Origin of the sequence: Exiguobacterium sp. SL-9 (genome assembly GCF_004336985.1) — a bacterium.
In the GTDB taxonomy this organism is placed as follows: domain Bacteria; phylum Bacillota; class Bacilli; order Exiguobacteriales; family Exiguobacteriaceae; genus Exiguobacterium.
Genome location: NZ_SJUO01000001.1, coordinates 457,270 through 514,404, shown reverse-complemented (window position 1 = coordinate 514,404; position 57,135 = coordinate 457,270). Strand labels below are relative to the sequence as shown.

At 51.6% G+C, this 57,135-nt stretch carries 60 protein-coding genes (2 of these 60 cut by a window edge); 47 read left to right on the top strand and 13 right to left on the bottom strand.

The window, feature by feature from the left end:
• Positions 1-284: the 3' end of a potassium channel family protein gene (locus tag EVJ34_RS02665; protein WP_131433716.1), read on the top strand. The gene continues 379 nt to the left of window position 1, outside the view; 284 of the gene's 663 nt are visible here — the last part of the coding sequence; its start codon lies beyond the left edge, outside the window; it ends in the stop codon at positions 282-284.
• A 30-nt stretch (positions 285-314) separates the two neighbouring features.
• Here EVJ34_RS02665 and EVJ34_RS02660 read toward each other — a convergent pair whose 3' ends face one another.
• Positions 315-1,091, bottom strand: a complete 777-nt coding sequence (locus tag EVJ34_RS02660; protein WP_131433718.1) for a Cof-type HAD-IIB family hydrolase — start codon at positions 1,089-1,091, stop codon at positions 315-317.
• A gap of 222 nt (positions 1,092-1,313) precedes the next feature.
• Here EVJ34_RS02660 and rnjA point away from each other — a divergent pair, with 222 nt between their 5' ends.
• Together rnjA and EVJ34_RS02650 are read left to right on the top strand one after the other, a co-directional pair.
• Entirely contained in the window at positions 1,314-2,981 is a 1,668-nt protein-coding gene (rnjA, locus tag EVJ34_RS02655) for a ribonuclease J1 (protein ID WP_131433720.1), read from the top strand.
• Positions 2,982-3,048: 67 nt separating this feature from the next.
• A complete protein-coding gene (locus EVJ34_RS02650) occupies positions 3,049-4,506 on the top strand; it encodes a phospholipase D family protein (RefSeq protein ID WP_131484625.1) in 1,458 nt (485 codons plus the stop codon).
• Between the two features lie 91 nt (positions 4,507-4,597).
• On the opposite strand, the gene EVJ34_RS02645 is transcribed toward EVJ34_RS02650, so the two are convergent.
• Both EVJ34_RS02645 and def read right to left on the bottom strand, forming a co-directional pair.
• Positions 4,598-6,223 carry an alpha/beta hydrolase gene (locus EVJ34_RS02645; protein ID WP_131484624.1) on the bottom strand — a complete coding sequence of 542 codons (1,626 nt, stop codon included), beginning with the start codon at positions 6,221-6,223 and terminating at the stop codon, positions 4,598-4,600.
• Between the two features lies 1 nt (position 6,224).
• Entirely contained in the window at positions 6,225-6,764 is a 540-nt protein-coding gene (gene def / locus EVJ34_RS02640) for a peptide deformylase (protein WP_131484623.1), read from the bottom strand.
• A 330-nt stretch (positions 6,765-7,094) separates the two neighbouring features.
• Between def and pdhA the strand changes: the two genes are divergently transcribed.
• From pdhA to lpdA, 4 genes are all read left to right on the top strand, one after another.
• Positions 7,095-8,180 (top strand): pyruvate dehydrogenase (acetyl-transferring) E1 component subunit alpha, encoded by a 1,086-nt coding sequence (gene pdhA, locus EVJ34_RS02635; protein WP_131433727.1) that lies wholly within the window; start codon positions 7,095-7,097, stop codon positions 8,178-8,180.
• 3 nt (positions 8,181-8,183) lie between these two features.
• Entirely contained in the window at positions 8,184-9,161 is a 978-nt protein-coding gene (locus tag EVJ34_RS02630; protein ID WP_131433729.1) for an alpha-ketoacid dehydrogenase subunit beta, read from the top strand.
• Between the two features lie 76 nt (positions 9,162-9,237).
• The gene (locus EVJ34_RS02625) at positions 9,238-10,530 is read left to right on the top strand and encodes a dihydrolipoamide acetyltransferase family protein (RefSeq protein ID WP_131433731.1); all 1,293 of its coding nucleotides are present in this window, start codon (positions 9,238-9,240) and stop codon (positions 10,528-10,530) included.
• Positions 10,531-10,534: 4 nt separating this feature from the next.
• Entirely contained in the window at positions 10,535-11,947 is a 1,413-nt protein-coding gene (gene lpdA, locus EVJ34_RS02620; RefSeq protein ID WP_034777014.1) for a dihydrolipoyl dehydrogenase, read from the top strand.
• A 17-nt stretch (positions 11,948-11,964) separates the two neighbouring features.
• Here the strand turns inward: lpdA and aac(6') are convergent, their stop codons facing one another.
• The gene (aac(6'), locus tag EVJ34_RS02615) at positions 11,965-12,408 is read right to left on the bottom strand and encodes an aminoglycoside 6'-N-acetyltransferase (RefSeq protein ID WP_131484622.1); all 444 of its coding nucleotides are present in this window, start codon (positions 12,406-12,408) and stop codon (positions 11,965-11,967) included.
• A gap of 75 nt (positions 12,409-12,483) precedes the next feature.
• Between aac(6') and EVJ34_RS02610 the strand changes: the two genes are divergently transcribed.
• Positions 12,484-12,807: a DUF3055 domain-containing protein gene (locus EVJ34_RS02610; protein WP_131484621.1), complete on the top strand. Its 324-nt coding sequence runs from the start codon at positions 12,484-12,486 to the stop codon at positions 12,805-12,807.
• 107 nt (positions 12,808-12,914) lie between these two features.
• Here EVJ34_RS02610 and EVJ34_RS02605 read toward each other — a convergent pair whose 3' ends face one another.
• Positions 12,915-14,396: an aminotransferase class I/II-fold pyridoxal phosphate-dependent enzyme gene (locus EVJ34_RS02605; protein WP_131484620.1), complete on the bottom strand. Its 1,482-nt coding sequence runs from the start codon at positions 14,394-14,396 to the stop codon at positions 12,915-12,917.
• A 171-nt stretch (positions 14,397-14,567) separates the two neighbouring features.
• Between EVJ34_RS02605 and EVJ34_RS02600 the strand changes: the two genes are divergently transcribed.
• The 3 genes from EVJ34_RS02600 (at position 14,568) to EVJ34_RS02590 (ending at position 16,602) form a co-directional block, all read left to right on the top strand.
• Positions 14,568-14,834, top strand: a complete 267-nt coding sequence (locus EVJ34_RS02600) for a UPF0223 family protein (RefSeq protein ID WP_201739648.1) — start codon at positions 14,568-14,570, stop codon at positions 14,832-14,834.
• A gap of 246 nt (positions 14,835-15,080) precedes the next feature.
• A complete protein-coding gene (locus EVJ34_RS02595) occupies positions 15,081-15,269 on the top strand; it encodes a hypothetical protein (protein ID WP_015881266.1) in 189 nt (62 codons plus the stop codon).
• Between the two features lie 79 nt (positions 15,270-15,348).
• Positions 15,349-16,602 carry an inositol monophosphatase family protein gene (locus tag EVJ34_RS02590; protein ID WP_131484619.1) on the top strand — a complete coding sequence of 418 codons (1,254 nt, stop codon included), beginning with the start codon at positions 15,349-15,351 and terminating at the stop codon, positions 16,600-16,602.
• A 61-nt stretch (positions 16,603-16,663) separates the two neighbouring features.
• Here EVJ34_RS02590 and EVJ34_RS15785 read toward each other — a convergent pair whose 3' ends face one another.
• Positions 16,664-16,840 (bottom strand): hypothetical protein, encoded by a 177-nt coding sequence (locus EVJ34_RS15785; protein ID WP_021067003.1) that lies wholly within the window; start codon positions 16,838-16,840, stop codon positions 16,664-16,666.
• Between the two features lie 163 nt (positions 16,841-17,003).
• Here EVJ34_RS15785 and typA point away from each other — a divergent pair, with 163 nt between their 5' ends.
• On the top strand, positions 17,004-18,848 hold the full coding sequence (gene typA / locus EVJ34_RS02585; protein WP_131433743.1) for a translational GTPase TypA: 1,845 nt from the start codon (positions 17,004-17,006) through the stop codon (positions 18,846-18,848).
• Between the two features lie 86 nt (positions 18,849-18,934).
• Positions 18,935-19,279: a YlaH-like family protein gene (locus EVJ34_RS02580; protein WP_235045181.1), complete on the top strand. Its 345-nt coding sequence runs from the start codon at positions 18,935-18,937 to the stop codon at positions 19,277-19,279.
• 41 nt (positions 19,280-19,320) lie between these two features.
• Here EVJ34_RS02580 and EVJ34_RS02575 read toward each other — a convergent pair whose 3' ends face one another.
• Complete coding sequence (locus EVJ34_RS02575) at positions 19,321-19,521, bottom strand: YlaI family protein (RefSeq protein ID WP_131433745.1); 201 nt, start codon at positions 19,519-19,521, stop codon at positions 19,321-19,323.
• A 112-nt stretch (positions 19,522-19,633) separates the two neighbouring features.
• On the opposite strand from EVJ34_RS02575, the gene EVJ34_RS02570 reads away from it, so the two are divergent.
• Together EVJ34_RS02570 and EVJ34_RS02565 are read left to right on the top strand one after the other, a co-directional pair.
• A complete protein-coding gene (locus tag EVJ34_RS02570) occupies positions 19,634-20,083 on the top strand; it encodes a PNPOx family protein (RefSeq protein WP_131484618.1) in 450 nt (149 codons plus the stop codon).
• Positions 20,084-20,116: 33 nt separating this feature from the next.
• Positions 20,117-21,433, top strand: coding sequence for a PhoH family protein (locus tag EVJ34_RS02565; protein ID WP_131484617.1), 1,317 nt, complete (start codon positions 20,117-20,119; stop codon positions 21,431-21,433).
• Positions 21,434-21,461: 28 nt separating this feature from the next.
• On the opposite strand, the gene EVJ34_RS02560 is transcribed toward EVJ34_RS02565, so the two are convergent.
• Entirely contained in the window at positions 21,462-22,673 is a 1,212-nt protein-coding gene (locus tag EVJ34_RS02560) for a multidrug efflux MFS transporter (protein WP_236636618.1), read from the bottom strand.
• A gap of 94 nt (positions 22,674-22,767) precedes the next feature.
• Positions 22,768-23,235 carry a hypothetical protein gene (locus tag EVJ34_RS02555; RefSeq protein ID WP_131484616.1) on the bottom strand — a complete coding sequence of 156 codons (468 nt, stop codon included), beginning with the start codon at positions 23,233-23,235 and terminating at the stop codon, positions 22,768-22,770.
• 172 nt (positions 23,236-23,407) lie between these two features.
• Here EVJ34_RS02555 and EVJ34_RS02550 point away from each other — a divergent pair, with 172 nt between their 5' ends.
• From EVJ34_RS02550 to EVJ34_RS02535, 4 genes are all read left to right on the top strand, one after another.
• Positions 23,408-23,686, top strand: a complete 279-nt coding sequence (locus tag EVJ34_RS02550) for an Fpa/YlaN family protein (protein ID WP_021067011.1) — start codon at positions 23,408-23,410, stop codon at positions 23,684-23,686.
• A gap of 86 nt (positions 23,687-23,772) precedes the next feature.
• The gene (locus EVJ34_RS02545) at positions 23,773-25,008 is read left to right on the top strand and encodes an FtsW/RodA/SpoVE family cell cycle protein (protein WP_131433753.1); all 1,236 of its coding nucleotides are present in this window, start codon (positions 23,773-23,775) and stop codon (positions 25,006-25,008) included.
• Positions 25,009-25,039: 31 nt separating this feature from the next.
• Complete coding sequence (locus EVJ34_RS02540) at positions 25,040-28,477, top strand: pyruvate carboxylase (protein WP_131433755.1); 3,438 nt, start codon at positions 25,040-25,042, stop codon at positions 28,475-28,477.
• A 52-nt stretch (positions 28,478-28,529) separates the two neighbouring features.
• A complete protein-coding gene (locus EVJ34_RS02535) occupies positions 28,530-29,885 on the top strand; it encodes a cryptochrome/photolyase family protein (protein ID WP_131484615.1) in 1,356 nt (451 codons plus the stop codon).
• A gap of 52 nt (positions 29,886-29,937) precedes the next feature.
• Here EVJ34_RS02535 and EVJ34_RS02530 read toward each other — a convergent pair whose 3' ends face one another.
• Positions 29,938-30,840: a COX15/CtaA family protein gene (locus tag EVJ34_RS02530; protein ID WP_131433759.1), complete on the bottom strand. Its 903-nt coding sequence runs from the start codon at positions 30,838-30,840 to the stop codon at positions 29,938-29,940.
• A 330-nt stretch (positions 30,841-31,170) separates the two neighbouring features.
• Here EVJ34_RS02530 and cyoE point away from each other — a divergent pair, with 330 nt between their 5' ends.
• The 9 genes from cyoE (at position 31,171) to EVJ34_RS02485 (ending at position 38,489) form a co-directional block, all read left to right on the top strand.
• Positions 31,171-32,091, top strand: a complete 921-nt coding sequence (gene cyoE, locus EVJ34_RS02525; RefSeq protein ID WP_131484614.1) for a heme o synthase — start codon at positions 31,171-31,173, stop codon at positions 32,089-32,091.
• Between the two features lie 60 nt (positions 32,092-32,151).
• Complete coding sequence (coxB, locus tag EVJ34_RS02520) at positions 32,152-33,168, top strand: cytochrome c oxidase subunit II (RefSeq protein WP_236636617.1); 1,017 nt, start codon at positions 32,152-32,154, stop codon at positions 33,166-33,168.
• Between the two features lie 38 nt (positions 33,169-33,206).
• Positions 33,207-35,075 (top strand): cytochrome c oxidase subunit I, encoded by a 1,869-nt coding sequence (gene ctaD, locus EVJ34_RS02515; RefSeq protein ID WP_131484800.1) that lies wholly within the window; start codon positions 33,207-33,209, stop codon positions 35,073-35,075.
• Entirely contained in the window at positions 35,076-35,702 is a 627-nt protein-coding gene (locus EVJ34_RS02510; protein WP_071399539.1) for a cytochrome (ubi)quinol oxidase subunit III, read from the top strand.
• Between the two features lies 1 nt (position 35,703).
• Positions 35,704-36,033, top strand: a complete 330-nt coding sequence (locus EVJ34_RS02505) for a cytochrome C oxidase subunit IV family protein (protein WP_131433763.1) — start codon at positions 35,704-35,706, stop codon at positions 36,031-36,033.
• Between the two features lie 134 nt (positions 36,034-36,167).
• The gene (locus tag EVJ34_RS02500) at positions 36,168-37,091 is read left to right on the top strand and encodes a cytochrome c oxidase assembly protein (RefSeq protein ID WP_131433765.1); all 924 of its coding nucleotides are present in this window, start codon (positions 36,168-36,170) and stop codon (positions 37,089-37,091) included.
• A gap of 23 nt (positions 37,092-37,114) precedes the next feature.
• Positions 37,115-37,576 carry a DUF420 domain-containing protein gene (locus EVJ34_RS02495; protein ID WP_034777049.1) on the top strand — a complete coding sequence of 154 codons (462 nt, stop codon included), beginning with the start codon at positions 37,115-37,117 and terminating at the stop codon, positions 37,574-37,576.
• Positions 37,577-37,596: 20 nt separating this feature from the next.
• On the top strand, positions 37,597-38,211 hold the full coding sequence (locus tag EVJ34_RS02490; RefSeq protein ID WP_131484613.1) for an SCO family protein: 615 nt from the start codon (positions 37,597-37,599) through the stop codon (positions 38,209-38,211).
• A 5-nt stretch (positions 38,212-38,216) separates the two neighbouring features.
• Positions 38,217-38,489 carry a hypothetical protein gene (locus EVJ34_RS02485; protein WP_131433769.1) on the top strand — a complete coding sequence of 91 codons (273 nt, stop codon included), beginning with the start codon at positions 38,217-38,219 and terminating at the stop codon, positions 38,487-38,489.
• Between the two features lie 64 nt (positions 38,490-38,553).
• Here EVJ34_RS02485 and EVJ34_RS02480 read toward each other — a convergent pair whose 3' ends face one another.
• Together EVJ34_RS02480 and EVJ34_RS02475 are read right to left on the bottom strand one after the other, a co-directional pair.
• Positions 38,554-38,916 (bottom strand): YugN family protein, encoded by a 363-nt coding sequence (locus tag EVJ34_RS02480; protein ID WP_131484612.1) that lies wholly within the window; start codon positions 38,914-38,916, stop codon positions 38,554-38,556.
• Positions 38,917-39,019: 103 nt separating this feature from the next.
• The gene (locus tag EVJ34_RS02475; RefSeq protein WP_131484611.1) at positions 39,020-39,775 is read right to left on the bottom strand and encodes an ATP-grasp domain-containing protein; all 756 of its coding nucleotides are present in this window, start codon (positions 39,773-39,775) and stop codon (positions 39,020-39,022) included.
• Positions 39,776-39,905: 130 nt separating this feature from the next.
• Here EVJ34_RS02475 and EVJ34_RS02470 point away from each other — a divergent pair, with 130 nt between their 5' ends.
• The 5 genes from EVJ34_RS02470 to EVJ34_RS02450 are packed head-to-tail and all read left to right on the top strand — an operon-like array spanning position 39,906 to position 42,717.
• On the top strand, positions 39,906-40,358 hold the full coding sequence (locus tag EVJ34_RS02470; RefSeq protein ID WP_131433773.1) for a YlbF/YmcA family competence regulator: 453 nt from the start codon (positions 39,906-39,908) through the stop codon (positions 40,356-40,358).
• Complete coding sequence (locus tag EVJ34_RS02465) at positions 40,342-40,605, top strand: DUF2129 domain-containing protein (RefSeq protein WP_131433775.1); 264 nt, start codon at positions 40,342-40,344, stop codon at positions 40,603-40,605. Before EVJ34_RS02470 ends, EVJ34_RS02465 begins: the two co-directional genes overlap by 17 nt.
• A gap of 54 nt (positions 40,606-40,659) precedes the next feature.
• Positions 40,660-41,226, top strand: a complete 567-nt coding sequence (gene rsmD, locus EVJ34_RS02460; RefSeq protein ID WP_131484610.1) for a 16S rRNA (guanine(966)-N(2))-methyltransferase RsmD — start codon at positions 40,660-40,662, stop codon at positions 41,224-41,226.
• Positions 41,227-41,230: 4 nt separating this feature from the next.
• Positions 41,231-41,728, top strand: coding sequence for a pantetheine-phosphate adenylyltransferase (gene coaD, locus EVJ34_RS02455; protein ID WP_131433779.1), 498 nt, complete (start codon positions 41,231-41,233; stop codon positions 41,726-41,728).
• Complete coding sequence (locus EVJ34_RS02450) at positions 41,725-42,717, top strand: SepM family pheromone-processing serine protease (RefSeq protein WP_131484609.1); 993 nt, start codon at positions 41,725-41,727, stop codon at positions 42,715-42,717. Before coaD ends, EVJ34_RS02450 begins: the two co-directional genes overlap by 4 nt.
• Here EVJ34_RS02450 and EVJ34_RS02445 read toward each other — a convergent pair.
• The gene (locus EVJ34_RS02445) at positions 42,696-43,826 is read right to left on the bottom strand and encodes a tRNA(Met) cytidine acetate ligase (RefSeq protein WP_201739911.1); all 1,131 of its coding nucleotides are present in this window, start codon (positions 43,824-43,826) and stop codon (positions 42,696-42,698) included. The two genes, EVJ34_RS02450 and EVJ34_RS02445, sit on opposite strands and share 22 nt — an antisense overlap.
• 157 nt (positions 43,827-43,983) lie before the next feature.
• On the opposite strand from EVJ34_RS02445, the gene EVJ34_RS02440 reads away from it, so the two are divergent.
• The 14 genes from EVJ34_RS02440 to ftsA all read left to right on the top strand — a co-directional run.
• A complete protein-coding gene (locus EVJ34_RS02440) occupies positions 43,984-44,511 on the top strand; it encodes a YceD family protein (RefSeq protein ID WP_131433785.1) in 528 nt (175 codons plus the stop codon).
• A gap of 22 nt (positions 44,512-44,533) precedes the next feature.
• Positions 44,534-44,707 (top strand): 50S ribosomal protein L32, encoded by a 174-nt coding sequence (rpmF, locus tag EVJ34_RS02435; protein ID WP_081338944.1) that lies wholly within the window; start codon positions 44,534-44,536, stop codon positions 44,705-44,707.
• 107 nt (positions 44,708-44,814) lie between these two features.
• Positions 44,815-45,654, top strand: a complete 840-nt coding sequence (locus EVJ34_RS02430; RefSeq protein ID WP_131484607.1) for a ketopantoate reductase C-terminal domain-containing protein — start codon at positions 44,815-44,817, stop codon at positions 45,652-45,654.
• A complete protein-coding gene (locus EVJ34_RS02425) occupies positions 45,648-46,007 on the top strand; it encodes a DUF3397 domain-containing protein (RefSeq protein ID WP_131484606.1) in 360 nt (119 codons plus the stop codon). The genes EVJ34_RS02430 and EVJ34_RS02425 overlap by 7 nt, the downstream gene beginning before the upstream one ends.
• A 24-nt stretch (positions 46,008-46,031) precedes the next feature.
• Positions 46,032-47,588: a bacillithiol biosynthesis cysteine-adding enzyme BshC gene (gene bshC, locus EVJ34_RS02420; RefSeq protein ID WP_236636616.1), complete on the top strand. Its 1,557-nt coding sequence runs from the start codon at positions 46,032-46,034 to the stop codon at positions 47,586-47,588.
• Between the two features lie 168 nt (positions 47,589-47,756).
• Positions 47,757-48,689, top strand: a complete 933-nt coding sequence (gene rsmH, locus EVJ34_RS02415) for a 16S rRNA (cytosine(1402)-N(4))-methyltransferase RsmH (protein WP_131433791.1) — start codon at positions 47,757-47,759, stop codon at positions 48,687-48,689.
• A gap of 23 nt (positions 48,690-48,712) precedes the next feature.
• Entirely contained in the window at positions 48,713-49,075 is a 363-nt protein-coding gene (gene ftsL, locus EVJ34_RS02410) for a cell division protein FtsL (RefSeq protein WP_236634500.1), read from the top strand.
• Entirely contained in the window at positions 49,075-51,222 is a 2,148-nt protein-coding gene (locus EVJ34_RS02405; protein WP_131433793.1) for a penicillin-binding transpeptidase domain-containing protein, read from the top strand. The genes ftsL and EVJ34_RS02405 overlap by 1 nt, the downstream gene beginning before the upstream one ends.
• A 58-nt stretch (positions 51,223-51,280) precedes the next feature.
• The gene (locus EVJ34_RS02400) at positions 51,281-52,588 is read left to right on the top strand and encodes a UDP-N-acetylmuramoyl-tripeptide--D-alanyl-D-alanine ligase (RefSeq protein ID WP_236636615.1); all 1,308 of its coding nucleotides are present in this window, start codon (positions 51,281-51,283) and stop codon (positions 52,586-52,588) included.
• 21 nt (positions 52,589-52,609) lie between these two features.
• Positions 52,610-53,569, top strand: coding sequence for a phospho-N-acetylmuramoyl-pentapeptide-transferase (gene mraY / locus EVJ34_RS02395; protein ID WP_131484605.1), 960 nt, complete (start codon positions 52,610-52,612; stop codon positions 53,567-53,569).
• 15 nt (positions 53,570-53,584) lie between these two features.
• The gene (murD, locus tag EVJ34_RS02390) at positions 53,585-54,922 is read left to right on the top strand and encodes a UDP-N-acetylmuramoyl-L-alanine--D-glutamate ligase (RefSeq protein ID WP_236636614.1); all 1,338 of its coding nucleotides are present in this window, start codon (positions 53,585-53,587) and stop codon (positions 54,920-54,922) included.
• Positions 54,919-55,995 (top strand): undecaprenyldiphospho-muramoylpentapeptide beta-N-acetylglucosaminyltransferase, encoded by a 1,077-nt coding sequence (gene murG, locus EVJ34_RS02385; protein ID WP_131484603.1) that lies wholly within the window; start codon positions 54,919-54,921, stop codon positions 55,993-55,995. The genes murD and murG overlap by 4 nt, the downstream gene beginning before the upstream one ends.
• 85 nt (positions 55,996-56,080) lie before the next feature.
• A complete protein-coding gene (locus EVJ34_RS02380) occupies positions 56,081-56,851 on the top strand; it encodes a cell division protein FtsQ/DivIB (RefSeq protein ID WP_131433801.1) in 771 nt (256 codons plus the stop codon).
• A gap of 227 nt (positions 56,852-57,078) precedes the next feature.
• A protein-coding gene (gene ftsA, locus EVJ34_RS02375) for a cell division protein FtsA (RefSeq protein ID WP_131433802.1) crosses the window boundary here: on the top strand, positions 57,079-57,135 show its 5' end (the start). The gene runs 1,227 nt beyond the window's last position; only the first 57 of its 1,284 coding nucleotides appear in the window; its start codon is at positions 57,079-57,081; the stop codon falls past the right edge of the window.

Here is a 57,135-nt window from a genome sequence, read left to right as displayed (position 1 = left end):
GGATTGCGAACGGGTTGATGAGTCAAAGCATCCTCGACTACCTCGAACTCTCGAACGAGCACTCGATCGTTGAAATCAAAGCGTCGGATAAGCTGTCGAACAAGTCGCTCATCGACTTGGACCTTCGTGCTAAATATGGTGTCAACATCGTTGCCGTACGTCGCGATGACGACGTCATCATCTCTCCTCAAGCCGACGAGATGATTTTGCCAGAAGATATTTTGATCATCATTGGGAAAGATACTGACTTGGATCGACTCGAACGTACACTTCGGTCCAGATAAAAACGAGAGGCGCACGCCTCTCGTTTTTGATTAGATGAGCTTCATTTGTTTTAAGCCATACTCGATGCCATCCTCGAGAATCGACTTCGTCACGAAGTCGGCGACTTCTTTCGCTTCGGCCCGGGCGTTACCCATCGCGATACCGGTCCCGACGTATTCGAGCATCGCCAAGTCATTTAATGCGTCACCGAACGCATACGTGTTTTCGAGCCGATAGCCGTTCGCCTCGATGAAGTGGCGGATGCCGTCGGCCTTGCTCGCACCACGATTGATGACGTCCATGGCGTGCGGGTGCCAACGGATGAAATCAAATTCTCCGTAAGCGTTCAAATAGTGATGCTCTTCTTCTGGTGTACAGTACAGTAACGTCTGATAGACGGCTTGTTCGATATGGAAGTTCGGTTCATAGGTCGGGATTGGCATCTCGAGCTCACCGAGCGACTGCTCGACAATCGGATCGTTCACTTTCGTCGCACCACCTCGGTCTTGACCGAGATAAACGAGCGTATGGTCATTCGAGCCGGCGTGCGTGGTCAGGCGATGAAGGGCATCTGTCGGTAAGGCGTTCCGGTAGACGACCTCGCCCTGATGGACGACGATTTGTCCGTTGTAACAAACAAAGCTCTCAATCCCGACTTGCGCTGGGATATCCGACAACATCGCCGGACCTCGTCCGGTCGCGATAAACGTCTCGACGCCGTTCGCGCGAAGTTGTTCAATCGCTTTGATTGTCGAAGGGGGGATGTATGACCCTTCGTGGAGCAATGTCCCATCGATATCAAAAAACACTACTTTCTGATCTTCCATTGTTCGTCACCATGCTTTCTCTGTCTTTTATGAAGTCAGTTATATACTAAAAAGCATAACATGAAATCGAGAAACCGCCCTCAATCTAACGTCATTAGTGAAATATTGTCACAATATAAGCTATAATGAAGAAAGAATCTTACGGAGACATAATTTTTATGGCGAGAATCACTTATGTATCACATAGATGAACATCAACTACTTGTAGTAAGGAGAGATTAAATGAAGTTTGTAAAGAACCACCAAACAGCTGTGTTCGCACTAGGCGGACTCGGAGAAATCGGAAAGAACACGTACGTCGTTCAATTCCAAGATGAGATTATTGTCATCGATGCGGGCGTCATGTTCCCGGAGGATGACTTGCTTGGAATCGATTACGTGATCCCTGATTACTCATACTTGATCAAAAACAAGGATAAAGTCAAAGGGGTGTTCATCACCCACGGCCACGAAGACCATATCGGGGGCATCCCGTTCTTGTTGAAACAAGTGAAATTGCCGATTTACGCGACGAAACTCGCGCTCGGTTTGATTAAAGTGAAGCTAGAAGAGCATGGATTGCTCCGAGAAGCGGAACTCCATGAAATCGACGAGGACACGATTGTCAAATTCCGTAAGACGAGCATCTCGTTCTTCCGGACGACTCACTCGATCCCGAACTCACTCGGCGTCGTCGTCAAGACGCCGCAAGGAAACATCGTCCACACGGGCGATTTCAAATTCGATTTCACACCGGTCGGCGAACCAGCTGACATCGCGAAGATGGCAGACATCGGAAAAGAAGGCGTGCTTTGCCTCTTGTCCGACTCGACGAACGCAGAGGTCGAAGGTTTCACGATGAGTGAGAAGGTCGTAGGCGGGACGATCAGCGAGACGTTCCGGAAATCAGAAGGCCGCATCATCTTCGCCACGTTCGCCTCGAACATTTATCGTCTGCAACAAGTCGTCGATGCATGTGCCGAGACGGGTCGCCATTTGGCCATCTTCGGTCGCTCGATGGACAAGGTCATGACGATCGGGCAAGAACTCGGTTTCATCAACGTGCCAAAAGGGATGATCATCGAAGCGAATCAAATGCGCAACTATGAGCCGCACGAAGTAGCCATCCTTTGTACCGGTTCGCAAGGGGAGCCGATGGCAGCGCTTAGCCGCATCGCCAACGGGACGCATCGCCAAGTGTCGATTATTCCCGGCGATACGGTCATCTTCTCGTCGTCACCGATTCCGGGGAACGCCATCTCGGTCGGGAAGACAATCGATCAACTGTATAAAGCCGGCGCTGACGTCGTCTATGGTAAATTGTCGAATATCCATACGTCAGGTCACGGTTCGCAACAAGAGCAATTGCTCATGATTCGTTTACTCAATCCGAAATTCTTCATGCCGATTCACGGTGAATATCGTATGTTAGTGAAACATGCCGAACTCGCAGAATCGGTCGGTATCCCGAAAGAGAACAGTTTCATCATGGATAACGGGGAAGTGCTCGCGGTTGACGCCGATTCGGCGGCCATCACTGGCAAAATCTCAGCCAATGCAGTATATGTGGACGGGAACGGCATCGGGGACATCGGCAATATCGTCTTGCGCGATCGCCGAATCCTTTCTGAAGATGGACTCGTCGTCGTCGTCATCAGCATCGACGGCAAGACGCGCAAGCTCGTCTCAGGTCCTGATATCATTTCACGCGGTTTCGTCTACATGCGTGAATCGGGCAGCTTGATTCGTGACGGTGAGCGGTTGCTCAAGAAGACGGTCGAACAAGGATTGTCGAACAAGCAGATGAAGTGGTCGGAGATGAAACAACTCGTCTCGGACACGCTCACGCCATACTTGGCACAAAAAACACGAAGACACCCAATGGTTCTTCCGATTATCATGGAAGTATGAACGAGCGGGCTGTAGGTGACTACAGTCCGTTTTTTTAGAGGGCTATACTATAAGGAGATGGTGCCGAATGGAACGACCGAAACGAAAGAAGGGATGGCTGAAGTGGGGTCTTGCCGCGTTTGCCTTACTTTTCCTCATCACGATGATTTACCATCAAGTCAAGCCGCTACCGGAAGGTGTATCACGCGCGTCGGACCCGGTCGCGATTTCAGACGACCAAATCGATTTTTTATCTGATTTGACGTATCAAGGCGAAGATACCGAAATCAATGAGCAAGAGATTTTTCAAGATGTCGAGCGGTCAATCCGTGAGGCTCGGGAATATATCGTCATGGACTTTTTCTTATTTAATCCGTATTCGAACGAAGACCGTCAGTATCCCGACATCACGTCCCGTCTGTCGTCGGCCTTGCTAGAACAGATGGAGGCCTATCCGGACTTGGACGTCGTCTTGATCACCGATGAAATCAATACGACGTATAACGGTCACGCGTCCGATCATTTGGACGTATTAAAAGAAGCGGGCGCCGAGATTGTCTACACGAACCTCGATGCGCTGCGGGACCCGAATATCTTGTACTCGACGTTGTATCGCATCGGTTTCCAATGGTTCGGGGACAGCCAGAACGGTTGGTTGCCGAACCCGATGGCTAAGTCGGCCCCAGAGATCACGATTCGATCGTATTTACGGCTCTTGAACGTGAAAGCGAACCACCGTAAAGTGATGGTGACCGAGAATGAAGGGTTCGTCTTATCGGCCAATCCACACGATGCGAGTGGCTACCATTCGAACGTCGGTGTCCGGCTGAATGGACCGATTCTAGCTGACATCCTTGAAGGGGAGGAAGCCATCGCCACGTTCTCGAAAGGGGACGCCAAACGCTTCCCGAACGAGGAGAAGCTCGAGAGTTTACGGGAGGAGCCATCATCCGGTCCGATGCAAATTCGCTACGTGACGGAATCCAAGATTCAAGAAGCGGTTGTCGGGGCGATGGAAGAAGCGAAACCCGGTGAAACGATTTGGATTGGCATGTTTTACTTGGCCGACCGTAATATCATTCAAGCAATCCATGAGACTGCTGAGCGTGGTGTATTCGTCAAGCTGATTCTCGACCCGAACACGAACGCATTCGGGCGTGATAAGTCGGGCTTGCCGAACTTGCCGGTCGCGGCGGAGTTGAACACGGTGAATCCCGAGCAAATCGAGATTCGTTGGTACGAAGTCGGCAAAGAACAGTACCATCCGAAGATGCTCTATGTGGAAGGAGACCGTCGCGTCGTCGTCATGGGGTCAGGGAACTATACGACCCGTAACATGAACGACTATAACCTCGAAGCGGACGTTGAAGTTGTCACGACGACGGAGACAGAATTCATCCGCGAAGTCGATGGCTACTTCAAACGACTTTGGAACAACGAGCAAAGGACATATACGCTCGCTTACGATGAGATTCAGACCGATTTACCAATCGGGAAGTATTTGATTTATTGGCTCCAAAAGCTCACTTGGACGATGACGTATTAAAACAAAGCCCGCCTTTACGTGAAGGCGGGCTTGACTATGGGCTGACGATGTCCACGGAAAAGCCCGCTTCCTTTGAGAAGGCGGGCTTTGTTCAATTCGTTTCGACTGGATTGAATTCGTTTGAATACTCATACAAGAACTGACCGCTGTCCCGGAGGACGTCTGTCTTCCGATGGAGCGAGAAGTGATCGTACGGTACGGTTTCCGTCTCGATGTTATTCGTATACGTCTCAAGCAAGAGCGAACTCGCTGGCTCAATCAAGTTGAATTCGCCACCTCGGCCTGAGAAGGAGAACACCTGCACAGACCGCGGCCACGTCTCCAGCTTAGATTGGAACGCTTGCAGTCCGTCAGAAGTCGGGGACAGGTCACGAATAGCAGGACTACCCGTATTGATCCCGAAGTTGCTGGCGGATAAACCGAAGTTAGCGAGACGCGTACCGGCGAACGGGCTGTCATACGTCACGAACTTATCGACGATATATTCATCCTGATTCAAGATATAGTTTGCCGCCGCGACCCCGCCCATGCTGTGACCGACCAAGTACATACGGTCAAATGAACGATTCCGTTCATCTTTATAGCGTTCGATTGCGGCGTTCAGCCATTTTGTCTGATTGTTGAGCGACGCCTCGGAATCCTCATATTCGATGCGGACAATCGGTCTCATCGAATTATAATCATTGATCACGCAGTCGACCGCGCCTTTCGCCGTCACGGTACAGAGGGCTCCATCTTTGGCCAATCCGCGTTGCTCCATATATTGTGAGAAACGGAGAAACGTCCGATCTGTCCCAAGTAACCCGTGCACGGCGAACGTCGGGATGAACTCGTCCGTCTGGGCAGCTTGACGGATTGCTTCGGTCTGCCTTTCGGTCGTCAACTCTTCACGGATTGTCACGATAATCAGAGCGAGTGTCAAGACGAGGATCAATCCACCAAGGATACGGGAGCGGATGGATGTCTTGTCCGGATTGCCGACGTTTTTGCGGTACTTCTGCCAGACGAAGAAACCGACGAGGGCGAGGAAGACTGCGACGACGATCGTGAGGATCCATGCCTTGACGTTCGGTACGTGGGCGACGAGGGTCATGTTGTTCTGACGGCCGCCGTAAACTTGCCATTCGACCTGTTTCATCGAACGTACATCGAGGCCGGTGCCGTCTTCGACGAACACGCCGGTCGGTACGGTCAGATTGAAGCGGATATCGGCTTGACGGACATAGCGCTCGGCCAATTGTTTTGGTGAGCCGCTTAAGTTCACGCCGGGCAGATTGATGCGGTCGAGCCGAAGATCGAGATTCGTATTGAGCACATAAGAGTCGAACCAAATCCCGTCTTCTTTCTCGACGTCAAACTTCATGTCGGGCGGGACGAGAATGCCGGCCGGACCGGTTTTCCATTCTTCTTTAATGTTCTGCAGGTCATCGACATTGTCAAACGTCTTCTTCAGCACCATGCCCTCGTAATCGTCTTCACTAAAATAATCTCGTGTCGCATAGCCGTTCGCATTCGCTTGTTGTTTCCATGTATCCCAATCGAGCCGCAAATTGAGCAGCTTCATGACCGGATGGTCGCGGAACGCGTACGTCGTCTCTAACGTGACCGATTGGTCGTAATGGACGGTCGCATCATATTCGATACGAACACATCCGCCGATTAAAAGAAATAAAAATGGGAATAAGAACAACAGCGCCTTTTTTTTCAAACTCGTCACCTCAAATCGGCTCACCGTAAGTGTCTAACGGGTTGGTCGGATTGATGCGGTCGTAGAACAAGACCCCATCTAAATGATCGAGCTCATGCTGACAGACGATGGCGCGCATTCCACGGAGCCGCAATTTGACCGGGGCACCATCACGGTCAACCCCTTCAATCGTGATACGGCGATGGCGCGGGACGTTCCCTTTGACGACACGGTCGACGGAGAGACAGCCCTCACCGCCGTTTAAATATGTCTGCTCCACCGAATGGCTCGTGATTTTCGGATTGAAGATCGATAGTTTGAACGTCTCTTCTTCCTCATGGAGTAGGACCGTGAAGAAACGACGATTGACACCGAGCTGTGGTGCAGCGATGCCGACACCGCCGCGAAGTTCATACTTCGCGCTCATCTCTGGGTCTTGGCTGTTGACGAGGAACGTCTCCATCTCGTCGAGTAGCGCAACGTCTTCTGCCGTCGGTGGGACCGGGACCTCGATTGAACGGGTACGGAGCCGCTCGTCTCCTTCACGAATCACATCTTTCATCGTTAACATGCAAAACTTCCTTTCCAATGGCGATATGACTAATTATATCATATTTATTAGTCGTTTCGCCTAGATGGTACAGAAGGTGAAATGAAAATGATACAGAGCCGAAATGAAGAGAAAGATGTGGTCATGTAAGCGTTTTTATGGGGTGAGCATATTTTTTGCGTTATTATAACAACCCGTTTTATACTGACTAGGAAACGGCAGGATAAGTGCAACTTTCCTGAATCACGTTAATACAGATTGCTTTTTTGGACAGATACACTTAAGATTTGAGGTAGTGTTTGATCACAAAAAAGACAATTGTCTCATAGTTGAAAGGATGAGGTGAAACGAATGAACAACGTTCAGGTACTTCAAAACGTGGAAGAAAACTTCCAAACGTTCCGTATTCTCGACGAGAAGGGCGAGGTCGTCAACCAAGACGCAATGCCAGATGTAACGGACGAGCAACTTCAGGAGCTTATGCGCCGCATGGTCTATACACGAATCTGGGACCAACGTGCCATCTCGCTCAACCGTCAAGGACGCTTAGGTTTCTATGCGCCAGTGGCTGGTCAAGAAGCAACGATGATCGGGACGCAATATGCGCTCGACAAACAAGACTGGATTCTTCCAGGCTACCGTGATATCCCGCAACTCGTATTCCACGGACTTCCGCTTTATCAAGCGTTCTTGTTCTCACGTGGTCACGTCGCAGGTAACCGTATTCCTGAAGACGTCAACGTATTGATGCCGCAAATCATCATCGGCGCACAAATCATCCAAGCTGCGGGTGTGGCAATGGGCCTCAAACGCAACGGCAACACAAACGTCGCCATTACTTACACGGGTGACGGTGGTTCATCACAAGGTGACTTCTACGAAGGATTGAACTTCGCAGGTGCATTCAAATCACCAGCCATCTTCGTCGTTCAAAACAACCGCTTTGCGATCTCGACGCCAGTTGAGAAACAAACTGCAGCTAAAACGATCGCGCAAAAAGCTGTCGCAGCGGGTATCAACGGAATCCAAGTTGACGGAATGGACGTTCTTGCTGTCCTCGCCGCAACACAACAAGCGCGTAAAGATGCACTTGACGGAACTCCGACGCTCATCGAAGCACTCACATACCGTTACGGACCACATACGCTCGCAGGGGATGACCCAACGCGTTACCGTACAAAAGAACTAGATACAGAGTACCAAGAGAAAGATCCACTCGTTCGTTTCCGTCTTTTCCTCGAAGGCAAAAAGCTATGGAGCGAAGACATGGAAAACGAAGTCATCGAACAAGCGAAAGCAGACGTCAAAGAAGCGATCAGCCTCGCTGACAAAGAACCAAAACAAAAAGTTTCGGACTTCATCAACAACATGTTCGAAACACTTCCTTCAAACTTGAAAGAGCAGCTTGAAGAATATACAGCAAAGGAGTCGAAGTAAGTTATGGCTCAAATGACAATGATCCAAGCGATTACTGATGCGATGCGCGTTGAAATGAAGCGCGACGAGAAAGTACTTCTTTTCGGAGAAGACGTTGGTAAAAACGGTGGGGTTTTCCGTGCAACGGAAGGTCTCCAAGACGAGCTCGGCGAAGACCGCGTCTTCGACACACCGCTTGCTGAGTCTGGTATCGGTGGTCTTGCTATCGGTCTCGGTCTTACAGGCTTCCGTCCAATCATGGAAGTTCAATTCTTCGGATTCGTATTCGAAGTGTTCGACTCGATCGCAGCTCAAATGGCGCGTATGCGTTACCGTTCAGGCGGCGCTTACAGCCAGCCGATTACAATCCGTTCACCATTCGGTGGCGGTGTTAAAACACCAGAACTTCACGCGGATAGCCTTGAAGGCTTGATGGCTCAGACACCTGGTCTTAAAGTCGTCATTCCGTCAACGCCATACGATGCAAAAGGTCTTTTGATCTCTGCAATCCGTGACAACGACCCAGTCGTATTCCTCGAGCACATGAAACTTTATCGTTCATTCCGTGGCGAAGTTCCAGAAGGCGAATACACGATCGAGCTTGGAAAAGCAGACGTGAAACGCGAAGGAACTGACGTTTCGATCATCACTTACGGTGCAATGGTCCACACGTCACTCAAAGCGGCAGAAGAGCTCGAAAAAGAAAACATCAACGTCGAAGTCATCGACCTCATGACAGTAAGCCCACTTGATATCGAAACAATCGTCGAGTCTGTTAAAAAGACTGGCCGTGCGATCGTTGTTCAAGAAGCACAACGTCAAGCAGGGATTGCGGCTAACGTCGTAACTGAAATTCAAGAACGCGCAATTCTTCACCTCGAGGCACCAGTGCTTCGGGTAACTGCACCAGACACAGTCTTCGCTTTCGCACAAGGTGAAGATGCATGGTTACCTGACCATAAAGATGTCGTTGCAAAAGTTAAGGAAGTTATTAACTTCTGATCGTGTTCAAGTAACGATGAGGGAGAATTGTCTCCCTCGTTGTGTTTACATGATGAATTGATGGGAGGAAAAACCAGTGGCAGTATTTGAATTTAAATTACCAGACATCGGTGAAGGAATTCACGAAGGTGAAATCGTCAAGTGGTTCGTAAAAGCAGGGGATACAGTAAAAGAAGATGACATTCTTCTTGAAGTTCAAAACGACAAAGCCGTCGTTGAGATTCCTGCTCCAGTTGATGGGACAGTTAAAGAAGTCAAAGTCTCTGAAGGTACAGTTGCGGTCGTCGGCGATGTCCTCATCACGTTCGATATCGAAGGTGACGCACCAGCCGGTGAAGAAGAAGCAGCTCCTGAACAGCCTAAAGCTGAAGAGAAGACTGAAGATGTGAAAGAAGACGTGAAAGAAGACGGCCCGCGTGAAGTTCAACTTCACAAATCGGAGCGCGTCATCGCGATGCCTTCAATCCGCAAATATGCTCGTGAAAAAGGCGTCGACATCCGTGAAGTCCAAGGTTCTGGAGACAACGGTCGCGTCTTGAAAGAAGACATCGATGCATTCGCAAACGGAGAAGCGCCAGCAGCAGAAGCTACAACAGAGAAAACAGAATCTGTAGCTCCAGCAGCGGCTGCGAAAACGGAAATCAAGCCTTACGAGTCAGCAACGCCTGAACTCGAAACGCGCGAGAAAATCCGTGGTATCCGTAAAGCAATCTCGAAAGCAATGGTCAACTCGAAACACACAGCGCCACACGTTACACTCATGGACGAAGTCGACGTCACGAAACTCGTTGCACTCCGTAAAGAGTTCAAACAAGTTGCTGCTGACCAAGGCGTGAAACTCACGTACTTGCCGTTCGTCGTAAAAGCATTGACTGCTGCAGCAAAAGCTTACCCAGCCATCAACGCATCGATCGATGATGTCAACGAAGAGATCGTCTACAAAAACTACTACAACATCGGTATCGCTGCTGATACGGACAACGGTCTCGTTGTTCCTGTCGTCAAAGAAGCGGACCGTAAGTCAATTTACGCACTCGCTACAAATATCAATGAGCTTGCCGGTAAAGCACGTGAAGGCAAACTTGCTGGGGACGACATGAAAGGCGGATCGATCACAATCACGAACATCGGTTCAGCTGGTGGACAATGGTTCACACCTGTTATCAACCACCCAGAAGTTGCAATTCTCGGTATCGGCCGCATCGCTGAAAAAGCTGTCGTGAAAGACGGCGAAATCGTCGCGGCACCTGTCCTCGCGCTTTCATTCAGCTTTGACCACCGCCTCATCGACGGTGCGACTGCTCAAAACGCACTCAACATGGTGAAACGCTTGCTTCAAGATCCAGCACTTCTAATGATGGAGGGATAAGAACATGGTAGTAGGAGAATTCGCACAAGAAACTGATTTGCTTGTCATCGGCGCCGGTCCTGGTGGATACGTCGCAGCCATCCGTGGCGCACAACTTGGCCTTAAAGTCACGATCGTCGAAAAAGGTAACTTTGGTGGCGTCTGCTTGAACGTCGGTTGTATCCCATCAAAAGCGTTGATCACGGCTGGTCACAACTTCCAGCATGCAAAAGGTCACTCGTCAATGGGAATCACGTCTGACAACGTATCAGTCGACTTCACAAAAGTCCAAGACTGGAAACAGTCGGTCGTCAACAAATTGACTGGCGGCGTCAAAGGTCTTTTGAAAGGTAACAAGATTGACATCGTTCAAGGTGAAGCTTTCTTCGCCTCTGAAGATACAGTTCGTGTTATCACAGAAGATAGCTCGACTCCTTACAAGTTCAAAAAAGCGATTATCGCGACTGGTTCGACACCAATCGAGATCCCATCGTTCAAATGGTCAAAACGCGTCCTTTCTTCAACTGGCGCATTGGCTCTTCCTGAAGTACCGAAGAAACTTGTCGTCATCGGCGGCGGGTACATCGGTATGGAGCTCGGCACAGCGTACGCGAACTTCGATACAGAAGTCGTCGTCGTTGAAGGCGCAAGCGACATCTTGTCTGGCTTCGAGCCGCAAATGACGCAAATCGTCAAGAAGAAACTCAAACAAAAAGGCAACGTCACGATTCACACGAACGCGCTTGCAAAAGGCGTCGAGGAAACAGAAGACGGCGTAACGGTTAAGTTTGAAGTGAACGGCGAAGAGCAGTCTGTGGAAGCGGACTACGTCCTCGTCACAGTCGGCCGTCGTCCAAACACTGGCGACATCGGTCTTGAGAACGCGGAAGTAAAAATCAGCGACCGCGGCATCATCGAAATCGACGACCAGTGCAAGACATCGAACGAAAACATCTACGCCATCGGCGACATCGTACCAGGACCACCGCTCGCGCACAAAGCTTCTTATGAAGCGAAAGTCGCAGCGGAGGCAGCTGCCGGTAAGCCAGCTTACCTCGACTACTCAGCAATCCCAGCGGTCGTCTTCACTGACCCTGAACTTGCAACAGTCGGTTACACAGAGCCACTCGCAAAAGAAGAAGGACTTGAGATCACTGTATCGAAATTCCCATTCGCAGCGAACGGCCGTGCCCTCGCTCTCGACGAGCCAGACGGCTTCATGAAGCTCATCACGCGTAAAGAGGACGGTCTCTTGATCGGTGCTCAAATCGCGGGAACTGGCGCTTCAGATATGATCGCCGAGCTTGGTCTCGCAATCGAAGCAGGCATGACTGCAGAAGATATCGCGCTTACAATCCACGCTCACCCATCACTCGGTGAGATGGCAATGGAAGCGGCAGAAATCGCAATGGGTATGCCAATCCACGTCGTTAAATAAGTCAAAAGCTCTCTCGCTTACTCGCGAGAGAGCTTTTTTACGTAATGGACGGTCCGTTCGACTTCTTGAAAGCCGATGCGTTCATGGAACCGTTGACTGCCGTCGTTCTCGACTTCCGTGTCGGAGGCGAGTTCGGCGCATCCTTGCGACTGGGCGAACGAGGAGGCCGCTTCGACGAGCCTTGTCGCCACGTCTTGCTGCCGTGCGGCTTCGATGACGTAAATTCCTTCTATAAACGCGGTCGGGGAACTGGAGGTGCCAGGGACGTAGTCATGACGGAAACTGAGCTGACAAAAGCCGATCGGTACGTCCGTTTCCGCGATGAAGTAGTGCATCTTGCCCGAGCGGAGACCGAGCCGGACCTCAGGCTTGAGTTCAGCAACGGGTGCGTCTGGCCATAGTTGTCGCATGAGAGCAACGAGTTCGGCGCAATCTTGTTCGTTCGCTTTTCGTATCTTCATCAGTCGTCCTCCTTATGTTTCGTACGTTCAGTATAAAGGAAAATAAGGAGTGAAGTCAGAAAGGAGGGAACGATGATGGCGTTCGATGAAGAATTGTTATATACCGTCTCTGAGACGAGCCGTGTCCGTTTCACGGGAATCGAGACAGAGACGTCACGTTATGATTTCGGTTTTGTGTATACACATCAATTCATGGGAAAAGTGCTCGTCGTCTGTATGCAGACCGGACAATCTGCCCTTCTCGACGTCCGTGCGCTCGAAGAACCGAGACAGCTGTATCCGATGCTTGGGATCGCCCTGCGCGATACTGGTCATGTTGCCGAGTTTTTACGCCTCTGTCTAACTGAAAATGAGATTGAGTCCAATCAAACAGGAAATTCACCCCTTGAAAAAATGTAAGCGTTTTCTTATAATAGAACGTAGGGGAAGCAATTCGATCATCATAAGCCACCTTTTCTTTTGATGACACAAAGCGAGCCGGTCCATTGGACCGGCTCGCTTTCGTTTTAACGGATTGCTTTCGTTTGTTGAATCACTTTAATCATTTGGAGCGACTCGTCTTCAAGGCCTTGGACCGGTAGACCGGCCTCGATGTTGGCCATGATGTATTCGAGTGTCGATGTCGTAATCAGTTCTCCCGGAATGATGATTGGGATTCCTGGCGGATATACCATAATGAACTCGGCTGAGATGCGTCCAACGGCGTTCTCGAGGGGGATCGTCTCCGTTTCCTCGTAGAACGCGTCACGCGGGCTGAGCGCTAGCGGTGGAATCTCTGGGAGCATGATTGATAGCGAATCGTTCCCAGACTGGTCGTAGACCGATACTACGTCACGCATCCCGTCTATCAACGCTTGAATCGTCGACTCGTCGTCGGCACTCGTCACGATGAACAAGACGTTCAACAAATCGGACATTTCAACTTCGATCCGATGGGTCTCCCGCAAATATTTCTCGACTTCAAAGCCAGTGATCCCGAGCTCGCGGACCGAGACGAGGATTTTCGTCTCGTCGAGCGCGTACGTCGACTCTGAATGAAGTTCGGCGTGACCGTATACCGACAAGTGCGGCATATTGTTGATAGCTGTACGAGCCATTCGTGATAGCGTGAGGGCACGTTCGTTCATCATTTCTCCTTTTGTCGCCAACTGGCGGCGGGCCGCGTCGAGCGACGCGAGGAGGAGGTAAGACGTCGACGTCGTCGTAATCATCGACAACATCGCGTGAATCCGTTCCGGCGAGACGAGTCCGCGACGGACATTTAAAATCGAACTTCCCGTCATCGAGCCGCCGAGCTTGTGTACGCTCGTGGCCGCGACGTCCGCTCCGGCCTGCATCGCCGAGAGAGGGAGCTCGTCGTGGAACGGCAAGTGGACACCGTGTGCCTCATCAACGAGGACCGGTACGTCTTGAGCGTGAGCGACTGCGACGATCCGTTCCAAATCACCAGCAATCCCGAAGTACGTTGGATTGATGACGAGGACGGCTTTCGTGTCAGGGTGCATCTCGAGAGCGCGTTCGACGGCACTTGCCGTGATTCCGTGGGCGATCCCATATGTCTCATCATATTCAGGGTGAATGAAGACGGGGTGAGCCCCGGTCAAGACGAGTGCAGACATGACAGATTTATGCACGTTCCGCGGTACGATGATCTTCTCGTTCGGTCCAACGACGCCCATGATCATCGCCATGATGGCGCTCGATGTCCCTTGGACCGAGAAAAACGTCTCGTCGGCACGGAACGCCTCGGCAGCGAGGCGCTCGGCCTCGGCAATCGACGCTTTCGGATGATGGAGATCATCGAGCGGGGCGATGTTGATCAAATCGATCTTCAAGGCGTTCTCGCCGATGAAGTCGCGGAATTCAGGGTCCATTCCTTTCCCGCCTTTATGGCCAGGGATGTGGAACGCGATCGGGTTCGTGTCCACGTGCGTGAGCAACGTGTCAAAGAGCGGTGTCTCGAGCTGTGTAGCACCTTTAAGTTTCAATAGTAAGTCCTCCTTGATAGCAGTGTGTATATGGGTTTTTGGTTTAGGTTCAAGCTGTGGTCAATCAGAACATTTCGTTTCAAAAACAATGCAACAAAAAAACTATAGTGATTTCTATACCAACTTGCAATAGTTTTTTTTGTTGATACAATGGTTGTCGAGGTGAAGAATATGCAAATCAACTATCCGATCAATCCGGACTGGACGACCGACGAACTCATCGAAGTCGTCGAGTTCTATAATCAAGTCGCCTTGGCCAATGAAGGCGGCGTCGACCGTGAGTCGTTTTTGGATGCGTATCGGTCGTTCAAACAAATCGTGACATCGAAATCAGAAGAAAAACAACTAAGTGCCGTCCACGACGAACAGACCGGTTACTCTACCTATCGTACGGTCCAAGCGGCCCTAAAATCAAATTCAAAGATTATAAAGTTGTAACTGCTGGAAAGCATGGGAAAACAGAACAGTTTTCTCATGCTTTTTTTGTTATTTGTCTTCTAAATGGGGTACATATCACTAACAGTTATTTCAGGTTTAGCGTTAGTTGAAATGGGAATATACTCACTAAGATAAAAAATTCAAAATAGTCAGACAATTCTCTTTCTTTTTTGAATCTCATCTGATATACTCAATTCAACTCACTAAACCGTAACTTGTAGCCCAACTAAAGGAGTGTGGCATCTCATGAAACAAGTGATCGAGGCATTCAAAAGAAAAGACGCAGAAAAACGGATTCCGGTGCTGCGCTTAGAGATTGATTATGAATTGGCAACTCTCTTCGATGCAATGGCGTCACAAGACGATGCCACTGTCCAGGCTAGCAAGCATCGGTTAGAGAAATATCGCCAAGAACTTTTGCGTCTCGAAGCCTGACCCACAACCACTCATTCAACCAGTATTCCATGCGGATACTGGTTTTTGTTTGGTACAATACATATTAGAGGTGATAAACATGTTGGAATGGTTCGCGATTGATTTGATTAAGCAGGCAGGGGAATATATTCGACAGCAAATCGATGAGAGTTATCGCATCGAGCGAAAGACGGGGAAAGGAGATTTGGTCACGGAAATTGATCGGGCCGTTGAACAGTTGATTGTCGACCGCATCCGCGAGACGTATCCCGAGCATCATATCATCGGGGAAGAAGGGATCTCCACAGGGCCGGACGACCTGTCTGGAACGGTCTGGTTCGTCGACCCGATCGACGGAACGTTGAATTTCATTCACCAGAAGCGTATGTTTGCCATCTCGGTGGCCGTCATGATTGACGGGATCATCGAGTACGGCTTTGTGTATGACGTGATGGCGGATGAACTGTTCGTGGCGCGCCGCGGTGTCGGGACGACGTTGAACGGTCGGAAGCTCCCATCAATCCAAGAACATCATGTCCGTGATGCTTTCCTTAGCATGAACGCGACATGGGTGACACCGAACCAGCAGATCGCCCCGGAAGTGCTCGCCCCGATTGTTCGAGACTCGGTCGGCACACGGGCGCATGGGGCCGCCTCGCTCGAACTCGCGTGGCTCGCAGCGGGACGGGTCGACGGGTATATCACGATGCGGAATATGCCGTGGGACTATGCCGCCGGTAAACTGCTCGTCGAGGAAGTTGGAGGCAGGGTCGTCTCGATTTATGGGGAACCGGTCTGCTATGACGGGAAGACATCGGTCCTTGCTGGGAGCGAGACGTTCGTCAAAGATGTCGTCAAACACTACGTCATCGCCAAAGGGGCGACTCCGGAAGTGAGACCTGACCTTCAGATTGGGGTCAACGGCACCTACGACCGCGTCCGTGACTTGCTCGTCTTGGCCAACCCGAATGAGGCGATGGTGCGTGAACAATACGTTGCGGGCGAGACGTATGAAGCGACACTCGGTGGGGAACGTGTCGGTGCGTATATGTTGGTGCGGCGCAGTGAGACGATGATCGAACTCGTCAACATCGCCGTCAAGCCGGATCGGCAAAACCAGACAATTGGTCAACGTTTGCTCCAAGACGCGATTCGTCGCGCCGAGCAGAGCGGTGCGAGGCAGATGCTCGTCTGTACGGGTAACTCGAGCATCGTCCAGTTGCGCTTTTATCAACAAGCCGGTTTCCGCTTTGAATCAGTCGAGCGGGACTATTTCCCGGACCACGGTTATCCGTCAATCGAAGAGGACGGTCTCGCCTTGCGTGACCGCATCTGTCTGACACGCGACCTATAAGTGTTGGCGCCAGAAGAATAACACCATAAACAAGGCCCGGGCAAATCGCCCGGGCCTTCTGTTATGGACGTCGATTCGAGAGGACCCGACGGCGCAAGTTGATTCCAAAGAATGTGGCGATGCCGCTCAAGGCGAGACTACCGATGATGATGGCGGCACTTCCTTCGGCGACCCCGATTCCGATACCGACGAAACCAGCGACGACCGCGGTCGCGATTAAAACGAACATGAGTTGCATGGAGATTCCCCCTTTTTTCTCTAGTCTTCTTTATTGTAGTCAAAAATGATGCGTTTGGAAACGTTAACAGTTGATAACACTCGACAAAGGTGGTAGGACGTGTGCTATACTCTTAAAGTTGAATAAAAGATGAAACTTTTTTAAATAAGAGAGGACTAACTACATGAATGTAAGAACTAACCTTCGGAACGTAGCCATCATCGCCCACGTTGACCATGGTAAAACAACGCTTGTCGATGAATTATTGAAACAGTCTGGTACTTTCCGGACAAACGAAATGGTCGCAGAACGCGCCATGGACTCGAACGATATCGAACGTGAGCGCGGAATCACAATTCTCGCGAAAAACACGGCAATCGATTATAAAGACACACGCATCAACATCGTTGATACACCGGGTCACGCCGACTTCGGTGGTGAAGTTGAGCGGATCATGCGTATGGTTGACGGCGTTATCCTCGTCGTCGATGCACGTGAAGGCTGTATGCCACAAACGCGTTTCGTATTGAAGAAAGCACTCGACCAAGGTCTCCGTCCAATCGTTGTCGTCAACAAAATTGACAAGCCGATGGTACGCCCACTCGACGTTGTCGATGAAGTTGTCGACTTGTTGATCGACCTTGGAGCAGATGAAGATCAACTTGAATTCCCTGTCGTCTATACGTCTGCAGTCAGCGGTTCAAGTTCGTTCGATCCTGATCCAGAGAAGCAAGAAGATACAATCACGTACGTGCTCGACACGATTCTTGAGAACACACCGGCACCAATCGATAACTCGGATGAGCCGCTTCAGTTCCAAGTCACGATGCTCGACTACGACAACTACCTCGGCCGGATCGGCGTAGGTCGCGTCTTCCGTGGGAAAATCAAAGTCGGCGAATCAGTGTCACTTTGCAAAACAGACGGATCAATCAAACAATTGCGCGTCACTAAATTGTTCGGTTACTTCGGCCTCAAACGTGTTGAAATCGAAGAAGCCAAAGCTGGTGACTTGATCGCCATCGCCGGGATGGAAGACATCAACGTCGGTGAGACGGTCACGCCAGTCGGTCAAGAAGAGCCACTTCCGCTCCTTCGCATCGATGAGCCGACGCTTCAAATGCGTTTCATGACAAACAACTCACCGTTCGCAGGACGCGAAGGCGATTTCGTGACAGCACGTAAAATCGAAGAGCGTTTGATGAAACAACTCGAGACGGACGTTTCACTCCGTGTCGAAAACACAGATTCGCCTGACCAATGGGTCGTATCAGGACGCGGTGAGCTTCACCTCGGGATCTTGATTGAGAACATGCGTCGTGAAGGCTACGAACTTCAAGTGTCGAAACCACAAGTTATCATCCGTGAAGACGAAGATGGTACGAAAATTGAGCCGTTCGAGCGCGTCATCGTTGACGTCCCAGAAGAGTACACGGGTTCAGTCATGGAATCGATCGGTCTCCGTAAAGGGGAACTCGCGAACATGAACACGAACGACAACGGTCAAACACGTATGGAATTCATCGTTCCGTCACGTGGTCTCATCGGCTATCGTAACGAGTTCTTGTCAGCAACACGCGGATACGGGATCTTGAACCACACGTTCGAAGAGTACCGTCCGTTTATCTCTGCTGACATCGGCGGACGCCGCAGTGGTGTCATGGTTTGTATCGAACCTGGTAAGTCGACGGCTTACTCGATCGGTGCCCTTGAAGACCGTGGAACGATCTTCATCGAGCCAGGTGTAGAAGTATACGAGGGAATGATCATCGGTGAATGTAACCGTGACGTCGACCTCGCGATCAACGCTGTCAAAGGCAAACAGTTGACGAACATGCGTGCTTCAGCAAAAGACTCGACACAAGTCTTGAAACGTCCACGCGTCTTCTCACTCGAAGAATCGCTCACGTTCTTGAACGATGACGAGTACTGTGAAATCACACCGGAGTCGATCCGTCTCCGTAAAAAAGTCTTGAACAAGAACGAGCGCGAGAAAGCTGACAAGCGTCGTAAACTTGGTAAAGAATAAGTCGGAAAAAAGGGAGCGCCTAGGCGTTCCCTTTTGTTTTGGATAGTGTAGAATGGTTGTGTAGGAAATGAAGGGGGATTATCAGCTTGAAAGCTTCTCAAACGATGGACATCACACAAATCGATGTGCCGTGGATTGCCTCGCTACTTGGCGTCGGCAGTGATGCGAACGACTTCTCGGTCGGGTTCAACGCGTTAATCATCACGGTCATCTTATTGACGATACTCGTGTTCAAACTAGGTTTTGCCAAACAATTGACGTGGTGGAAGTCACTCGTCGTCTATATGCTGCTCGCCCTTGGTGCAGGCACGATGGCGCTCGTCTTCTTCACATGGCCGATTCCAGAAGTTCTCCTGGTCATGGCTGTCGTCTTGGCGATTTACCGGGGCCGACTCTGGTGGAACCGACGTCAAGGCATCGAATCACACTAAAAAATGGACGTTTCGCCCTCGGGCGAGACGTCCATTTTTGATTACCATCTCCGTTTTTGTCGGAATGATGGATATAGGTGGAATTGGCCGGTCGCGGCACGCTCAGCGGTTCGCGCGGTGATGCGTTCTTGGCACGCTTGGCACATGTACGTTTTAGCAGGTTTATTACGAAGTCGTTTCGCTTCGAACGACCACGAATCAATCGTTTCGATTTTGTCACAAAGAGAGCACTTTACGCGCATGGTCTCACCTTCCTCTTCGTTGATTATAGCATGATTTCAGGAGAGAAAAGCAGGGAAAGAGGTTTGTAAGGGCGAATCCATTTCGTATACCCGTTCGGGAGGAGGGGAGTATATGGCGAGTAAAACCGCGTTCGAACTTTCAACGTCACAACAAGCCACGTTAAACGATATGCCATTGACGTTTTTAATCGCATTTGATGAACCGAAACGGTGGCCGACCACCCATGCCATCAGCTGGGTGCAAGCGCCGAATGAAATGACGATTCGCTTTACCTTGACGAAGAATTCGCATTTAATCACGTTGCTCGCAAACGAGCGAACCGCAAGTCTCATTTTTATAGAAGGGGGCCAGGCCTACAGTGTGGCCTTATCACATGTGGCCGAATTCGAGCCGAGTGTGAAGCCGGGATTGCACCTTCGCTTTTTTGAAGGGCACGTCGAGGAAGTCCGTAACGTCTCCTTTTATGGAGCGGAGTATGGGCAACCGGACATCGTCAAGACGTACGATGTCGAAGCAGCAGAAAAGCTGGACCGTGAAGTCAAGGAGAGTTTGAATTCTTGATCACCATCCTATTTTCGAGGGGCGGCAAAGTCTATGAAAAAAACGTATGTGCTCGATACGAACGTACTCTTACACGATCCACTCTCTTTGTTCCAATTCGATGAGCACGATGTCGTCATTCCCGCCATCGTATTAGAAGAGCTTGACGGCAAAAAACGCAATATGGATGAAGTCGGTCGCAACGCCCGTGAGACGGCGCGTGTACTTGACCAACTCCGCACGACCGGTAAACTGCACGACGGGGTACCGCTCGAAAACGGCGGGCACTTGTTCGTCGAGATCGGTCACGAACATACTGTCGATTTCCCGTTCGACGTCATGACGAACGACAACCGCATCTTGACCGTGGCGCTCGGCCTGATGAAACAATACGAGCATGACCGCACCCGTAAAGTCGTGGTCGTCTCGAAAGATATACTCGTCCGCGTCAAAGCGGATGCAATCGGCATCGAAGCCGAAGACTATTTGACCGACCATATCGTCGACACGACAGATCGATATGCTGGCTACCTAGAGATTGAAGTCGATCAAGCCGTCATCGATGAATTTTACAAAGTCCGGCAGCTCCCACTGTCCGCTTTGACGAAAAATCAGCTGTATCCGAATTCATTCGTCGTTTTGAAAAGTAACGTCTCGAAAGCGAGCGCGGTCGCGGTCGTCGATGCGCTGCAACCAATCCTTCGTCCGCTCTCCCTAGACGTCGAACACGTCTGGGGCATCCATCCCCGCAACGTCCAACAGCGGATGGCGCTTGACTTGTTGCTTCGGGACGATATCCCATTCGTGACGTTGCTCGGCAAAGCGGGGACCGGGAAGACGCTTCTCGCGCTCGCGGCCGGATTGTCACTCGTTGAAGACGAACGTCGGTTCAACAAGCTCGTCGTCGCCCGCCCGGTCGTCCCGATGGGGAATGATATCGGCTATTTACCGGGGGAGATGGAAGAAAAACTTCGGCCTTGGATGCAACCGATTTACGACAACTTGGAGTTTTTGTTTAACGCTAATTCAAAAGATGAGCTCGGTAACATCTTGGCCGGTATCAAATCGATTCAGCTCGAGGCGCTCACGTATATCCGTGGCCGCAGCATGCCGGATCAGTTCATCATCATCGATGAGGCTCAAAACTTGACGAAACATGAGATTAAGACGATTCTGACTCGGGTCGGAGAAAACTCGAAAATCGTTCTCGTCGGCGACCCGTATCAAATCGACCATCCGTATTTGGATGAATATTCGAACGGTCTCACGTACGCCGTCGAACGGTTCAAAGGACAAAACGTGTTCGGGCACGTCCAACTCATCAAAGGGGAGCGCTCTTCGCTCGCCCGGTTGGCCGCCGATTTACTATAACAAAAAGCGCCGAGCGGCCGCTCGGCGTTTATTTCGTGTTTGGATGGAGTGCGACTTGCACGTTCGATTTTTCGAGCAGGGCGTTCGTCAACATGATCAGGCCGGTTACGATGAATAGGGCGGAGAAGCCGAAATGGGCGACGACTTGGGACCCGAACAACGGTCCGAGCAAGTTACCCATAAACTGGGCTGACTGATTATAGGAGAAGATGCGCCCGGCCGCCCGGCTCGGCGTATGTTGCCGGAGGAGCGACTGCACGGACGGCATGAGTGCCGCGGTGGCGAAACCGAGCCCGAACCGTAACACGACGAGTTGCGTCGTCGACGTCACGAACGCCTGCGGAATCAAGAAGGCGCTATAGACGATGAGCGCCCAAAATAAAATACGTTCGGCGCCATATCGATCGGAGAGCCGACCGAGCCGCTGTGCGGAAATGAGGGCGGCTACACCTGGTGCTGAAGCGACGATGCCAGCGATAAAGGCGAGCGACGTCGTATATGGGTTTAGTTCACGGACGTACAACGTCAACAGAGGACCGACCGACTGCGTCGAGAAGGTGATTAAAAACGTCGTCAAAAATAGACTAAAGATGAGTTGTGGATGACGAAGTGAGGCGATAATCGATCTCGTCGAATCAAGTCGCTCGCGCGCCACCGGGACAAAGTCCTCTTTGACGAACACGAGTGTGATGAGAAACGTGATGAATAGTGCACTGCCGGTCAAGAGAAAAACGGGTCGAAGCCCAATCCAGTCGGCGAGGAGTCCTCCGATCAATGGACCGAGGAGTCCGCCGGTGATGCCACCGGTCGACAACGTACCGAGCGCCCAGCCACTTTTCTCTTTTGGCGTTTGTGAAGCGACGAGGGTGATCCCCGCCGATATAAATCCGGACACGGCGCCCATGAGCAGCCGAAGCCCCACGAGTTGATACACGTCTTGCACGAAGCTGATGAGTGTCATCACGATCGCCATGCCGAGGCTCGCACGAATGAGCATTAACTTGCGCCCTTTTTGGTCGGCGAGCCGTCCCCAAAGCGGGGAGACGATGGCGGCCACGAGGAACGTGGCCCCGAAAGCGACGGCTGACCACGTGACAACGTGATCGGGATCCGTGACTCCGAGCTCTTCGATGAACAAGGGGAGGAACGGCAGGACGAGGCTCATCGAGGCCGCCGTCAAAAAACTACCGATCCAGACGATGATTAAATTTTTCTTCCATAAAGGGTACGTAAGCGTCACGACCTTTCAAGCTTGAAGTTTTTCCATAACGTATATGTTACACTTTGTGAACTAAAAAGTCCAAAAAAATGAGAAGGCGCAATGGCCTTCTCGATTATGCTTCTGTTCGCACCGCGATGTGATGAACCCCTCGCAAAATGTGCTGATGATGCAAGACGTAGACTGGACCGTCCACGAGCACTTTCCCGTCTTTCGAGAACTGAAGATAGACGGTACGCGCCTCATCGATTGGCAGCGTGAGCACCGTCTCCCCATAAAAGCTGACGTGCGTCGCCGTAGCGGTCGGTTCAGCGTTTTGCAGGAACGGGGCGAACGGCATCGCGAACGAGTCGCGCAGCGCCGCATCCTTATCGGCCCGAGTCATCGGTTTGTTGTGGTCGATACGTGTCCCTTGCGTCAAGCCGTCGTCCCATGCCTTCCCCATCTTGGCATAGTATGCGTCATTGTCACTTTCTACCGCGCGGTCGAGGTTTTCGACATTTCGCTTGCGGTCATCAAAAATCCATACGGTCGGGTCGATCGTCAACGCGTGACGAACCGCTCCGTCTAGTGGAAAAATCATTGATACGCCCCCTTTAATCACGATACACTGTACATTATACAGCTCTTTCTCAGAAAAAGGGAAACTGCGAGAAACTCGTAGTGATTCCAGACTGTTCATTGAATTATGATGAAATATAATGTACAGTTGAGTTATGACAAACAGTCTGTCATTGTACGGAGGAGGGGTCGTAGTGGCGACAAATTTGGCTGCAGTCCAACGGGAGCAAGCGCTTCAACTATTAGAGGCCGACGCTGAAAAAATCCGTTGTTTGATTGAAGTGCAGTTAGAAAACCTAAAAATGCCGAAGTGCCCGCTTTATGAAGAGGTGCTTGATACACATATGTTCGGTCTATCACGCCAAATTGATTTTGCGGTCCGTCTTGGACTCATTTCAGACATTGAAGGTAAAGGACTGCTCGATTCATTGGAACAAAAGCTGTCCGCCCTCGCGGAAGCTTCAGATTTATGAACCTTATACTCAAACTGTGCAAGCGGCGCTGTTTGAGTATTTTTTTATAATGGGTCAAGGATTGTTGTACATAAGGAAGTGAAAACATGAAAACTCGGTTTCGGTACTTTGATTTCTCACTGTTCATTGCGGTGCTCATGCTCGTCGGAATCAGCTCGATCATGATTTACAGTGCGAGTGTATGGAATCGCGGGGATTACGCGAACAGCGGTTTGTTCTATCGGCAACTTGTTTATGCCGGACTCGGCATCATCGTCTATTTCATCGCAACGATGTTTCGCTATGAGAACTTTAGAAAACCAAATATTTTGTACGGCCTCTATCTCTTATCGGTCGTTCTGTTGTTCGTCACGTGGGCGATGCCACCGCTCAACGGGGCGCGGGCGTGGCTCATCATTGGTGGGTTTACGATTCAACCAGTCGAGATTGCCAAGTTTGTATTGATTTTATTGCTCGCGAACTATTATCACCAATTGTGGAACAACGAATTGAAAGGGCTGCCAGGTCGACTCGGGCGAGCTGCGGTCATGAAGAAAGGAATCCGGGCCCAAGCCGGTGCCTTCTTCGTGATTCCGGTCATCTACTTCTTTTTGCCGTATGCGATCGCCATCAACGGGCAACCGGATATGGGGGGACTGTTCGTCCTCGGCGCCATCATGTTCCTCATGTGGCTCGCCGTCGGGGCGCCGCTCCGAATCATTATCCCATCTGTCCTCGCCGGCATCGGAGTCGTCTATTTGATGTTCACGACGATTTTCTCGGAAAATCAACGCAGTCGGATCGAAGTCGTCTTCAATCCGTTCATGGACCCTGAAGGCTATGGTCATCAATTACTCATGTCGATCATCTCAATCGTACATGGGGGCTTGACGGGTGTCGGTCTCGGGAACAGTTATCAGAAATACGGGTACCTGCCCGAACCGGAGACGGACTATATCATGTCAATCATTGCCGAGGAACTCGGTTTTGTTGGTGTCGTCGTCGTCCTCGTCTTGCTCTTTTTCATCGCATTTCGAGCCGTCAATATCGCCAATCATAGCGATAGTCACTTCGCGATGTTCGTCTCGTTCGGTATCGCTGCTCAAATCATGGTCCAGACCGGAATCAATATCGGTGCCATGTCCGGCTGGTTCCCAGGTACAGGTGTCACGCTCCCGCTCGTCAGTTACGGCGGGACGTCACTCATCATGACGATGGGAATTCTCGGTGTGCTCAGTAGCATCTCGATGCGAAATCGGCATCGGGAAGCGACGAAGCGAGCGGAAATCCGTGAAAAGTCGGCAGAAAATGTTCAAAGTTCTTCGCTGCATGTTGTAAGGTAAAAAGGATTGAACTACTTAAATGGGGGGATTTATGTTGAAACCAATTAGCAAATTACTTGTAGCCAACCGTGGAGAAATCGCCATTCGTGTCTTTAGGGCCGCCACTGAATTAGGGATGCGCACGGTCGCCGTCTATTCACAAGAAGACAGCGGCTCATTGCACCGCTTCAAAGCGGATGAGGCGTATTTGATCGGTCTCGATAAAAAGCCGATTGACGCCTATCTCGACATCGAGGACGTGATCCGGATCGCGAAACAGTCGGGGGCTGACGCGATTCACCCGGGGTACGGTTTCTTATCCGAGAATATCGAGCTCGCACGTCGTTGCCGCGAAGAAGGCATCATCTTCGTCGGTCCGAACGAATCGCATCTTCACGCGTTCGGGGATAAAGTTCGAGCTCGCCAAAGTGCGATCGCAGCCGGTCTGCCGGTCATTCCAGGTTCAAACGGACCGCTCACATCATACGAAGACGCGCTCGACTTTGCGAACGAGCACGGGTTCCCACTCATGGTCAAAGCGGCGATGGGCGGAGGTGGACGAGGGATGCGTGTCATCCGCACGGAAGCCGAGATGAAAGATTTGATTGAACGTGCCAAGTCAGAAGCGAAGCAAGCGTTCGGTTCAGACGAAGTGTACATAGAAAAATTAGTGGAACGTCCAAAGCATATCGAGGTTCAGATTCTCGGGGACGATCACGGGAACATCATTCACTTGTTCGAACGCGACTGCTCGGTCCAACGTCGACATCAAAAAGTCGTCGAGGTCGCACCTTGTGTGACATTATCGGAAGCATCACGTCAAGCCATCTGTGACGCGGCCGTAAAACTGATGCGCCATGTCGGCTATATTAACGCCGGGACGGTCGAATTCCTCGTCACGGAAGACGAGTCGTTCTACTTCATCGAGGTCAACCCGCGCATTCAAGTCGAGCACACAATCACAGAGATGGTGACCGGCTTCGATATCGTGCAGACTCAGCTCATGATCGCGCAAGGAGAGTCGCTCCACGGCGACGTCATTCATATGCCGAAACAAGAGGACATCAAATTGCTCGGTTACGCGATCCAGTCCCGCGTCACGTCAGAAGATCCGGGCAACAACTTTATGCCGGACACGGGCAAAATTATGGCGTACCGCTCTCCGGGCGGCTTTGGGGTCCGACTCGATGGGGGCAACGCCTACGTCGGGGCCGAAATCTCGCCGTATTACGACTCACTCCTCGTGAAGCTGTCGACACACGGCATGACGTTCGAGCAAGCCGCTTCGAAAATGGTCCGTAACTTGAACGAGTTCCGGATTCGCGGCATCAAGACGAACATTCCGTTCTTGATTAATGTGATGAAACATCAAAACTTCATCAGCGGCGACTATAACACGTCGTTCATCGACGAGACGCCGGAACTGTTTGTCTTCCCGAAACGGAAAGACCGCGGGACGAAGCTCCTTAACTATATCGGTGACGTCACGGTGAACGGGTTCCCAGGTGTCGGATTGAAAGATAAGCCGATCAGCCGATCGGTCCGGATCCCGCAAAACCTGCCTGCTGAAGCCAAACCAGGGACGAAACAGATTTTGACGGAGCTCGGTCCGGACGGCCTCGCCGATTGGATCAAGCGCCAGCCTGAACTGTTGTTGACGGATACGACGATGCGCGACGCGCACCAGTCGCTCCTCGCAACACGGGTGCGGACGCAAGACATCATCAATATCGCCGAACCGACGAGCAAGCTCATGCCAGAGTTGTTCTCGGTCGAGGCGTGGGGTGGTGCTACGTTCGACGTTGCCTATCGCTTCCTCTCGGAAGACCCATGGGTTCGTCTCATGCGTCTTCGTGAGAAAATGCCGAACGTCTTGATTCAAATGTTGCTTCGCGGCGCTAACGCCGTCGGTTATAAAAACTATGCCGACAACGTCATCGAGCAGTTCGTCCATGAGGCGGCCTATGCCGGCGTCGACGTGTTCCGAATCTTCGACAGCTTGAACAACCTCGAGTCAATCCAACTTGCGATTGACGCGACGTTACCGACCGGAAAAGTCGCCGAGGCAGCGGTTTGTTATACGGGTGACCTATACGATGGCAGCCGTCCGAAATATCACTTGCCGTATTACGTTGACTTGGCGAAGAAACTCGAAGCGAGCGGGGCCCACATCCTTGCCATCAAAGATATGGCCGGTCTGCTCAAACCGGAATCGGCGTACGCGCTCGTCTCGGCCTTGAAAGATGCCGTCGACTTGCCGATTCACTTGCATACGCACGACGCTTCCGGCAACGGGATCTTCACATATGCGCGGGCGACAGATGCGGGCGTCGACATCGTCGACGTCGCTGCGAGCTCGATGTCGGGTATGACATCACAACCTTCAGGCGGCAGCTTGATTTACGCGCTTGACCATCACAAGCGTCAACCGAAAATCGATGCGAAACATTACGAAGTCATCAGCGATTACTGGCAAGACGTGCGTCATAACTATGAGCCGTTCGAAAGTGACATGCGCGCTTCGAACCCGTCGGTATATGAGCACGAGATGCCAGGTGGACAGTATTCGAACTTGCAACAACAAGCGAAGGCGGTCGGTTTAGGCGACCGTTGGAGCGAAGTAAAGGCGATGTACGCCCGTGTCAACATGTTGTTCGGCGATATCGTCAAAGTAACACCATCTTCGAAAGTCGTCGGAGACATGGCGCTGTTCATGGTCCAACACAACTTGAGCGAACAAGATGTCGTTGAACGTGGTTACCAACTTGACTTCCCAGATTCGGTCGTCGAGATGATGCGCGGGGAGCTCGGCACGCCTCCTGGAGGATTCCCGACTGACGTGCAGCAAGCCATCTTGAAAGGTGACAAGCCGCTCGACGTACGTCCGGGTAAACTGATCGAACCGTACGACTTCAAGGCGGCACAGACGAAGTTGTTCGAGAAACTTGATCGTCCGGTGACGGACTTTGAACTACTCTCGAACGCGTTGTATCCGAAAGTGTTCGAGGACTACATCACGCATTCGACGACGTACGGTGATGTATCGGTGCTCGACACGTTGACGTTCTTCTACGGATTGAACGTCGGAGAGACGATCCAAGTCGAAATCGAGACCGGGAAGACGCTCATCATCAAACTCGTTCAAATTAGTGCGGCGAACGAGGACGGCATCCGTCTCGTCTCTTACGAGATGAACGGGGTACCGCGCGAAATCGAAATCAAGGACGTGAACGTGAAGTCGGCGACGACGAGCCGTCCGAAAGTCGATCGGTCGAACCCGAAACAAGTCGGTGCTTCGATGCCAGGTTCGGTATTGAAAGTGCTCGTCGAACCGGGTAGCCGTGTCCACCGCGGGGAACAGCTCCTCGTCACAGAAGCGATGAAGATGGAGACGACGGTCCAAGCCGCCCAAGACGGTGAAGTCAAAGCGGTCCATATTAAAGAGGGCGACACAATCCAAAGTGACGACTTATTGATTGAATTTGTATAATGGAAAGAAGCATAGCGCGGCTATGCTTCTTTTTTAGATAGGAGTGGGAGAGATGAGACGAGTCTGTTGGTTTCGATCAGATTTTCGATTGACTGATCATCATATGTTACACCGGGTATTGAAAGATGCAGATTCAAGTGATGACGTGGAATTTGTCTTTTGGCTCAATCCCAAGTATTGCGAGCCGTTCGAGACGCGGCACGATTACTTTTTCGCGACGATGCGACAATTCATGGATGAACTCAAGGAGAACGGACTTGGTCTGCGTGTGCTCGTTGCCGACACGGCTGAACAGTTTGTCGAATCACTCGGTGAGCTCGACGCCTTATATTTCAACGCCGAGTATGTCGAACCGTTCAAGCAGCGCGACGATGCCGTCATCGAGGCGCTCGGGCAAGACGTCAAAGTCATCCGTTTGCTCGATCGGCATTTGTTCGCCCCGAACGCGTTCACGAAAAAAGATGGCGATCCGTACAAAGTCTACACACCGTTCAAAAAAGCGGCCTATGCCGAGGCCCCGCCCGCACCGTATGAAGTCGATATCGAGATGCTGAAGCAGCTCGTCACGACCGACAATGTCGTACCGATTGAATTGCAGCATCAGTTCGACCGGTGCGAGCGTTCGTGGAAAGCGCTCGGCGAAGCGGCCGCGAAACGACGCTTGCATGACTTCGTCAACAATCGGATCGACGCATACGATGTGGACCGCGACATCCCAGCCATCGCCGGCACGAGCCGGCTCTCGCCGTATCTCCGGACCGGGGTGCTGTCAATCCGCACCGTGGCGGAAGCGGTGCGGTCGGCACCGAAGTCGAGCGGGCGAGACACGTATTACGATGAGCTGTTATGGCGTGAGTTTTACTATATGATCATGGTTCAATTCCCAGGGTTGAAAGATCGTCCGTTCAACGACAAGTATAAGCATTTGGATTGGGAAAACGATGAGGAGAACTTCAAAGCGTGGTGTGATGGGAAGACGGGGTACCCAATCGTCGACGCGGCGATGCGGCAACTGAACGAGACGGGCTGGATGCATAACCGGCTTCGCATGATCGTCGCCTCGTTCTTGTCGAAGCATCTGATGATTGACTGGCGGAAAGGGGAGCGCTATTTCGAGCAGAAGCTGATCGACTATGAGGCGGCCTCAAATATCGGGGGCTGGCAATGGGCCGCCTCGGTCGGCACAGATGCGGTGCCGTACTTCCGCATCTTTAATCCGACGACGCAGTCCGAGAAGTTTGATCGGGACGGGACGTTCATCCGGAAGTATGTACCTGAACTCGCCGATCTCGATAAGAAGGCGATCCATTTCCCTGGCCTTGCCGAGCGTGACGGATATGTGGACCCAATCGTTGACCATAAGGAAGCCCGGGCCCGAGCGCTCGAGCGATTCAAGCAAGCCCAATAACACCATACACAAAAAAAGGAGCGATACGTGTCGCTCCTTTTCATATGCTTGATTAGACTGATTTTTGTCGAACGGCATCGATCGACCGTTTTTGGCTCCGATATGCGTGATACGCCAAATACGAGATAATCCCGAAATAGCACGTGATCAAGAATGCATGGAGGAGCGGGACGTACGTGGCATGTCCCCCGAGGACGATCCACGCCCCCGTGCCGACTTGGAGCAAGATGAAGAACAGTGAGGCCCACATGCCCTTCTCGACGAGCCGATTCGTCTCCCGACGTGCCAAATACAATACGTACAGTGTATAGAAGACGAGCAGTCCCGCCATGATGCGGTGCCCCATCTGGACGTACGACTCGAACGTCCACACATTCTGGTCACAAATCGGCCAGCCGACGCACGCATACGTCGCGCCGAGGTGACGGACATAAGCCCCCGTGTAGACGACGACCATCGTATAAATCGTCAACCCGTAAAGATGAATCTTCAATCGCTCGGAGACGGCCCGATGTACGCGTTCCCCTTCGAACAGGAGAATCGTCAAGATGAGCAGCGATGCGAACGAGACGAGCGAGATGCCGAAGTGGAGCGCGAGAATCGCGTCCGACTGTTGCCAGATGACAGCCCCGGCACCGATGATGGACTGGATGAGCATAAAAATGAACGCGAGGAACGCGAACACTTTGACGTCATAGCGGTTTTTGACGACCGCGAACGTCCAAACTGTCAATGCGATGATCAGAAGTCCTTCGACGCCAGAGACGACACGGTGACTGTACTCAATCATCGTCTCGACGCTCGGATTCGTCGGAATCAGTTTCCCGTGACAGAGCGGCCAATCTGTACCGCACCCGTCGCCGGAGTCGGTCTTCGTCACGGTTCCACCCATGATGAGAACGAGCATCATCCCGAGCGTGACGAGTGCTGAAAATAGTGCGAGTTTTTTATGCATTCGTTTCCACCTGCTTTTGAGAAAATCACTAGAATTGTGCCTTGTCAGTTTATATTTTTTTCGCCATACTTATTATACGGCTTTATGTCGTAAAAACGAAACGGAAAAGCTTGCAATCGCTATCAAAATCGTTATTCTAGTATTAGCGTAGCGTTTTTACTGTGACAATTATCACACGTCTGTCACAAAAAACTAGCTATTTTACAAGCATAAACGACGTATTCTTTTTGAAAATATGGTATCTTTGTTATGAGTTAAGTGAACTTTGTTCATATTGTGTTTTTTCTGTGAAAAGAATACGAGGATTTCGTGATTAGTAGGGGGGTCAGTATGACAAAAGTCAACCCAGGGACAATGGCAGAAGTAGAATATACAGAATCCGCCTCGTTCCGCGACTATGTTGCTCTGGCAAAAATGGGAATCGTCCGCGCCAATCTATTGTTGGTGTTCGCCGGTTTCTTTGTAGCAGCAACATATCAGAGTGATACGCCAGTACTTTATTTGTTTGAAGTTTGGCCGCAACTCTTATTAACGATGTTAGGAAGCGCGCTCGTCATCTCCGGGAGTTGTTACCTAAACAACTTCGTGGACCGTGATATCGATTATTTGATGGGACGTACAGACAATCGACCGAGTGTCACCGGTAAAATTTCGGGAGAACGAATTTTGCTCCTTGGATTAACGCAACTTGCGGTCGGGACATTGCTCTTATTGATCGTGTCTTACGTGGCAGCAGTCTTCGGTTTAATCGGGGCATTTTTTTATGTCGTCATTTATACGATGTGGCTGAAACGGACACACACGTTGAACACGGTCGTCGGCAGCATCTCCGGAGCGGTACCGCCGCTCATCGGTTGGGCAGCCATCGATCCCGCGCTTCATATTGACGCGTGGCTCATGTTCCTCGTCATGTTCTTGTGGCAACCGCCACACTTCCTCGCGCTCGCCATGCGGCGTGTCGAGGAGTATCGAGCGGCTGGCATTCCGATGCTACCGGTCGTCAACGGCTTTGCGATCACCAAGCGCCAAATCATTTGGTGGATCGCGACACTCATTCCAGCGTCGCTCTTGTTCTTGCATTACGGTTTGATCTACGTGATCGTCGCGGCCGGTCTTGGGGGCTACTGGTTATATCTCGGCTTGAAAGGTTTCAAAGCCGAAGATGAGATCAAGTGGGCAAACAAAATGTTCTTTTATTCATTGATTTATTTAGTCGTGTGGATTGTCACGCTGGTATTGACGGCACTTTGATAGTCGCACTCACTATATAGAAACCATTGCACATCATTTTGGGAGAAAGTGGGGATTGTTGTGAAATCATTTAAGAAGCTTCTGTTTGGCATCGTCCCGATGATGATGTTCGCACTACTGTTATCAGGGTGCGGCGTAGAGGGATTGTCTGCATTGAAGCCGATGGGAGAGGGAGCTGAGATTCAGCTTCGCATCATTCTCATCAGTTTGGCAATCATGCTCTTTGTACTTGTCATCGTAACGATTATTTACGTGTACGTGCTCATGAAATTCCGTCGGAAAGATGAATCGATTCCGAAGCAAGTCGAAGGAAGTAGCACGCTCGAGATGATTTGGACAGTCGTTCCAATCATCTTGCTCATCATTCTCGCTGTTCCGACGATTACGACGACAGTCGAGCTCGCGAAAGCGAAAGAAGCGAAAAAAGAAGAAGAAATCAATGTCACGGCCAACTTGTACTGGTGGGAATTTGAATATCCGAACGCAGGCGTGGTCACGGGTCAAGAACTCGTCATCCCGGTCGGTAAGCGTGTCGGTATCAACTTGACATCGAAAGACGTTATTCACTCGTTCTGGGTACCGGCCTTGTCAGGTAAGACGGATACGAACCCAGGCCTCGATAACGAAATGTGGTTGCATGCAAATGAACCAGGTACGTTCTACGGGAAATGTGCCGAGCTTTGCGGACCTTCACACGCACTCATGGACTTCAAAGTCATCGCGCTCGAGCAAGAAGATTACGACCAATGGCTCGAAGACATGAAAGCACAGCAAGACGCGAATACAGAAAACCTCGTTGCAGATAACGAAAACTTGACGACAGGTGAGGCCGTGTACGTCGAGAGCTGCTTGAGCTGTCACGGTGGCGGGAAAGTCGCGCCGAGCTTAACAAACTTTGGTGATCGCGAATGGTTGGCGGGTTACCTCGAAAACAACGAAGAGAAGTTGAAAGAATGGATTCGCGATCCACAAGAATTGAAACAAGGCGCGCTCATGCCTGGCTTCGGTGAAGGCCAAATCAGTGATGAAGAGTTAGATGCACTCGTTGACTTCTTGTACGATCAGAAGATTGACTAACGGGAAAAGGGGGATTTCACGTGGCACAGACCACTGCTATGCAGCAACCGCGTAAATACAATGGCATCATGGATTGGGTTACGACGGTTGACCACAAAAAAATCGGTATTTTGTATTTGTTCTCAGGAATCTTCTTCCTCCTTCTCGGTGGAATTGAAGCTTTACTTATTCGGTGGCAGCTCGTTCGTCCGTTGAACGACTTCGTCAGCGGCGAAACGTTCAACCAATTGATCACGATGCACGGGACGACGATGATCTTCCTGGCGGCCATGCCGATGCTATTCGGATTTATGAACGCCGTCGTGCCGCTACAAATCGGGGCACGCGACGTCGCGTTCCCGTTCATTAACTCACTCGGTTTCTGGTTGTTCTTCTTCGGTGGTGTCATGCTGAACCTTAGCTGGTTCTTCGGCGCTGCACCGAACGCAGGGTGGACGGCTTATGCGCCGCTCTCGACACAACCGGATGCGTCAGGGGTCGACTTCTACGCCCTTGGCCTTCAAATTTCAGGTTTTGGTTCACTCATGGCCGGGATTAACTTCCTCGTCACGATTTTAAACATGCGTGCACCAGGCATGAAACTCATGCGGATGCCGCTCTTCACATGGACGACGTTCGTCGCTTCGGCGTTGATCGTCTTCGCGTTCCCGCCGCTTACAGTCGGCTTGTTCATGTTGATGTTCGAGCGCTTGTTCGGTGCCGTCTACTTCGACCCAGCAATGGGTGGTAACGTCATCATCTGGGAACACCTCTTCTGGATCTTCGGACACCCGGAAGTATACATCTTGATCCTCCCTGCGTTCGGTATTTTCTCGGAAATCATTCCGACATTTGCTCGTAAACGCCTGTTCGGTTACACAACGATGGTCTTCGCAACGATGCTCATCGGTTTCCTTGGATTCATGGTTTGGGTCCACCACATGTTCACGGTCGGTCTCGGACCAGTTGCCAACTCGATCTTCGCTGTCGCGACAATGGCTATCGCCGTACCGACAGGGGTCAAGATCTTCAACTGGTTGTTCACGCTATGGGGCGGACAAATCAAGTTCAACGTCGCGATGCTCTACTCGGTCGCATTCATTCCATCGTTCCTCGTCGGGGGGATGACAGGGGTCATGCTTTCGGTCGCACCGGCCGATTATCAGTATCACGATAGTTACTTCGTCGTCGCTCACTTCCACTACGTTATCGTAGGTGGTGTCGTCTACGGTCTATTCGCAGGACTTTACTACTGGTTCCCGCTTATGTTCGGCAAAGCACTCTCTGAGAAGCTTGGCTACTGGCAGTTCTGGTTGTTCTTCATCGGGTTCCACTTGACGTTCTTCCCGCAACACTTCCTCGGATTGTTCGGGATGCCACGCCGCGTCTTCACATACCTTCCGAACCAAGGGTTTGAGACGATGAACTTGCTGTCGACGGTCGGTGCCTTCTTCATGGGTGTGTCGACAATTATCTTGCTGATCGCCGTTGTCAAGGCGTTCTTGTCGAAACAAGTTGTCAAACCTGACCATTGGGAAGATGGACGTACACTCGAGTGGACGCTTCCTGTACCGACACCAGAGTACAACTTTGCACAAACACCACTCGTCAAAGGTCTCGATACGTTCTGGCTCGAGAAAATGGCGGGCAACAAACGGGTTTCTGTTGCTGAACCAGTAGCAGACATCCACATGCCGAACAATTCGCTCATCCCGTTCTTCATGTCACTCGGTTTATTCATCGCCGGACTTGGGGCAATCTTCCAAATGGATAACGCGGTTGTCGGTTGGTCACTCATCGTAATTGGATTGCTCATCACGTTCGTATCGATGTTCCTCCGTTCATGGATTGATGACCACGGCTTCTACATTCCAAAATCACAGATTGAAGCGGATTTGAAAGCGATTCGTGAGAAAGGAGACCAATAAATGGCACATGCAGTCGAAAAACACCCGGTGACCGGAATTCCGGCCAACCCAGAGAAAGCTACGCTGGAAGGGAAAAATAAATATGTGGCCTTCTGGTTCTTCCTCGGTGGAGAGACGGTTCTCTTCGCCTCGCTGTTCGGAACGTATGTCGGTCTACTGAACTCTGGTGCGCCAGAGGAACTTCGTTCGTACAACATTTTTGAGATGGGGCTCGTCTTCTTGATGACGATGCTCCTCCTCACAAGTTCGCTCACAAGTGTTCTCGCTATGATGAACATGAAAGCGAACAATCCAGGCCGTATGAAGTTTTGGTTGATCGTCACGCTTCTCCTTGGGGCTGGATTCCTCGGAGCAGAGATTTATGAGTTCATCCACTACTATCACATCGGTCACACGTTCACATCGAGCGCGTTCGGATCGGCGTTCTACACGCTCGTCGGATTCCACGGTGCACACGTCACGTTCGGTCTCCTTTGGATCACGACGTTGTTGATTCGTAACTGGAACCGTCCAATCGATGTGTACAACGCACCAAAGTTTTACGTGTCGAGCCTATACTGGCACTTTATCGACGTCGTATGGGTTTTCATCTTCTCAATCGTCTACCTCTTAGGGATGGTGAGCTAATATGGAAAAACAACCAATGAACGAATCGCATAAGCAGTTAGAGCTCGAAGTAAAAGCCGAGTCACGACGCGAGTATCAACTTCAGTTGATCAGCTTCGCGATGATGATTTTGCTCACATTCGTCGCGTTCGGCGCTGTATACGCTGAACTCATGCCAGTGTGGGCGGCAGGTGGTTTCTTGATCATCCTCGCCATCATCCAAGTGTTCTTGCAACTGTATATCTTCATGCATATGAACAACCGTGGCAACACGTGGATCGTCGGAATGATGTGGCTCGGCATCTTTGTCGCCATCATTACAGTCGCTGCGCTTCGCTTGCTCATTTGGTAAATGTGACAAAGGATTGAACATCTGTGGAAACATAGATGATTCAGTCCTTTTTGCTTTACTTCAAAAATAAAGGAATAGTAATCTTGAAGTGAACGGTTTCATCGGTTTGGGAGAGAAAGAAAAGGGGTGAAGGGATGCTCTGGAACACATCAGAGCTACTCAAACAGTTCGATTGGATGACACTTTGGAGTCCATGGTTCGGATTGTTGATGGTAGGGTTGTACGTCCTCTATGCAGTCGTCACAGAGAACATGGCGAAGCGAGGGTACGAGTCGACCACATTGCTGCAAAAGTTCAGCATGTTATCCGCTATTTTATTGTATTACATCGGCTTCGGAAGTCCGGTCGATGTGCTCGCGCATATCATCTTCTCGGTGCATATGCTCCAGATGGTGCTCGTCTATGTGCTCGCACCGGCGCTCGTCGTGTACGGGATGCCGTATTGGGTATTCGAAAAATTATTTAGCTATAAGGTGATTGGACCGACGCTCAAGTTCATGACAAAACCTTTGATCGCACTCGTTTTGTTCAATGCATTATTCACGTTCTATCATATGCCATTTATTTTTGACTACGTGTTGACGAACTATGGGGTGCATCGCATCTTTCACGGCGCTCTCGTCGTTTTCAGTTTGACGATGTGGTACCCGGTCATCGCACCGTTCCTCTCGGAAGAAGAGGAAGGCATGTCGGATTTGAAGCGAATGGTGTATATCATCGCGAACGGGGTATTGTTGACACCGGCATGTGCGTTTATCATCTTCAGCCAAGGTATTTTGTATGATGCCTACACGGATGCCGAAACGTTCGCGACCGTGCTCGGTTACTGTATGCCGAACGGGGACGTATCCGGCCTTGATTTAAATGCGCTCATGGGTGCGACGAACAGTGCCCTAGAAGACCAACGCTTCGGTGGGGTGTTGATGAAGCTCGGTCAAGAAATCGTCTACGGTTTCTTCTTCGGATGGACGTTCTTCGGCTGGGTGCGCCGGACGAAATCGCTTGCGATTGACGAAGGTATGTCATTCACACCGAATGAACCAAAAGAGAAAAAATGAACTAAGTCAAAGGGGAAACTACGATGAACTATCTTGCCTTGATCAGTGTGACATTCATTGTCATTAGTGCTATTTTAGTCGCAATCGGATGGACGATCATCGCGCGTGATCGCCGCAACGTCGACAAACACAAAAAAGTCATGACGGCTGCGGCAATCGCCGCGACAACATTCTTCATTCTTTATGTCTCGCGTACAATCTTTGTTGGAAATACCGCCTTTGGAGGCCCTGATTCAGTGAAGCCCTACTATTTGGCGTTCATGATCTTCCATATTTTGCTCGCGACGACAGGTGGGGTTCTCGGCTTGATCACGCTTTATCTCGGCTATAAAAATAAAGTCGAGAAACACCGGAAAATCGGACCGAAAGCCTCGGTCGTCTGGTTCTTCACAGCGATCACAGGTGTGACGGTATACGTCCTTCTTTATGTCGCCTATGACCCGGGTGAGACGACGAACGTCTTCCGTGCCATTATCGGTGGGTGAATCGAGAGAGGGGGATGAGGATGAAACGGAATAGCTATATGACGGTCGGCTTGACGGTCGCCATTTTGGTGGCAATCGGCGTGACCTCGTACTTCTTATTTTTTAAAGAAGAGGACTTGCCCGTCATCCAAGAGCCGACCCCGTTCACGTTGACGAACGCGCTCGACGGTCAGTCGTACAACTCGGACAACGGCAAAGTTAAAATCGTCACGTTCTTCTATACGAACTGTCCGGACATCTGCCCGCTCACGTTACGTGACTTCATGAAGCTCGAGCAAGAATTGAAAGCGAACGACCTGTACGGGACGGATGTTGAGCTCGTCGCTATCACGGTCGACCCTGACGTCGATACGGTGCCGGTCCTCGAGAATTACGGGGAGGCGTTCCAAGCCGAACCGACGGGCTGGAAGATGTTGACCGGTGACCAGGCCGATATCGACCGCATCACGCGTCAGCTTCAGTTCTATTATTCGAAAGCGAACAGCGGACTCGTCACGCATGCGACAACGATGTATATCATCGATCGTGACCATGATGTTCGAGCGGTCGCCCAAATGGCGACGGCAGGAGAAAAACCTGTCGATATCGAAACCATTATGGAAGACGTGTTAGTACTCGCGGCAGAAAAGGAGTGAAGAAGATGAATGATACGATGGCAGTCATCGGAAATGATTATTCCTACGGCGATGTGACGATTGCCGAACGGGCGATTGAGGACTTGATCGCCTGCAGCGCAATCGAGTTCGGATTGCGTGAAGTGAAAGTCGTGTCGCTTTCGAAAGAGCGATACGACTATCAAATCATCGCACCTGTCTCGCTCGTCGAGGCTGAACGCCTATATCGGTACGTGCGCGATCAGTTCGACTTGTTGCTCGGACAAGTCGATGTGACGCTCAACGTCATCGGAGTATAAAAAATGGAGAACCCGGCTCGGGTTCTCCATTTTTGTTGAGCAGGCATAAGAAAAACCCCTTCGCTCATGCAAGGGGTTTTACTTCGAGTGTCTCAGCGAGTGCGGCTAGACGACGCTCGCAATCACGGACGATTTCGTCTGGGAACTCTTCGTCGTACTCGACGCCGTGCGGGTAGTAATGTTTTCCGAGAATCGGTGTCAACATTTTGACGACCGCGTGACGGTCCTCGATTTGGCCTTCAATCGCATATACCGGTAGGCGTAGATAGAACGTCTCGCCTGTCGATTGTTTCTCGTACTTCATGTCATACGTTGCACGCTCATAGTCCCAAGCGCCTTCACGGATGAAATGATGATGATCCATGATCGTCTCGAGCAAACCGAAGCGGATCTCTTTTCCCTCGATGTGGAACTGCTCAAATTTCATCATAATCCCCCTTTTCCCTAATAAACCTCATATGTCATCATATCATATTCGAAAACGTTCTTGGAATAACGTGTGTTCAAATTGTGAAAAAAAGATGAACGCTTCAAGCGCGGTTGTCGAGGTAATGGGCGATTTTCTCGGACAGCTTCACGCCGAGTGGCATGAGACCCTCTGAACCGAAGAAGACGTTGAACTCTAGAATGTAAAATTCATCGTCCACGACGATGACGTCAAAAGCGGCGTGATTGATGTGAAGTGTCTTCGCGATGTCGAGCACTTCCGCGACGACGTCTTCCGGAATATCCTCATACGAGAAGTGGGCGCCTTGGGCAACATTGTTCAAGAACGCCTCGCTGACGCGCCAGTACGAGCCGACGACTTCTTCACCGATGACGATGATGCGCAAGTCACGGTCGTTCGGGATGAACTGTTGGACGTAAAACGTGTCGTGCTTGTCGACGTACTCGAGCCAGTCTTGGTCATTTTTAATGAGCCAAACACCTTGCCCCATCGATGATTTTGCTGTCTTGGCGACGAACGGATATTCAAATTCCTCGAGGACACGCTCAATCGTGTATGGGTTCTTGCCGTAGATGAGCGTCTTCGGGATGCGGTGCGGGAACGTCGCCTTGAAGGCGCGTGTCATCTCGATTTTGTCGTGCCCGAGGTGATAGGTGGCCGGTGATGGGAAAATCGGTTTGTTCAGGCCGTAGATGATCGAGTTGATCATCCAGTATTCGGGAAACAAGACGAGTTCGGCCTCCCGGACTTTGTCGAGTTGGTCGTAATAATATTCGGGTTTCGCGTAGTCGGTCTTGATGCCGGCCGAACGAATCATATTGAATGAGACTTTTTTCATAGTGAGGTGCAGATGTGCACCTGTTCACTTCCTTTCTAGTTGGACGCTTGACAGTCACGTTCAATTATAAAGCCGATTGCTTACAGAGGGAATCAAATGTGTTAAAATCATGGCAGAAAGGGTGAAAGCCATGATTATTACTGAACAGACGATCGCCCTGCTCGATCAAACGGAATCGTTAGCCGATTTGATTGAAGCGAGCGAGTCGTTCCAAACATATATCGCCACGAAACAAGCACGCGCCCAGTCAGAAGAAGCGCGCCTCGTGGAACGTGAGTTCTTGCGGATGAAAGAAGATTACGAGTACGTACAACGGTTCGGGAAGCACCATCCGGACCACGATCGCATTAAAAAAGAGATGCACCTCGTCAAACGTCGTCTCGATGTCCAACCAGAAGTGGCCGCGTTTAAAAAAGCAGAACGCAGTTTGGATAAATTGCTCGGGGAAGTGAGTGAGCTCTTGGCCTTCTCGGTTTCTCCGAAAATCAAAGTCCCGACCGGAAACCCGTTCTTCGACGAAGGTGGTTGTTCAGGTGGAGGAAGCTGTGGAGGAGGAGGCGGAAGCTGTGGATGTGCCATCTGAGTCGTTTGAGTTGAATGGTCGAATCGGATTCGTCGTCTACGTCCAATCGCTGAAACAAGTGAAGGCGTTGCGTCGCTATGCGAACTTGTATTACGTATCGAAACGTGAGAAGTACGCCTTTCTCTATACAGACCTCGATGGACATGAGGCCATCCTTGAACAAGTGAGCGCCTTGCCATTCGTCGATGCGGTCGTCCGCAGTGAACGACCTTTCGTCGCCGAGACGTACGAACCGAAGCAGAAATAACACAAAAGATGAAGGCGGTACCGCCTTCATCTTTTGTGGTGAAGGAGAACGGATATGCGAGTCATTTCAGGAGAACGGAAAGGGACACGGCTAAGAGCGGTCCCGGGGTCGGCGACGCGTCCGACGACAGATAAAGTAAAAGAATCGTTATTCAACATCATCGGGCCTTACTTCGCGGGTGGTGATGCGCTTGACCTATACGCCGGTAGCGGTGGGCTAGGGATCGAGGCGTTGTCGCGTGGGTGTGACCATGCGGTATTCGTCGACAAGCAACGGAAGGCGATCCAGACGGTCATGGACAATTTGAAGACGACACGTTACGAGTCGAAAGCGACGGTATTGCAACAAGACGCCCGATTGGTCCTCGACCAACTCGTCTTAAAAGGACAGCCGTTTAAATTGATTTTTATGGATCCGCCGTATCATGCGGAAGAACATGTGCCGTTTTTACACATCATAGAGTCGAACCGACTATTGACGGACAACGGGGTCGTCGTCTGCGAACATGGCAGCGATGTGACGTTACCGGATCAGGTCGGGCAGTTGGAAAAAATCAAGGTGCAGCGCTACTCGGACGTGATCACGATCAGCTTCTACGAGTATGCGGCGACCGAGGAGTGAGAACATGTCAAAACGTATCGCGATTTGCCCGGGGAGCTTTGACCCGATTACGAACGGCCATTTAGATATCATCGAGCGGGCGGCAGCCATCTTCGACGAAGTCATCGTCGCCGTGCTCGAAAATTCGAGCAAGGCACCATTGTTTAATGTAGAAGAGCGACTGTCGCTCATCCGTGATGTGACGACGCATTTACCGAACGTCACCGCCGACGCGTTCGGCGGATTACTCGTCGAATACGCGGCCAAACGAGAGGCGGCAACCATTGTCCGTGGTTTACGGGCCGTCTCTGATTTTGAATATGAACTTCAAATCGCATCGATTAATAAAAAGTTGAATGAAAACGTGGAGACGCTCTTTATGATGACGAACAGTCAATATTCGTTTCTTAGCTCCTCGATCGTAAAAGAAGTCGCCAAATACGGGGCGTCGGTCGCCGAGCTTGTCCCGGAACAAGTCGAGCACGCCTTGCGACAAAAGTATAAAGTGAGTCAGGGGCAATGAAGTCGCTCAAAATCGGCTTCGGTCTGCTTGTGGCCATCTTGATTTTCTTGTTTGTGCCGCTTCCGTATTACATTACCTACCCGGGAGAGGCGACGACAATCGAGAAGTTCATGACGGTCGAGGGTGGGGAGAAAGACCCGGGTGAACTGAAGATGGTGACCATCTCGCAACGGCGGGCGACACCGCTTTGGCTCGTCGGCAGTTGGTTCACACCATTCACTGAGGCGAGTCCGGCCAGCCGCTATTTATATGATGGGGAAAGCGAAACGGATTACGAACGCAGACAAGAGCTGTTGATGTCGTCGTCGCAACAGGCGGCGATTCAGTACGCCTACGAGTTGGCAGATGCCGACGTGTCGGTGACATTCGACGGAATGTACGTCTCCGCCCCAATTACCGGTTCGCTTGCGGCGAACGTCTTGAAACCGGGCGACGTCATCACCGCGCTCGATGGTCAGTCGTTCGCGTCGCGTCTCGACTTCATGGAGCGCGTCACATCGTTTGAAGCGGGCGACGAAGTGTCCGTCACGCTCGAACGGGACGGGCGCGAGCGAGAGGTCGACACGCTGATTCAACCGCTTGACCGGAGCGGGGACCGGGTCGGACTCGGGATTTATGAGCCGCTTCCAGTCCAGGACGTGCGTACGGACCCGGACGTCTCGTTCGAGCTGACAAACGTCGGGGGACCATCGGCCGGCCTCATGTTCACGCTCGAAATTTTTGATCAGTTGACTCCGGGCGATTTGACGGGTGGAGCTGTCATTGCCGGAACGGGAACGGTCGATGAGATGGGGAACGTCGGACCGATCGGTGGGGCGTGGCAAAAAATCGTCGCCGCAGACGAGGCCGGAGCATCGGTATTCTTCGTACCAGCCGGTTCGAACTACGACGAAGCGATGGAGTCACTCGACCGACTCGACAGTGACATTGAAGTTGTTCCGGTCAAGACGGTCGAGGAAGCCATCGATTATTTAGAGTCGATGAATTGAGGGGTTTGCCTATGTTCGACGAGTGACCGATTTCCGAGAGGAAGGCGATACGCCTCGGTCACTCGAGCCTCGAACGAAAGATCGGGATGGTACTTGCTCATGAGCGGTACGTCTTTTTTTATGTTTTTCAAGACGGTGCGCCCGACCGTGTTGAACGCGAGCGGGCGGACGTAAGGAACCTCATCGAACCGCTCCGGTAACTCGTCACGTCGCCAATGGATGAGGACGGAGACGAGAGCGCGTTGGACGGCTGTCCGGGTGTAGCGTCTCGTCAACAGTCGGGCGAGCGCCTGTTCGAACGTCGGTTCGAGCCCGGCGTGAATCAAGCGCGGCGATAGTGAACTGTCGATGCCGACGAGTTGTTCGAGGACCTCTTTTGGGGTCGTCCGCAACTTGTATTGCAAGACGGGCCAATAAAGTGACCAGTGTGCCATCGACACGTCCTGAAACAGCGCTCTCGTGGCGTCAGGGACGGACCGGACCATGCCTGTCTCCAAGTAGTGGGCCCGCACGCCTGTGGCCGACATGACGTCTGAGACGCTCGGGTCGTGATAGCCCGCACCGAGGCGACGAATCGTATGGAGTTCGATCGTCTTCGCCGCTTTCGCATAGTGATAGGCGAGGATATTGTTTGGGAGTGTCAAATCAAAATCGGGATAGAGCGCACCGAATGCCTCACTCGATGCCTTGGCCGATGAACGTCCATTGTCTAACGCGAGTTTTAACGCCGTCTGATAGGCCGGTGTCGCTTCGATATTGGCCGCCGCGGCCTGGGTCACTGCGCTGATGTCGCCGCTCTCGCTTCCGAATGAGAGCGTTTGGCACTGCATACGTTCGGCGATGGCGACCGCCGCGCTCGCGAATCGGTCGGCACGTTGGACCCCGTAACGGGTCGGAAGTTCAACGACGAGGTCGATTGCGCCCGTCGCGACAGCCGCTTTGGCACGGCTCCATTTATCGAACGCCGCCGGTTCCCCGCGTTGGGTGAACTGGGCGCTCATGACGGCGATAACGGCGTCGGCGCCCGTTTCAATCCGGGCTCGTTCCGCCTGATGGAGATGTCCGTTATGGAACGGATTGTACTCAGCGATGATGGCCGTTTTTCGCATAAAATTACTCCTTTGCATTGTCGATTGGATTGGTGTAAGATGGATAAGTACGCTTTGGCAAAGCGCCGTCGTCAACTGATTTTAGTGTAAAGAAAAAACATTGACAAAACAAGTTGGCCTATCTATAATTCATATTGTTGCAATTGAGGTGATTCGGATGAAGTGGTCTATTGCACAGCTACTTAAGCTACGAAACCAGGGTGACAGTTTTGCCATCGATGAGATGGTCGAACTACCAGAGCTTACTCAGCTCCATCCGGATATCCGTTCGATTCGCCCGGTGCATGTGCACGGGGATGCGTCGTTCACATCTAATCAAGTTACATTCAATTTGAAGGTTCAAGGTGACCTGACGTTGCCAGATGCGCGTACGTTAGACGATGTCATCTATGAATTTGATATTGAATCGCTCGAGCCTTTCTTTTTGGAGAATGGGCGTTATACGGAGCAATTCGATGATGTCAATTTGCCAGAAGGAAATACGATTGATCTGCGACCGATCGTAAGAGAGCTCATCATGTTAGACGTCCCGATGCAAATCTTCGGGAACGAAACAGACAAAACTCAGGTTGAAGGGGAAGGCTGGTCCGTCATTGACGAACAGCCGGACGACCAACCAAAAATTGACCCGCGCCTCGCGGGACTCGCTGACTTGTTCTCTAAAAAAGAGGATAAGGACGGCTAACTTTTCAAGGAGGTGGACAACGATGGCAGTACCATTCCGTAGAACGTCGAAAACTCGCAAACGTCTTCGTCGTACTCACTTCAAACTCAACGTACCTGGTATGAACGAGTGCCCGAACTGTGGCGACATGAAACTTTCACACCGTGTTTGCAAATCTTGCGGACATTACAACGGTAAAGAAGTAACAAGCAAATAATGCGAAAAGAAGCGGTCTCCTCGGAGGTCGCTTCTTTTTTTATTTTTGGGTCGTGGAAACAGATTGTGGTAAACTTTTGAGTGCAGACTAGACGTGGAGGGATGGCAATGAAGCCGATTAAACGAATTGGGATTATCGGGAACGGCGCCGTCGGCATGCTGATGGCTTCGCTGTTCGAGCCGGACTATGCGGTGACGTTGTATGGCCGTGTCGACAACGGATCAAACGTGACGATTGAACGTACCGGTGCAACGAACGGAACAGCCCAGGTGCGCCTTGAGCCGGTCACGACACTCGTCGAGACGGAGCAAGACGTGTTTTTTGTGACGACGAAAGCACACCAGGTCGAGGCGGCGACGAGGCGATTGTCAGGGGACGTACCCGTATTCATCTGTTCGAACGGGATTGCCCACCTCGACTATGCACGTACCCGAGGATTCCATCTCGGCGTCGTCGAACACGGCGTGAGCCGCGATGGCAATCAGCTTCATCATACCGGACTCGGACGCATCCGGATTGGTAGCCTTGATGCGGTCGAGGCGATGTCGTTCATCGCTTCACCGCTCGATATCGTCTGGGAAACGGATATCGAACAGGTCGTTACCGAAAAACTGTTCGCGAACGCAATTATCAATCCGATCACGGCGCTCTGTCGTGTCGAAAACGGTGCGGTCGCTTTGCCTCCTTGCCGTGACATCGCGGAAGCCGTCTATGCGGAATTATCCACATTGTTTGATCGTCACGTCCCTTATACATATGTCGAGACCATCATTGAAAAGACGGGCCATAACCGTTCTTCGATGTTGCGTGACATCGAAGCAGGACGCCAGACCGAGGTCGACGCCATCTTGACGCCGCTGTTGAAACGGGCCGACGAACGAGGTATCGCATTGGAAGTCATTCCCGTCCTACAAAAATTAATTTTAGGAGCGAGCGTATCGTGCTAGTGTATATCGTTTCATTTCCACTCGTCATTTGGTTTATGGTGTATATGATACTTAGAAAAATTATGCCGAAATCGGTTAATACGTTCAAACTCGTCTGTGATGCCGGCGTGATCCTATGGTTCTATGCATGTGGCGTGTTGCTCGAAGCGATTTTCGGGGTCGATGTGTTCTGGCTGCTCCTCGCGGTCTGTGCCGCCATCTTTCCCGCCAACGCCATTTGGCAACGGATTCGTCATGAGGATGTCGTCTATTCGAAGATGTTCGTACACGGGTGGCGCCTATTATTTTTGTTGCTCGTCCCGGCCCACTTCGTGTTGTTCACCATCGGCATCGTACGCGAGATGATGTATTAATCGTTTGAAAGGAAGTCGTTATACGTGAGGATAGAGTCGCTAGATGCCATGTACGCCTCGTCGTCTCCGATGATACAGGTGGAGACGGGCTATTCGAAATGGCTGGACTATAAAGGGATGGACGAACTCGAGGCGAGGGCTGACGAACTGAAGGGACGTTCGTTCACGCATTTGCCCGAACTCGTGAATCTATTGCGAGACCAACAAGCCGTCCACGGTCCTGTGTCTCCCGCGCTTGAATCAAAACTCGATGCGTTGGCACGGGGTGAGGCGTTGACGATGGTGACCGGACAGCAAGTCGGCGTGTTCGGAGGCCCGTTGTTCGCGGTGTATAAACTGTTGACCGTGATCAAAAAAGCCAAACAAGCAGAAGTGAAACTGAACAAACCGGTCATTCCGATCTTTTGGATGGCGACCGAGGACCACGACTATGCGGAAATCAACCACGTGTTCGTGAGCCAACCTTTGTCGCGTCAATTACGTAAAGAAGCGCTATCGACGGTCCCGCTCGCCGGGAAGGCGTCGGTCGGGGAGTTGGAGTTTGATCGCCTGAAAATCGAACTCGTGCAAATGTTGCAACGTCTCTTATTATCAGAGACGGAGACGCCGTACACGACGACGCTCTATCATGAACTTGTCGCCGTGCTCCAAACGAGCCACTCGTTCGCTGCGTTTTTCGGACAGATGATGCGTCGGTTCGTCGGGGAAGATTTTATTTTGTTCGACCCGCATCAACCAGAAGTACGGGCGCTTGAGCGTGAGGCATTTAAGCGGTTGATTCGTGAACACGATCGCCTGAACGCTGCATTACACGAGGCATACGAGGAAGGCATGCCACATGTCGAATTGAACCGTGAGGCGGCTCATCTGTTCTACCATGACGGGACGCGTGAGCTGTTGACGAAACAAAATGGCGTGTTCACGACGAAGCGGGGTCACCGGTTCACCGAGACCGAGTTGATCCAACAAGTCGAGGAGCACCCAGAGCGGTTCTCGAACAACGTCGTATCGCGTCCGCTCATGCAAGATTACTTGTTCCCGACGCTCGCTTATATCGCCGGGCCTGGGGAAATCGCGTATTGGCTTCAGTTGCGCCCCCTGTTCCACATCTTTGACTGGAAAATGCCGCTCCTCATCCCACGCCTCGGGGCTGTCCTTGTTTCGGCGAACGATGAGAAGAAACTCGCCCAAGAAGATGTGACTCTTGACGATTACTTGACGAACCCGTTGCCAGACCATACGTTCGATGATGAGGCGTTTGACCAGAGCCTTTACGCTTATCGAACACTCACGGAAGCGCTCGGTCGCGAGGCCGGGAAGCGAGGACATCGATTTGATATCAAGGCGCGACATGTGCTGGATCGGCTCGCCGACGAGATGCGGGCCGAAGCAAAACGGGATCAATATCGGATGAACAGTCGTCGAATTCATCTATCGACACGGCTCTTACCGATGGATGCGCCGCAAGAGCGAATCTGGTCGATGGTACCGCTCTTGAATCGTCATGGCCTCGATGTGTTTAAACGGCTATGTGACGCCTACGAACAGACCGAATCAGAGCGATGTCTCGTTAAATTGTAAAATAATCCCTACTGTTTTTTGATGGTTCCCTGATCAATCAGGGAATCTTTTTTGTTTGTTACCTTTTTGTTTCCTCTTTTCGCTAAAAACCTATGCGGCGCTTGACATTTTTATGATAAAGTAAACGTAATAAAATAGTTGAAAAATGTAGGTTGAGAGGGTTGTTGTATGTTTGAGCATGAAACGGTTTTAAAAATGGAGTCCATTGAAGGATTGAATATTAAGCCAGACGGGATTTATGTCGATTGTACGTTAGGAGGAGCCGGTCACAGCGAAGAAATCGTCAAGCGGTTGACGACAGGCCATCTGTACGCCTTCGACCAAGACGACGTCGCGCTCAAGCACGCGAGTGAGCGGTTGGCTCCATATGAGGACCGGGTTACGTTCATTAAAAGCAACTTCGTCCACTTGAAAGATGAACTGTTGGAACGCGGAATCACTCAAGTCGATGGGGTATTGTTTGATCTCGGCGTGTCTTCGCCGCAGCTCGATGAGGCCGAACGTGGCTTTAGCTACAATTACGACGCACCATTAGACATGCGTATGGACCGTTCGCGTGAGCTATCGGCTTATCATGTCGTCAACGAATGGCCGTTCGGGGACCTTGCCCGCATCTTCTTTACATACGGGGAAGAAAAATTCTCGAAACAGATTGCTCGCAAGATTGAACAGGCCCGTGCCGTCAAGCCGATCGAGACGACGTTTGAACTCGTCGAGTTGATCAAAGACGCAATCCCGGCACCGGCACGACGCAAGGGCGGCCACCCTGCGAAACGAACGTTCCAGGCGATCCGAATCGCCGTCAACGATGAATTGAACGTGTTCGACCGCGCCGTCCAAGACGCGATCGATCTACTCGCCATCGGCGGACGGATTTGTGTCATCACATTCCACTCGTTAGAAGATCGGATTTGTAAACAAGTCTTCAAAGAGAGAAGCCAACATCCTCCGTTACCACCAGGATTGCCGGTCATCCCGAAAGAGTTCGAACCTGAGCTGAAACTAATCACGCGCAAGCCGATCACGGCCGGGGACGTCGAACTCGAAGATAACCGCCGGGCCCGTTCAGCCAAGCTTCGGGTCGCAGAAAAACAAAAATAAACTGTACGTAGGAGGGATACCTGATGCCAGAAGCTGCTCGCAAGGCTCTGCAGCCTCAAATTTCGCCGAATCGCAATCCGATTCCGCAAGAACGACCAATACCGGCTCCAAAACGACGTACGTTGACCTTGTTCGAATCCATCTTGTACCCGACCATGATTTGTTCAGTTGTCTTGTTCGGTGGCATCACGGTATCGAAACATAATGAAGCGTATAACATCATGCGCGACACGTCTCTGATCACACAAGAGACGAATACGATCGCGAAAGAGAACGAAGAATTGAAGTATGAGATCGCCCAACTAAGCTCACCTGAGAGAATCTATGCGATTGCTGAAAAGCTCGGAATGCAATTCAATGAGAACAACGTCAAGGTGATTGACTGATGAATTCTCTACAACAGAGTAAAAAAAGAGTGGCGTGGGTGGCGATCGTTTGCTTCACACCACTCTTTTTATTTTTTGTCGGATGGTTCCTTTATTTGTCCGTCTTTCAGACGTACAAAGGCGAGAACATGCTCGCTTTCGCTGAGGAAGAGCGCTGGAAGGCGGTTAGTACGTTAAAAGCGGAACGGGGCGAGATTTATGACCGGTTCGGACAGCCGATCGCCATCAACATTCCGTCGTATCGAGTCGTGGCTGTGTTGAAGCTCGGCGGCGAGCGGGTCAAGAACAAGACGCTCATGCCCGAAGCGTTTCCTGAGGCCGCGAAACAACTTGCGACCGTCCTCCCGATGACCGAGGCTGATATTTTGAAGCGGCTCGAGCAAAACAAAGATCGCGGGCAAATCGAGTTCGGCGTGCCGGGTCGTGATTTGACAGTCGAACAAAAAGAAGAGATTGAAGCGTTCGAGATTCCCGGAATCACGTTCGTCGAAGAGCCGAAGCGCTACTATCCGAACAAAGTGTTCGCATCGAGCGTCGTCGGCTATGCTCAAAAGATTGACCAGAACGGACGAATCGAACTTGTCGGGGAACTTGGGATTGAAAAATCACTCAATGACGTCTTGAGCGAGTCGTACGGGCTGTACCGATTCGAAAAAGACTTGGCCGGCCGTCAACTCGTCTCAAGTGATGAGCAATTAAAAGTCGATCCGGAAGACGGTGCGGACGTCCAACTGACAATCGATCACCGCATTCAACAGCTACTCGATACGAAGATGGAAGAACTGTATAAAGAGTATAAGCCGAAGAATGCGACGGCAATCATTATGGATCCGAAGACCGGCGAAATCATCGCCTTGTCGGACCGCCCGTCGTTCGATCCGAACACGCGCGAAATCAGCTCGTACAGCAACTTTTCGGTATCGTCCCGCTTCGAGCCGGGGTCGACGATGAAAATTTTCACGTTGGCTGCCGCCATCAATGAAGGTGTCTATAACCCAAACGAGCTGTACAAGTCGGGTTCATATAAGTATGGCAAGACCGTGTTCAATGATTACAACATTACCGGATGGGGTACGATTCCTATGGTAGAAGGCGTCTGGCATTCGTCGAACGTCGCGTTCTCGATTCTGGCGAACGAACGGCTCGGGCTTAGTCGCTACGAGGATTATTTCAAAGCGTTCAAGTTCGATCAGCGTACAGGCGTGGACTTACCAGGCGAGGTCAACAGCCAATTTGATTTCGAAAGTCCGCTTAACGTTTTGATTACGGCATGGGGCCAATCGACAGCCGTCACACCGATGCAAATCTTGCAAGCGACGTCGGCCATCGCGACGGATGGGACGATGAAGCAACCTCACGTCATTAAAAAAGTCGTCAATCGTGAGACAGGCGAGACGATTCGGACGACGAATCCGAAAGTCGTCGGACAACCGATTACGGCCGAGGCGGCAAAACAAACGCGGGAAGCGCTCGACGGTGTCGTCAACAGCGACGTCGGGACGGGGCAATTGTATGCCCTCGACAACTACCGTGTCATCGGGAAAACCGGGACCGCGCAAATCGCGGAAAACGGGAAGTACTTGAGCGGACAATATATTCATTCGTTCGTCGGTATGGCGCCGGAGGACGACCCGGAACTCGTCATGTATATCGCCGTCGACCGGCCGAACAGTGACTCGTCGACAACGGGACCTCGAATCATGGCACCGTTATTCAAAGATGTGATGGACGTCGCGCTCCGTTATCGGAGCGTCGAGCCAGACAAGCAAGCGAAATCGATTGATGCCTCGACCAAAACGACGGCATCGTTCGTCGACCAAGGTCGCGCCGAGGCCGTGAAGGCAGCTAAAGCGGCAGCATTCACGCCGGTATCACTCGGCAGTGGTGAAACGGTCATCGCGCAAAGTCCGGTCGAGGGTCAACCGTACGTCGTCGGCGAGCGGTTGCTGTTGAAGACGGATGAGTCGTTCAAGATGCCGGTGTTAAAAGGCTGGTCGCTCCGTGATGTGAAACGGTTAGCGACGCTTTACCAATTGAATTTAGAAATAGACGGTACCGGCTTCGTCACGTCCCAGTCAATCGGGAAAGACAAGCCTGTCAAGACCGGAGCAACGTTAAAAGTGAAACTCCAGTCACCGTCGAACTAACGCAAAGGGATGAAGAGGGCCTCGGCTCTCTTTTCCTTTGTCACAGGAGGAAATGGTTATGGAACAATTGACGATTCAAACACTCGCATCTTGGTTCGGGATGGAGATCGATGATACACGTGAGGTACGCCATGTCGCGACCGACTCCCGAGACGACAACGCCGACGGCTTGTTCGTCCCAATCATCGGGGCACGCGTCGATGGACATGATTACATCGAGGCTGCCATCAAACAAGGTGCGATCGTGACGTTTTGGGAACAAAATCGGCCGCTACCGGAAGGAGTTGTCGCCATTCCAGTCGCATCACCGCTTCAAGCGCTTCAGGAGGCGGCTGCCCGCTATTTGGCGGAAATCAATCCGAAAGTCGTCGCCATCACTGGGTCGAACGGCAAGACGTCTACGAAAGACATGATTGCCGTTGTGCTCGGCGAGATGTTCAAGACACACAAGACGGCCGGCAATTTCAACTCGGACGTCGGCCTGCCGCTCACTGTGCTCCGGATGCCGCGTGATACGGAAGTTGCCGTCCTCGAGATGGGGATGAACGGATTCGGTCAAATCGAGTTGTTGTCGAAACTTGCTAAACCAGATATCGCTTTCGTCACAAACATCGGAGAATCACACGGGGAACAAGTCGGTGGTCGTGAGGGGATTGCGAAAGCGAAGCTCGAGATCACAGCCGGTCTGAAGCCGGACGGTACCTTGATCGTCGATGCCGACGAGCCACTCCTCCGTGAGGCGGGTGGTTACCGTGTCGGATACGAAGCGACGGCTGACGGGAAGCTCGAGGTCGTGGAAGCAACGTTTGACGCTTCGATTTTCCGTTATAATCACGAGTTGTATGAATTGAAAGTGCTCGGCGCCCATCAAATCCGTAACGCCGCCTACGCGATTGCCTGCGGTCTCAAGTTTGGTTTGGGGCACGACACGATCCAACGCGGTCTTGACCGAGTGCAATTGACGTCGATGCGGATGGAGAAGCGGATGTTCGGCGATGCGCACTTGATCAATGACGCTTACAACGCCAGCCCGACGTCGATGATCGCCGCGATCGAGACGATGAAAACGCTCGAAGGGTTCACGCGACGTGTCCTCGTCCTTGGAGATATGTATGAGCTTGGAGCGGACGAATTCACGCAACATGAAAGTGTCGGACACGTCATCACGGCCCCGATCACGGATTGCCTGCTCATCGGAGAGAAAGCGAAATGGATTGCGGACGGCATCACCGACCCACGTGTGAACGTGACAACGGTACCGACGGTCGAGGAAGCGAAAGCACTTCTCGGCAGTTATCAACGCCCCCAGACTGTGATATTGTTAAAAGCATCGCGAGGACTGGCGCTCGAGCGCTTAGTTCAATAAAGAGAGTAGTGAGGTACGAACATGCTAATCAGTTTAATCGTCTTAATCAGTTCATTATTGACCGTATTGGTCGTCATGCCGCGGGCCATCCCGGCACTGCGCAACTTAAAGTTTGGCCAAGAAATCCGTGACGAAGGTCCGGGTTGGCATCAAAAGAAATCAGGTACCCCGACGATGGGTGGAATCGTCATCTTGCTCGCCCTCATCATCGGCTTTCTCGTCTCGGTCGTTTTCGGTGAAGCCGTCGCTGGGTTTGGCACGCTCTTGTTCGTGACGCTCGCCTTCGGGGTGATCGGCTTCCTCGACGACTACATTAAAGTCGTCAACAAGCGCAACCTCGGTTTGACGTCGCTTCAAAAATTGATTGGTCAAATCGTCGTCTCTGTCCTGTTCGTTTGGTTCCTCTCACTCGGTGGAGAGCTCGACACGACGATTCAAATCCCGTTCACTTCGATTGCGTTTGATACGGGCTGGTTCTATGTCGCCATCGTCATCTTCTGGCTCGTCGGCTTCTCGAACGCGGTCAACTTGACGGACGGACTCGACGGGCTCGTCTCGTTCTCGGCCATCCCGACGTTTGCTTTCTTTGGGATTTATGCCCTCGGACAAGACGAAGCGGGCATCGCTTGGTTCGCTTTCAGTGCGGTCGGTGCCTTGCTCGGTTTCCTCGTCTTTAATAAATACCCGGCGAAGATTTTCATGGGTGACACGGGATCGCTCGCGCTCGGTGGTGCGGTCGCAGGTCTCGCCCTTATGCTCAAACTCGAGCTCTTGCTCGTCTTTGTCGGCATCATCTTCGTCATCGAGACGCTCAGCGTCATCTTGCAAGTGCTCTCGTTCAAGACGACGGGCAAGCGGATTTTCAAAATGAGCCCGATTCATCACCATTTCGAAATGGTCGGATGGTCGGAGTGGCGTATCGTCTTGACGTTCGGTGGAATTAGTTTGATCACGGCAGTCTTGTCGTTACTACTTATGTAATGGATGGTGGAAGACATGCAACAACAGTGGAACGATAAACGAGTTCTCGTACTCGGTGCGGCACGGAGCGGAATCGCGGCCGCCGCTTACTTAAGAAATGTCGGTGCGAACGTGACCATTAACACCGGGAGCGAACCGTCAACGGAAGAACGGATGAAAATCGAAGCGCTCGGCATCAACGGCGTTTTCGGGGCCCATCCGCTCGAATTACTCGACACGGCGGACATGATCGTCAAAAACCCGGGTATCCCGTATCACATCCCGTTATTGCAAGAAGCGATGACGCGCAAAATCCCAATTTACACGGAAGTGGAACTCGCCTACTTGGCGACCGACGCGACGTTCGTCGCCATCACCGGTTCGAACGGCAAAACGACGACGACGACACTCGTCCATGAATTGCTCAAAGGGGGAAGTCGACCTGTCCATGTGGCAGGGAATATCGGTTTCCCGGCAATCGAAGTCGCATCAAAAGCGAAGCGGGACGACTTGATCGTCATCGAACTGTCGAGTTTCCAGTTGATGGGCGTCGAGCAGTTCCATCCGCGAGCGGCGGCGCTGTTGAATCTTTCGCCGGCTCACTTGGACTACCATGGCGACTTTGAATCATATGCCGACGCCAAAGGGAACTTGTTCCGGAAGATGTCGGCATCAGATCGAGTCGTCGTCAAAGGCAGCGACATGGAAGTCATGAAGCGTGTACCAGCCGAGCTTGATGCCTCGACGTTCGGATATGAGAGCGGAGACGCCTGTGTCGTCGACGGGTGGGTCACATTGCACGGGCAACGCATCATCCGCATCGAGGACCTCGCCCTTGGGGGAGCCCACAACGTCGAGAACGTGTTGGCGGCGTTGTTGCTTGTCGAACCATTTGACATCCCGCAGTCGCATATCGAACGCGTGCTTCAAACGTTCGGCGGAGTCGCCCACCGGACGGAAAGTCTCGGGCGAGTGCTTGGCCGCCGAGTGTATAACGATTCGAAAGCGACAAACAACGTCGCCGCTGAAGCCGCATTGAACGGATTCGAAGCGCCGATTGTCTGGGTGTGCGGCGGTCTCGAACGTGGTGCCGACCTTACTTCTCTCGTCCCGGCGCTCGGTCGGGTCAAAGCGATTGTCGCTTACGGTGAGACGGCAGACCGCTTCAAGTCGTTAGGTGAAGCTGAACAGATTCCGTCGTTCGCGGTCGATACACTCGAAGCAGCGGTCCCGCTCGCGTTCGAACAGTCGGCGACCGATGACGTGATTTTATTATCGCCAGCTTGTGCGAGCTGGGATCAATATAAGACGTTCGAAGAGCGTGGCGAACATTTCGTCCGTCTCGTGAATGCCTATGAGGAGGCCAACCGATGAAAGTCATGATTTCTGGTGGAGGAACGGGTGGCCATATTTACCCGGCACTCGCTCTCCTCGACACACTCAAACAGCGCCATCCGAACCTTGAGGTACTCTACATCGGCACCGAGAACGGCCTCGAGGCCGACCTCGTCCCGCGCGCCGGTGTGCCGTTTAAATCGATTCGAATCGCTGGACTGAAACGGTCGTTGTCGTTAGACAACGTGAAGACGGCGTATTGGTTCGTCCAATCGGTCCTCACGTTACGTAAAGAGATGAAAACGTTCCGACCGGACGTCGTCATCGGGACGGGCGGGTTCGTCTCAGGACCGGTCGTCTTTACGGCACAGCAGCTCGGAATTCCGACGATTCTGCATGAACAGAACAGCATCCCAGGCTTGACGAACAAATTCTTATCGAAGAAAGCGGACCGGGTCGCCTTGTCGTTCGCTGGATCTGAGTCACAGTTCCCGGGCGCGAACGTCCGTGTCATCGGGAATCCGCGCGGGAGCGAAGTGTTGAAGACGACGGTGAATGAAGCAGCCGTAAGGGCCGAATACGGGATCGATGAACGTCCAATCGTCTTGATTTACGGTGGTAGCCGAGGCGCCGAGGCCATCAACCGGGCGGTTATCGAGGCTATCCCGGAGCTTGCGAGCGAACCGGTGAACGTGCTCTACGTGACCGGGAACGTCCATTATGACAACGTCGTGGCGAAAGCGCCGAAAGCCGATAACGTCCACGTGTTGCCGTACGTTTACGACATGCCCGAACTGCTCGCGTGTGCAAGTCTCGTTGTGTCCCGGGCCGGTGCCTCGACCATCTCGGAATTGACGGCGCTCGGTTTACCGAGCATCTTGATTCCGAGCCCGTACGTGACGGCTGACCATCAGACGAAAAACGCCTCAGCGCTCGTCGAGAGCGGTGCGGCCGAACTGATTAAAGAAGGGGATTTGACGGGCGAGTCGCTCGTCCGCTCAATCCGGCATGTATTGGCCCATCATGATGAGATGGCCGCAGCCTCGAAACGGTTAGGATTCCCGCACGCCGCAGAGTCGCTCGCCGACCTCGTCGAAGAAGTCCGTGCTTGAACGACCGCCACTTTCACTGGGGCTTCGCCCTTAACGTTTAGAAGTGGGCGTATTTCCGCCTAATTCTGATAAAAGGAGAATAGACATGGAGACACGTCAGAACACCGTTCGTAGTTTAGAAGATCGTATCCCGTATATGAAAGATCAGCGTCGTAAAAAAGCGAACCGACGCTTGTCGACCATCTTGATCTTATTCGCGGTGCTGATCGCACTCGTCGTATATATGCAGACGTCGGTATCTGACGTGAAAGCGGTGAACGTGAATGGCTTGTCTTGGTTGACAGAAGAGTTTGTACTCGCCGGGACGGACATCGATACGTCCACAAAAATCGTTCAAGTGTCACCGAACGGGATTGAACGAGAACTCCGTGCCGTGCCTGGGGTGAAGGACGTCACCGTCGACCGGTCATGGTATAACGTCGTGACAATCGATATCGAAGAAGAAAAGATGATTGCCTATTCGCGAACAGAGGAAGAGGAAGTCGCGGTACTTGCCGACGGTTCGCTACATCCGACTGGCGGCATCACTGACCCTGAAAAGTTAAAAGACGGTCCGCTCTTGCGCGAATTCACGGACAAAGCTGAACTCGAGAAAATCGCGAACGAGCTCGAACAAGTCGATGACGCGATGCGCGCCCGGATGTCGGAAATCGTCTTCACGAAACAAAAAGGGGAAGCGACGCAGTATGAGATTTATATGAATGACGGTAATACGATTCAAACACCGACGTTCAAGCTTAGTCAAACCGTGTCTAAATACGGCGAAATTTATGAGAACATCCCAAAAGGACAACAAGGAACCGTCGTCATGGATGGTGGATATTATTTCGTTCCGTATGAAAAAAAGAAACAATAATCTGATATTTTACAGTCCTTATACACATAAGGGCTGTTTTTTTATCGATTGTAATCGAATTGACACCCCAAAACCGCTTAATTTGTAGGATTCTACCTTTTCTCACTATCTTATTTGTTGTAAACTTAGACGTGAGATATCTTGCCGGACCTAACAATTTTTTTGGATATCTGTAACAATGTAACGGAATTCAAGTATAGAAATTAAAGCGCGGAGGTGTTTCCCTTTTGGAAGCGAATGGTTATGTGGCCGCATTGGATATAGGAACGTCAGAAATTAAGCTC

Coding starts and splice junctions, on each gene's coding strand:
- EVJ34_RS02505 (WP_131433763.1), top strand. CDS start 35,704: ATGGAAAAACAACCAATGAACGAATCGCATAAGCAGTTAGAGCTCGAA.
- murG (WP_131484603.1), top strand. CDS start 54,919: ATGAAAGTCATGATTTCTGGTGGAGGAACGGGTGGCCATATTTACCCG.
- EVJ34_RS02490 (WP_131484613.1), top strand. CDS start 37,597: ATGAAACGGAATAGCTATATGACGGTCGGCTTGACGGTCGCCATTTTG.
- cyoE (WP_131484614.1), top strand. CDS start 31,171: ATGACAAAAGTCAACCCAGGGACAATGGCAGAAGTAGAATATACAGAA.
- rnjA (WP_131433720.1), top strand. CDS start 1,314: ATGAAGTTTGTAAAGAACCACCAAACAGCTGTGTTCGCACTAGGCGGA.
- EVJ34_RS02595 (WP_015881266.1), top strand. CDS start 15,081: ATGAAACAAGTGATCGAGGCATTCAAAAGAAAAGACGCAGAAAAACGG.
- EVJ34_RS02540 (WP_131433755.1), top strand. CDS start 25,040: ATGTTGAAACCAATTAGCAAATTACTTGTAGCCAACCGTGGAGAAATC.
- EVJ34_RS02445 (WP_201739911.1), bottom strand. CDS start 43,826: ATGCGAAAAACGGCCATCATCGCTGAGTACAATCCGTTCCATAACGGA.
- EVJ34_RS02660 (WP_131433718.1), bottom strand. CDS start 1,091: ATGGAAGATCAGAAAGTAGTGTTTTTTGATATCGATGGGACATTGCTC.
- EVJ34_RS02630 (WP_131433729.1), top strand. CDS start 8,184: ATGGCTCAAATGACAATGATCCAAGCGATTACTGATGCGATGCGCGTT.
- coaD (WP_131433779.1), top strand. CDS start 41,231: ATGTCAAAACGTATCGCGATTTGCCCGGGGAGCTTTGACCCGATTACG.
- EVJ34_RS02500 (WP_131433765.1), top strand. CDS start 36,168: ATGCTCTGGAACACATCAGAGCTACTCAAACAGTTCGATTGGATGACA.
- EVJ34_RS02510 (WP_071399539.1), top strand. CDS start 35,076: ATGGCACATGCAGTCGAAAAACACCCGGTGACCGGAATTCCGGCCAAC.
- typA (WP_131433743.1), top strand. CDS start 17,004: ATGAATGTAAGAACTAACCTTCGGAACGTAGCCATCATCGCCCACGTT.
- EVJ34_RS02530 (WP_131433759.1), bottom strand. CDS start 30,840: ATGCATAAAAAACTCGCACTATTTTCAGCACTCGTCACGCTCGGGATG.
- EVJ34_RS15785 (WP_021067003.1), bottom strand. CDS start 16,840: ATGCAACTCATGTTCGTTTTAATCGCGACCGCGGTCGTCGCTGGTTTC.
- EVJ34_RS02545 (WP_131433753.1), top strand. CDS start 23,773: ATGAAAACTCGGTTTCGGTACTTTGATTTCTCACTGTTCATTGCGGTG.
- lpdA (WP_034777014.1), top strand. CDS start 10,535: ATGGTAGTAGGAGAATTCGCACAAGAAACTGATTTGCTTGTCATCGGC.
- EVJ34_RS02400 (WP_236636615.1), top strand. CDS start 51,281: ATGGAACAATTGACGATTCAAACACTCGCATCTTGGTTCGGGATGGAG.
- EVJ34_RS02475 (WP_131484611.1), bottom strand. CDS start 39,775: ATGAAAAAAGTCTCATTCAATATGATTCGTTCGGCCGGCATCAAGACC.
- EVJ34_RS02565 (WP_131484617.1), top strand. CDS start 20,117: ATGAAAAAAACGTATGTGCTCGATACGAACGTACTCTTACACGATCCA.
- rpmF (WP_081338944.1), top strand. CDS start 44,534: ATGGCAGTACCATTCCGTAGAACGTCGAAAACTCGCAAACGTCTTCGT.
- EVJ34_RS02570 (WP_131484618.1), top strand. CDS start 19,634: ATGGCGAGTAAAACCGCGTTCGAACTTTCAACGTCACAACAAGCCACG.
- EVJ34_RS02535 (WP_131484615.1), top strand. CDS start 28,530: ATGAGACGAGTCTGTTGGTTTCGATCAGATTTTCGATTGACTGATCAT.
- EVJ34_RS02440 (WP_131433785.1), top strand. CDS start 43,984: ATGAAGTGGTCTATTGCACAGCTACTTAAGCTACGAAACCAGGGTGAC.
- rsmH (WP_131433791.1), top strand. CDS start 47,757: ATGTTTGAGCATGAAACGGTTTTAAAAATGGAGTCCATTGAAGGATTG.
- EVJ34_RS02610 (WP_131484621.1), top strand. CDS start 12,484: ATGGCGTTCGATGAAGAATTGTTATATACCGTCTCTGAGACGAGCCGT.
- ctaD (WP_131484800.1), top strand. CDS start 33,207: ATGCAGCAACCGCGTAAATACAATGGCATCATGGATTGGGTTACGACG.
- EVJ34_RS02485 (WP_131433769.1), top strand. CDS start 38,217: ATGAATGATACGATGGCAGTCATCGGAAATGATTATTCCTACGGCGAT.
- rsmD (WP_131484610.1), top strand. CDS start 40,660: ATGCGAGTCATTTCAGGAGAACGGAAAGGGACACGGCTAAGAGCGGTC.
- EVJ34_RS02495 (WP_034777049.1), top strand. CDS start 37,115: ATGAACTATCTTGCCTTGATCAGTGTGACATTCATTGTCATTAGTGCT.
- EVJ34_RS02575 (WP_131433745.1), bottom strand. CDS start 19,521: ATGCGCGTAAAGTGCTCTCTTTGTGACAAAATCGAAACGATTGATTCG.
- EVJ34_RS02600 (WP_201739648.1), top strand. CDS start 14,568: ATGCAAATCAACTATCCGATCAATCCGGACTGGACGACCGACGAACTC.
- EVJ34_RS02450 (WP_131484609.1), top strand. CDS start 41,725: ATGAAGTCGCTCAAAATCGGCTTCGGTCTGCTTGTGGCCATCTTGATT.
- mraY (WP_131484605.1), top strand. CDS start 52,610: ATGCTAATCAGTTTAATCGTCTTAATCAGTTCATTATTGACCGTATTG.
- ftsL (WP_236634500.1), top strand. CDS start 48,713: ATGCCAGAAGCTGCTCGCAAGGCTCTGCAGCCTCAAATTTCGCCGAAT.
- EVJ34_RS02380 (WP_131433801.1), top strand. CDS start 56,081: ATGGAGACACGTCAGAACACCGTTCGTAGTTTAGAAGATCGTATCCCG.
- EVJ34_RS02650 (WP_131484625.1), top strand. CDS start 3,049: ATGGAACGACCGAAACGAAAGAAGGGATGGCTGAAGTGGGGTCTTGCC.
- EVJ34_RS02480 (WP_131484612.1), bottom strand. CDS start 38,916: ATGAAATTTGAGCAGTTCCACATCGAGGGAAAAGAGATCCGCTTCGGT.
- EVJ34_RS02405 (WP_131433793.1), top strand. CDS start 49,075: ATGAATTCTCTACAACAGAGTAAAAAAAGAGTGGCGTGGGTGGCGATC.
- EVJ34_RS02470 (WP_131433773.1), top strand. CDS start 39,906: ATGATTATTACTGAACAGACGATCGCCCTGCTCGATCAAACGGAATCG.
- EVJ34_RS02590 (WP_131484619.1), top strand. CDS start 15,349: ATGTTGGAATGGTTCGCGATTGATTTGATTAAGCAGGCAGGGGAATAT.
- pdhA (WP_131433727.1), top strand. CDS start 7,095: ATGAACAACGTTCAGGTACTTCAAAACGTGGAAGAAAACTTCCAAACG.
- EVJ34_RS02430 (WP_131484607.1), top strand. CDS start 44,815: ATGAAGCCGATTAAACGAATTGGGATTATCGGGAACGGCGCCGTCGGC.
- EVJ34_RS02555 (WP_131484616.1), bottom strand. CDS start 23,235: ATGATTTTTCCACTAGACGGAGCGGTTCGTCACGCGTTGACGATCGAC.
- murD (WP_236636614.1), top strand. CDS start 53,585: ATGCAACAACAGTGGAACGATAAACGAGTTCTCGTACTCGGTGCGGCA.
- def (WP_131484623.1), bottom strand. CDS start 6,764: ATGTTAACGATGAAAGATGTGATTCGTGAAGGAGACGAGCGGCTCCGT.